The following is a 57,671-nucleotide window of genomic DNA, read 5'->3' as shown; positions in this document are numbered from 1 at the left end:
GGTGCCGCCTACCGGGACCGGTACTCGCGCAGGAGGCCTCGCGAGATGATCGTCTTCTGGATCTCGCTGGTGCCCTCGCCGATGAGCAGGAACGGGGCCTCGCGCATGAGGCGCTCGATTTCGTACTCCTTGGAGTAGCCGTAGCCGCCGTGGATGCGGAAGGACTCCTGGGTGACCTCGGCGCAGTACTCCGAGGCGATCAGCTTGGCCATTCCCGCCTCGACGTCGTTGCGCTGGCCGGAGTCCTTGAGCCGGGCCGCGTTGACCATCATCAGGTGCGCGGCCTCGACCTTGGTGGCCATCTCGGCGAGCTTGAAGGCGATGGCCTGGTGCTCGGCGATCGCCTTGCCGAAGGACTTGCGCTGCTGGGCGTACTCCACGGCCAGCTCGAAGGCCCGGATCGCGATGCCGCACGCGCGCGCGGCCACGTTGACCCTGCCGACCTCGACGCCGTCCATCATGTGCGAGAAGCCCTTGCCCGTGGCCTCGCCGAGGACCTTGTCCGCGCCGACGCGGAAGCCGTCGAAGACCGCCTCGGTGGTGTCGACGCCCTTGTAGCCCATCTTGTCGATCTTGCCGGGGATGGTCAGGCCCGGGGCGACCTCGCCGAAGCCCTCCGGCTTGTCGATGAGGAAGGCGGTCAGGTTCTGGTGCGCCTTCTCCGCGCCCTCGTCGGTCTTGACCAGCAGCGCGATCAGGTTGGACGAGCCGCCATTGGTCAGCCACATCTTGGCGCCGTCGATGACGTAGTCATCGCCGTCGCGCTTGGCCCTGGTCTTGATGGCCGCGACGTCGGAGCCCAGGTCCGGCTCGGACATGGAGAAGGAGCCGCGGATCTCGCCGGCGGCCATCTTCGGCAGGTAGTGCGCCTTCTGCGCCTCGCTGCCGTGCTGCTTGAGCATGTGGGCGACGATGAAGTGGGTGTTGATGACCCCGGACACGCTCATCCAGCCGCGCGCGATCTGCTCGACCACCAGCGCGTAGGTCAGCAGCGACTCGCCGAGGCCGCCGTACTCCTCCGGGATGGTCAGGCCGAAGAGGCCCATCTCCTTCATGCCCGCCACGATGTCGGCCGGGTACTCGTCGGCGTGCTCCAGCGCCTGCGCGTGCGGGATGATCTCCTTGTCCACGAAGTCCTTGACCGTGGACAGGATCTCCTGCTGGACGTCGGTGAGACCGGCGGTCTGAGCGAGGCGGGCCATGCGTTCTCCCTACGGGACGGGCCAGGGTTACCGGTGAGTATCGCGCGGTTAACGCTCGTTCGCGCTACCGAAGTGGGACGTGCCACTCCGTTCTGAACCGGTACCCCAACGCCGAAGCGGCGGCCCGGGTGTCCGGACCGCCGCTTCAGCAAGACTCTGGGTGACTCTGGGTGTCGCGATCAGCTCGCGCGCAGTTCCAGCCGGTGGCCGCAGTCGCGGCAGTCCTCGGCCAAGACGTAGACGTCGGCTCCGCAGCCACGGCAGTCGCGGAAGCTGCGGGACATCAGGTCGTCACTACGGCGGCGGCCGGCGAACAGGGACCGAAGACTTCGGCCCTCCGAGTCGTTGAGGCGGTGTCTACCCATGCCCGTATTCACTCCGATGGGCAGGACCAGATCAAGCCGCGACCGTGATCTGTGCGTTATCTCACGGCAACCTCTGACTCCCTGTCACGTCCCTGACCTGCTGCGTCATCTTCCGATGACAATCCGGACATAGTCACGGACCGGTGACGGGCGAGCCGATTGGCCCGTTCCTGCGCGCCGACCAGGTCGTCCGGCAGCGAATCCGGCACCTCGGTGTCGAAGCGCCGCAGCGTCCTGATCGCCCAGCCACCCGCGGTGACCAGCACCAGCAGCGCCCCGAACACCAGGTAGGCGAAGCCGATGCCGCGCCCCTCCCCGGTGCCGATCACCGCGCCGACCGAGTCCGCCAGCGCCCCGCCCGGGGCCAGCAGCGGCTCGAACACCGACGAGGCCAGCGGCGCGAGCAGCGCGAACCCGATGGGCAGCGTCGACCACGACAGCGTCTGGTTGATCGCGAACACCCGCCCGTGGAAGCGCTGGGGCACCTTGACCTGCACGATCGTGGAGTAGACGCCCTGCGCGAGCGCCATGGACATGGCCAGGAGGAACACCCCGACGCCGACGGCGACCACCGACGGGTGCACGCCGATGGCCATGCAGCCCACCGCGGTGCCCAGGTTGAAGCACAGCACGCCGATCATCCGGCGCTTGCGCGGCCCGCCCCACACCGCCATCGCCAAGCCGCCGACGAGCGCACCCACGGCCTCGGCCAGCGCGATCGCGGCCACGTCGCCGATGCCGCCGAAGGCGAGCACCAGCGGGGTCAGCAGCACCAGCGCCGGGGCCAGGAACACGTTGCCGAGGGCGAAGTACCCGAGCATGAGCCGGAACCCGCGGTGGCGCCACGAGTAGCGCAGCCCGTTGAGGATGGCCGTGCCCAGCGGCTCGCGCGGGCGCCAGCCCAGCAGGTCGGGGAACTTGACGAACAGCAGTGTGATGATCGCGAGGAGGTAGCCGCCGACGTCGATGAGCACGATGCCGCGCAGCCCGATCTGGGCGAGCAGGCCCGCGGCCAGCAGCGGCATCAGCAGCAGCGCGAACCCGCTGGAGAGCTGGGCGATGCCCATGGCGTGCCCGAGGTAGCGCTTGGGCACCAGCTGCGGCACCGACGACTGGAACGCCAGCCGTTGGAAGGACGCCGCGACCTGGCTCAGCGACACCAGCACGTAGATGTGCCAGAGCGCGATGCTCTCCGTCCACAGCAGCGCGGCCAGTGCCAGCTGGACGACCCCGGAGGCGCAGCTGGCCACCATCATCACCCTGCGCCGGTCCACCCGGTCGATCACGCCGCCCGCGATCGGCAGCATGACCACCCCGCACAGCAGCGCCAGCGCCCACAGCAGACCGAGGTCGGTGACCGACCCGGTGCGCGTGTACAGCCAGATCGGCAGGGCGAACGCCGTCAGCGCCGCGCCCGTGGTGGCGATCAGCTGGCCGAGCGCGACGGCGAGGAAGCGGCCCATGCTCGGGACGACCGTCGAGGGCGCGCGGGTGCCGACCTTCTGCCAGTCCCGCAGGTCCCACGGCGCTTCCTCGGGCCGATTGCTCAGCTCCTCGGTGTCCTCGGCGGCGATCGCCCGGTGGGTGCGGGAGACGATCTCGGCGAGTTCGTCGGCGCGGTACTTGAGGAAGAAGTGACCGGCCTCGTCCAGCACCACCAGGCCGAGGGTGTCGGAGAGGAACTGCCACTCGACGTAGCGCTCGGCATAGTAGTCGGTCACCGGGTCCTGGGACCCGACGACGGAGATGACCGGGGCGCGCAGCTTCTCGGCCCGCTTGTCGAGCAGCTCGGTGAAGTAGTCCTCGGCCGCGCGCGAGTCCGCCCGCATGTTGCTGATGATGCGGTCGGCCTGCTCGGGGTCGATCTCGTCGGTGTCGACGCCCATCGACTTGAGCCAGCTCGCGTAGTGGCGGTTGGACTTGAGCTTCTCGACCTTGGTCCGGGCGGCGGCGAAGGGTCCCTTCGGCCGGGCGAAGGGGAACATCGCGCCGATGTAGACGGCGTCGACCTCCCGGCCCGCCACCTCCAGCTTGCGGGCGACCTCGGCGGTGATCGCACTGCCGACGCCGCAGTGCCCGTAGAGGGCGAGCGGGCCGGTGACGCGCTCGCGGACCTCCTCGGCGATGCGCGTGGTCAGCTCGTCAAAGGGCAGCGCTGCCTCGTCCAAGCCGACGTCGTGGCCGGGGATGGCCACGCTGAACAGGGCGTGCCCGTCCGGCAGGGCGTCGGCCAGCGGCTGGTAGACGATGGCGCTGCCGCCGCCGTAGGGCACGCAGACGTAGGTCAGCTCGGCGGGCTTGCCCGGCTTGGTCAGCTCGTAGAGCAGGCCCCGCTGGCCGGTGTCCTCGGCGGCCATGAACTCGGCGAGCGCGCGGATCGTGCGGTGGGTGAACAGGTCCATCACGCCGACCGGGCGGGCGTCCGGGATCTTCCTGATCTTGGCGACGACCTGGGTGGCGAGCAGCGAGTGCCCGCCGATGTCGAAGAAGTCGTCGTCGATGCCGACCGCGGGCAGGGTCAGCACCTCGGTCCAGATGGCGGCCAGCGCGCGCTCGGTGTCGGTGCGCGGTGCGACCAGCTCGCCGCTGCGGGTGATCTGCGGGGCGGGCAGCGCCTTGCGGTCGAGCTTGCCGTTGGGGGTCAGCGGCAGCGCGTCGAGGTCCACCAGCGCGGTCGGCACCATGTACTCGGGCAGGCGCCGCTTCAGCTCCGCCTTCACCGCGGCGTGGTCGACCCCGCCGACCAGGTAGCCGGTGAGCCGCTGGTCGCCGGGGGTGTCCTGGCGGACGATGACGGCCGCGTCGGCCACCCCGGGCAGGTCCCGCAGCGCGGACTCGATCTCGCCCAGCTCGATGCGCAGGCCCCGCAGCTTGACCTGGTGGTCGAGGCGGCCGAGGAACTCCACCGTGCCGTCGCGGCGCCAGCGGGCGAGGTCGCCGGTGGCGTAGCGGCGGGCGCCGGGCTCGCGCGGGTCGGGCACGAACTTCTCCGCCGTCAGCGCGGGCCGGTTGTGGTAGCCGCGCGCCACGCCGACCCCGCCGATGTGCAGCTCGCCCGCGACACCGATCGGGGTCTCGACGCCGTGCCGGTCGAGGATGTCGACCCGCAGGTTGGCGATCGGCGCGCCGATCGGCACCGAGGAGAGGCTGCCGAGGTCGGCGCAGTGCCAGGCGGTGACGTCGATCGCGGCCTCGGTCGGGCCGTACAGGTTGTGCAGCTCGGTGCCGGGGAAGCGGACGGTGAACTCGCGCGCGGTGGCTGCGGGCAGTTCCTCGCCGCTGCAGATCACCCGGCGCAGCCCCGGGCAGTCGGCGTTCTCGCTCAGGAACACCCCGAGCATCGACGGCACGAAGTGTGCTGTGGTGACGCCCTCGTCGTTGATGAGGTCGCGCAGGTAGGCGGCGTCCTTGTGACCGCCGGGCTTGGCGAGCACCAGCCGGGCGCCGGTCTGCAGCGGCCAGAAGAACTCCCAGACGGAGACGTCGAAGCCGAACGGCGTCTTCTGCAACACCGTGTCGGTGTCGTCGATGCCGTAGGCGCGCTGCATCCAGTCCAGGCGGTTGACGATGCCGCGGTGGGTGTTGGGCACGCCCTTGGGCCTGCCCGTCGACCCCGAGGTGTAGATGACGTACGCCGCGTTGCCGTGGGCGGCCAGCGCGGGCGGGTTGTGCGTCGGGCCGTCGGCGAAGTCGTCCTCCAGCACCAGGACGGTGCCCGCGGCGGCCTTGCCTGCGCAGTCCCTGGTGACCAGCAGCACCGGAGCTTCGGCGTCGGCGACCATGAACGCCAGCCTGTCCGCCGGGTACTCCGGGTCCAGCGGCAGGTAGGCGGCGCCTGCCTTGAGCACGCCGAGGAGCGCGGCGGGCAGGTCGGCGCAGCGGTTGGCGCACACCGCGACCAGCGTCTCCGGGCCCACCCCCTCGGCGATGAGGCGGTGGGCGATCCGGTTGGCGCGGGCGTTGAGCTGCGCGTAGGTCAGCGTCGTGGTGGCGAAGGTGACGGCCGGGGCGTCCGGCGTCCGCTCGACCTGGGCCTCGACCAGCGCGTGCAGCGTGGCGTCCGGGAACGGCGCCGCGGTGGCGTTGGCCTGCTCCGGAAGCGCGCGGTCGGCGGCGGCGCGGATGTCCACACGCGACACCGGGATCGCCGGGTCGGCGGCGAGCGCCTCGACCAGGGCGGTCCAGCGCTCGGCGATCAGCTCGACGGTGGCGCGGTCGAACAGGTCGGTGTTGTAGACGAGCTTGCCCCACAGGCCGGTCTCGACCTCGACGGCGTGCAGCTCGAAGTCGAACCGGGTGGCGCGCAGCTCCATCGGCGTCCACTCGAAGGTCACCGCGTCGGCGGCGGTGTCCTCGGCGAAGCGGCCCATCTCGTAGTTCTGGAGCACGAACATGCTCTGGAACACCGGCGAGCGGCTGACGTCGCGCGGCACGCCGAGGTCCTGCACCACCTTGGCGAAGGGCACGTCGGCGTGCTCGAAGGCGTCGAGCACGCCGCGCTTGGTGCGGTCGAGGAGCTCGGCGAAGGTGGGGTCGTCGGCGAGGTCGGCCCGCATGGGCAGCATGTTGATGAACATGCCGACGACGTCTTCGAGCTCCGGGGCCGACCGGCCCGCCGAGGAGACGCCGACGGCGAAGTCGTCCTGGCCGCTGTGGCGCGACAGCAGCACCTGGTAGGCGGCGAGCAGGACCATGAACAGGGTGCCGCTGTGCCCGGCTGCCAGCGCGCGCAGCCGCTCGGCGGTGGCCATCGGCACGGTGAACTCGACGAAGTCGCCGCGGTAGGTCTGCGTCGCGGGCCGGGAGTGGTCGGTGGGCAGTTCGAGGGGCTCGATCCCGGCGAGGCGCTCGCGCCAGTAGGCGAGGTGCTCGTCGGCGGGGCGCCCGGCCTCCCAGTGCGCGAAGTCGCCGTACTGGACGGGCAGCTCGGGCATCGGCCTGCCGTGGTAGGCGGCGATGAGGTCGCGCAGCAGGACGTCGACCGACCAGCCGTCGCCGACGATGTGGTGCTGCGTCAGCAGCAGGATGTGGTCCTCTTCGGACAGCTGGATGAGCAGCGCGCGCAGCAGCGGACCGCCCGCGAGGTCGAAGGGCTCCAGCACGACCGCGTCGACCAGCGTCTGCGCCGCGACGGCGTCGGTGGCGCTCGCGTGGTGCAGCGGCACGTCGACTTGGTCCTCGACCACCGCCAGCGGCCTGCCGTCGGCGTCGGCGGGGAACCGGGTGCGCAGCGCCTCGTGCCGCTCGGTCAGGGCCGCTAGCGCGGCGCGCAGCGCCGCCTCGTCCAGCGGTCCGCGCACCCGCAGCGGCGCGGCGATGTGGTAGGCGGCCTCTCCGGGCGCGATCTGGTCCATGAACCAGACCCGCTCCTGCGCGAAGGACAGCGGCGGCGCTATCCCCTCCGGCCGGGGCGGGATCACCGCGCGTGGTGCGGCCGCCCGCTCGCGCAGGCGCTTGGCCAGCAGCGCGGCGGCGGCCGCGCCGCGACCGCTCTCCGTGGCCTGCTCGGCGGGGAGTTCCGGGGAGGCGCCCGCCCGCGCCGCCGGGCTGTGGGTGGGGGCGCCGCGGTTCGCGCGGCCGATCCGGGCAGGCGGCGCTCCGGGATCGACGGTCACCGCGCTGGCGAGCACGACGGCCCCGGCCGTCGCGACGCCGTCGCCGACGATCTGCTCCAGCGCCGCTGTCTGCCTCGGTGTGGCGGGATCGGCGCCGGTGCCACGGTCAGGCGCCTGCGGGACTGCGGTCATGCCGGGAACTCCTCGTGCGCGAGCCGCCGCGTCCCCAGGTCGTGGGGACGGGCGGCGGTGGAGGGGGCGGTCACGCGGTGCCGCCCTGGTCGGCGAGCAGGGCCGCCACCTCGCTGTCGGACAGGTCGGCCACCTCGGCGGCGATCGCCTTGTCGATCTCGGCGGCGAGGTCGGCGACCACCGGGTGCGCGAACAGCGCGCGCATCGGCACGTCGACCTCGATCTCGGCGCGGATGCGGGCCATGGCGCGCATGCCGCGCAGCGAGTTGCCGCCCAGCTCCAGGAAGTGGTCGAACGCGCCGACCTTGGCCACACCGAGGATGTCGGCGTACACCTCGGCCACCAGCTCCTCGGCCGGGGTGCGCGGGGCGACGTAGCCGCGCTCGGCTCGGGCCGGGGCGGGCAGGGCGGTTCGGTCGAGCTTGCCGTTGGCCGTCAGCGGGATCGCCTCGACGGCGATCACGTCGGCCGGGACGAGGTGCGCGGGCAGCACGGTCGGCAAGACCTCGGCCGCGGCGCCGGGGTCGCCGACGACGTAGGCCACCAGGCGCGCGTCGTCGGGGCTCTCGTCCTGGTGGGCGACGACGACCGCCGCGCGCACCCCCGGCAGGGCCAGCAGCGCGGCCTCGACCTCGGCGGGCTCGACGCGGATGCCGCGCAGCTTGATCTGCTGGTCGGCGCGGCCCAGGTACTCCAGCGCGCCGTCGGCGCGCCTGCGGACCAGGTCGCCGGTGCGGTACATGCGGGCTCCGGGCTCGCCGTACGGGCACGGCAGGAACCTGTCGGCGGTGAGGCCGGGCCGGTTCAGGTAGCCCAGCGCCAGCTGAGCGCCTGCCAGGTACAGCTCGCCGACGACGCCGTCGGGCACCGCGTTGAGCGACTGGTCGAGCACGTGGGCGTCGGTGTTCCAGGTCGGCCCGCCGATGGCGACCGGCCCGGGCGGCAGCTCGGCTCCCGGCGCGATGACGGCGGCGACCGTGCCGACGGTCGCCTCGGTCGGGCCGTACTCGTTGACCACGGTCGCGTCGGGGTTGGCCGCGCGCCAGGCGTGCAGCTGTTCGGCGGAGAGCCCTTCGCCGCCCAGAACGAGGTCGCTGCGCGGGGAGCGGGCCGCGTCCAGCAGCGACAGCTGGCCCGGAGTGGCCTTGACGAACGCGGGCGGCTCCGCGTCGGCGGGCTCGTCCAGGCCCGCCAGGCGGATGGCGCCGCCGGTGGTCAGGGCGCCGAGCAGCCCGGTGACGGTGAAGTCGAAGGTCACCGGGGAGTGCAACAGCACCGTGCCCGCGAGACCGGGGTAGGTGGCCCGCGCCCAGGCGAGGTAGGCCGCCAGCGCGCCGTGCTGCACGATCACGCCCTTGGGCAGGCCGGTCGACCCCGAGGTGTAGAGCACGTACGCCGAGTCGGCGGCGTCGACCGGAGACGCGGGCGCGCCTGCCTCGCCGTCGAGGGTGACGACCAGGGAAGGCGCGTCCGGGGGCAGCAGAGCCGCTGTCTCGGCGGTGGTGAGGGTCAGCGCCGGGCGCGCGTCAGCCAGCAGCGCGGCCAGCCGGGCGGGCGGGTGCTCGGTGTCCAGCGGCAGGTACGCCGCGCCGGACCCCAGCACCGCGAGGACCGCCGCGACCAGCTCGACCGACCTCGGCAGCGCCAGCGCCACGATGTCGCCCGCGCCCACGGACATCCGCGCCCGCAGGGCGTCGGCGTGAGCGTGCAGCTCGGCGTAGGTCAGCGACCGGCCGCCGTGGGTGAGCGCGACCGCGTCCGGAGTGCGCGCGGCCTGCGCGGCCAGCTGCGCGGGGACCAGGTCCACCGGCGCCTCGACGCTCTCGCCGCGCCCCGCCGCCAGCACAGCGGCGCGCTCGCGCTCGTCCATCAGCGGCAGCGCCGACACCGGCGCGCCCGGGTCGGCGACAGCGGCGGCGAGCAGCATGAGGTAGCGCCGCACGACGGCCTCGGCGCTTCCCCGGTCGAACAGCGCCGTGCGGTAGAGCAGGCGGCTGGTGCCGGTGGTGATGTCGAAGGCCAGGTCGTCCTTGGTGGTGCCCAGCTTGACCTGGTCGAAGCCGGAGTCGGGCACGAAGTTGAACGCGACCTGGAACAGCGGCTGCACCGCCGGGTCGGGTCGGCTCACCAGCTCGGCGACGATCGCCTGGAACGGGGTGTCGCCGTGGTCCATCGCCTCCACCAGCGCGCCGCGCACCCGGCCGACCAGCGTGGTGAACGCCGGGTCGCCCGCGACGTCGGCGCGCAGCACGACCGGGTTGACGAACATGCCGATGACCTCGGCCAGCTCCGGCCTGTCCCGGCCCGCGGTGGACACGCCGATGACGACGTCCTCGGAGGCCGACAGCCGCGACAGCAGTGCCGCGTAGGCGGCCAGCAGCACCATGTACGGCGTCGCCGACAGCTCCTTGGCCAGCGCGCCCACCCGGTCGATCAGCCCGTCGGGCATCTCGAACCAGACCTCGTCGCCGGCGAAGCCCAGCCGCTGCGGGCGGGGCCGGTCGGTCGGCAGCGCGATCACCGGCGGCGCACCCGCCAGCGTCGCCCGCCAGTGCCCCAGCTGCCGACGCAGCTCGTCGCCGGTGAGGGTGTCGCGCTGCCAGACGGCGAAGTCGGCGTACTGGATCTCCGGCTCGGGCAGCTCCAGCGCCGTGCCCGCCAGCGCGGCCTCGGCCCTGGCGTGGATCTCGCGGTCGAGGACCAGGTGCGAGCGGCTGTCGAACACCGCGTGGTGCACGACCATCAGCAGCGTCCACCGACGCTCACCGCGCCGCACCAGCTCCGCGCGCCACAGCGGTGGGCGGTCCAGCGGGATCGCCGTGCGCGCCAAGCGCTCGGCGTGCTCCTCGACGATTCCGGACTGCTCCTCGTGCGGCAGGTGCGTCAGATCGATGACCGGCGGGTCGACCTCGACGCGCTCGTGCACGACCTGGGTGAGCGCGTCCTGGTCCAAGGCGAAGTGGGTGCGCAGCGACTCGTGCCGCGCCACCACGTCGGCCAGCACACCGCGGACCTGCTCGACCGTCAGCCCCTCGGGCAGTTCGGTGGGGGTGGAGACGTTGTAGACCGGCGAGGCGGGGTCGAGCTGGTTGGCGAACCAGACCCGCTCCTGGGCGTAGGACGCCGGGAACGTCCACTGCTTGCTCATCTGCCCTCCCGCACCGACCGCGGACGCATGTCGGTCCACACGGCGTCGATGTGCGCCAGGCACTCGGCGCGCTCGCCCGCGAACCCGGTGGAGCGCCAGCCCGCGGGCAGCGGCCGGTCGACGGGCCAGACCGAGTACTGCTCCTCGTCGTTGACGACGACGTTCATGCTCGCGCTCATCACTCGCTCCCGTGCGGTTCCGCCATCGCCACGGCGATCTTGCGCGGCCCGGTGAAGGGCTCGCGGCCGTGCGCGGCGGTCATGTTGTCCACCACGAGGACGTCGTCGCGGTGGTAGTCGAATCGGGTGGTCGCCCTCCGGTAGGCGCCGCGGATGTGGTCGAGGACCTCGGCCGGGATCTCGCCGCCGTCGCCGTAGAAGGTGTTGGTGGGCAGCTCCTCCGGCGCGAACATGGCCCGCAGCCCCTCGCTCAGGTCGGCGGGGAGGGTGCTGACGTTGAAGAACGTCAGGTGGTTGAACCAGCGCGGCACGTCGTCGCCGGGCCGGACGTGCACGGCGCGGCGCACCGCCCGGGTGCGCAGGCCCTCCTTGCCCTGCCACTGGCACAGGATGCCGTTGCGGGAGCAGTACTCCTCGACCTCCTCGCGGGAGGTGGTGTTGAAGGTGTCCTGCCAGGCCGCGCCGAAGTCGGCGTGGAAGTTGCGCACCAGCATCCACCCGCGCTGCTCGAACTCGCGGCGCACCTGCGGGTCGATCAGCCGGTACACCTCGCGGATGTCGGCCAGCGGTGTCGCGCCGAGGCTGGTCGGCGGCTCGACGCAGTAGAAGAACAGCGTCAGCGGCCAGGCGGCCTGGTAGGAGTTCTCGTTGTGCAGGAAGATCTCCTCGTCCGGCGGGTAGTCGGTCGAGGTGTAGACGCGGCCCTTGATCGTGCTGCGCGGCGAGGAGCGCTCGGTGTAGAGCAGCGGTTCACCGGACAGAGCGCGCACGACGGCGTCGAAGCCGTCCACTCCCCCGATGTCGAAGCCGCGGAACAGCAGTGCGCCGCGCTCGGCGAGACCGGCCCGCAGCTCGGCGCGCCGCTCGGCGATGAGGTCGGTGATGCCGCGGCCGTCGGGCTCGACAAGCAGCGGGAGGGCCGTGCTCTCCAGGCTGGAAGCGCTGGTCTCCAGGTTGGTCATCGTGGGCGTCCTCTCAGGCGCGGGGAAGTCTGCGGATGGTCTGGGCGGGTTCCGGCGCGGGTTCGGCCTCGGCGCGCAGTTCCTCGATGCGCTCGGCCAGCCCGGCGACGGTGGGGATCTCGAACAGGCTGCGCATCGGCAGCCGCACCCCGGTGGCGGTGCGCAGGGCGGCGATGAGCTGCACCGCGACCAGGGAGTTGCCGCCCAGGGCGAAGAAGTCGTCGTGCACGCCGACCGCGGCCACACCGAGGCTGTCCTGCCAGGCGCGCACGATGACGGTCTCCAGCTCGGTCCGCGGCCCCGCGGACATGTCACCGGACACCGCGGTCGCGGTCTCCGGCTCGGCCTGAGCCGGGCCACCCGCGCGGGCGGCGAGTTCGGTGACCGAGATCGGCGTGATGACGACCTGCGGTCCGAGCCCGGCGGCCAGGCTGCGGTGAAACGCCTCGACGCCGTCGGCGGGGGCGATGTCGCCCGCCGACGGGTCGCGCCTGCGTGCCGGGCTCGGAGCGGCGGCCAGACCGCCGGTGACCGCGCCCTGGTCGACCCGGCGCAGCAGGAACTCCGACACCGCCACCAGCTCGCGCCCGTCGTCATCCACGATGGACAGATCCGCGACGACCACCTCGTCGCTGCTGGACGGGCGGTAGCGCAGGTGGCTGTGGAAGCGCTCGGGCAGCCGGTCGCGCACGACCACGCGGCCGTAGGACATCGGCAGGTAGGTGCCCGAGCCCCGGCCGGCGCCGAACGCGGTGGCCACGTCGAGCAGAGCCGGGTGCAGCACCCACTCGTCGCCGCGTGCCGCCTCGGGCGCGACGACGGTCGCGAGTTCCTCGTCGGCAGCCGACCGGTGCTCGTGCAGCGACGCCCAGCGCGGCCCGAAAGCCAGCATGCTCGTGCGCCCGGTGCCGAACCCGGTGCTCGCGTCCCGCTGCTCGGTGCGTGCGAGCACAGCGGAAAGGTCGAGCTTGTCACCGTCGGACTCGGTCCACTCGGCCGAGCCCGCGACGTGCTTGCTGACCACACCGCCGCGCCTGCCCTGCACCACGAACTCCGCGCTCGTCCCGGACACGGTCAGCTCGACCTCGTAGCGGGCGGCGTCTCCGTCCGGCACCGCGAACGGCTCCAGGAACGCGACGTCCCGCAGCGTCACCTGCCCGCTGCCGGGCACAGCGGCGGCGAACGCGGCCCGCACACATTCCAGGTGCGCGGTACCGGGTACGACGGCGGTGCCGCCGATGCGGTGCTCGTCAAGCAGCCAGTGGGTGCCCGGCGTGAGGATGCCGTGCGCGAGCGCACGCTCCCCGGTCACCTCCAGCTCCGTGAGCACAGGGTGGTCCACGGCGGACACGGTGCTCCGGGCGCCGGACTGGGCGAAGGCCGCGGTCTCCACGGCCATGCCCAGCTCGGCCCAGCCGCCCCAGTTCTGCGACAGCACCGGCGCCCGCCAGCCGCGGCCCGCCCGGGCGTGGGCGTCGAGGAAGGCGTTCGCCGCGCAGTAGTCGACCTGCCCGAACCCGCCGAGCACCGAGGTGACCGACGAGCACAGCACCACGAAGTCGAGGTCGTCGCCGCCGAACACCGAGGCCAGCGCGAGCGTGCCGGTGAGCTTGGGCGCGAGCACCCGCTCCGCGGCGGCGCGGTCCTTCACCTCGGCGACGCCGCCGCCCGCGACCCCGGCGGCGTGCACGATGCCGTCGACCCCGCCGAACGCCGCCAGCGCGGTCGCCCGTACCCGGGCCACGCTCTCGGCGTCGGTGACGTCGGCCGCCACGACCAGTACCTCCGCGCCCGCGGCCTCCATCCGCCGGATCGCGGCGATGGACCGCCCAATCCGCGAAGTGGGCCCGTCACCGTGCACCGCCAGGTGCGTGTCCCACTCCTGGCGGGGCGGCAGCCCGCCGCGCGCGGTGAGCACGAGCTTGGCCCTGGCGCGCACCGCCAGGTCCTCGGCGAGGGTGATGCCGATGCCGCCGAGACCGCCGGTGATGAGGTAGCGACCGCCCTCGCGGATGCCGGTGGCCGTGCCGGTCGGGCCGTCGGGGAGGCTCACCTCGTCGAAGCCGGTGACCCAGCGGCGGGTGGCGCGGAGCGTGACCTCGCGGTCGGTGACCGGCCTGCGCAGCTCGTCCAGCAGGGCGCTGTCGGTGTCGGCGTCGATGAGCCGCACGTCCAGGTCGGGCAGCTCGGCGGGCAGCACCCGTGCCAGGCCGTGGAGGGTGGCGTGCTCGGGGCGGGCCAGGTCGTCGCCGCGGACGTCGCCGATGCCGGAGCAGACCAGGTCCAGGCGAACACCCGAGGTTCCCGCAAGCGCTTGCACCAGACCCAGTGCGCTGTGGAAGCCGCGCTCCTGCGCCGCCCACACCGCGGCCGCGTCCTCCCCGGCGGGCTCGCTGTCGAGCGCGAAGGCGTGCACGACGTGGCCCGGCAGGTCCGCACCGAGCGCGGCGACCAGGGCTTCGTAATCGGCCCGCTCGCCGGGTCGGACGGAGAACCCGTCCGCGGTCTCGGCGAAGGATTCCCCCGCCCGCACCCGCACCGCGTCGAGACCCTCGGCGAGCGCGTCCGCGCGCGGACCGTCGCCGAACAGCAGCACCCGGCCCAGCTCCGCGCGCGGAGCCGTGGCGACCGCCTGCTTCCAGACCGGCACCGCGTACCACTCGGCCACGCCCCGCGGGCCCCGAGCGGTCACCGCGGCGGTGGCAGGGTCCGGATCGACCCAGTAGCGCTCGCGCTCGAACGGGTAGACCGGCAGCGGCACCCGACCCGCGCCTTCCGGGCTGGGCAGGGCCACCGGCACGCCGAGCGTCCACAGCGTCGCCGCCGCGGTGGCGAACACCGGCGGCTCGCCCTGGCCGGGCAGACTGGTCAGCGGGGCGAGGCCCCGCTGGGCTTCCTCGGCCCTGGCGACCTGCATGCGCGCCAGGCCCGCCAACTGCCTTCCAGGCCCGACCTCCAGCAGCTGCCACGGCCCGTCAGACGCCAACAGCGTGGCCACGCAGGCGCCGAAGCGCACCGGCCTGCGCAGGTGTGCGGCCCAGTACCCCGGGTCGGTGGCCTGCTCGGCGCTCAGCCAGTCACCGGTCACATTGGACAGCACCGGGACGGTGGGCGCGGCCAGCGGAACCGTGCGCAGGAACGCGGTGAACTCCTCAAGGATCGGGTCCATCATCGCCGAGTGGAAGGCGTGGGAGGTGCGCAGCGCCTTGGCTTTCACGCCCTTCTCCGCGAGCACCTCGGCGTAGGCGTCGACGGCGGCGCTGTCCCCGGCGACCACGCACGTGCCCGGCCCGTTGACGGTGGCGATGGACAGCCCGTCGGGCAGCTCGACCTCGGACTCGTCCTGCTGCACGGCCAGCATCGATCCGGTGGGCAGCGACTGCATCAGCCTGCCCCGCTCGGCCACCACGCGCAGCGCGTCCGGCAGCGCGAACACCCCGGCCACGGTGGCCGCCGCGTACTCGCCGATGGAGTGGCCCAGCAGCGCGGCGGGCCGCACTCCCACCGACTCCCACAGCCGCGCCAAGGCGTACTCGACGGTGAACAGCGCGGGCTGGGTGTGGCAGGTCTGGCCGATCAGGTCGGCGCCGTCGGTGTCGAGCAGCAGAGCACGCAGTTCCTCGCCGAGCACGGCGGCGCACTCGTCCACCGCGGCGGCGAACACTGGCTCGGCGTCGTACAGCTCCCGGGCCATGCCCGCGTACTGCGAACCCTGGCCGGAGAATAGGAACGCCACCCGCGGTTCAGCGGCGACCCCGGTGATCCGCCTGCGCTTGGCCGTCAGCGCGGCGGCGGCGTCGGCGGTGTCCTCGGCGACGACCGCGACCCGGTGCGGGAACGACGGCCTGCCCTCGCGCAGCGTGAGCGCGACGTCGGCGAGGGCCACGTCGGCGGAACCGAGGTGCCCGGCGAGTTGCGCGACGGCCTTGTCCAGCGCCTTCGCCGAGCGCGCCGAGACCTGCAGGACCTGCCGTCCCGGCTTCGGCCTCCGCACGGTCACCGGCGCCTGCTCCAGCACGACGTGGGCGTTGGTGCCGCCGATGCCGAACGAGCTGACCCCGGCCCGGCGCGGCGCCGCGCCGGGCTCCCAGCGGGTGAGCGAGTCGGCCACCCAGAACGGGGTGTCGGCGAAGTCGATGGCAGGGTTCGGCCGCTCGTAGTTGACCGTCGGCGGGATCAGCCCGTTCTCCATGGCCAGCACGACCTTGATCAGGCTGATGATGCCCGCCGCCTGCGACAGGTGCCCGATGTTGGACTTGACCGACCCGATGCCGCACCAGCCGCGGTCGGCGATCCCGTCGCCGTAGACCGCCGCCAGGGCGGCCACCTCGATCGGGTCGCCCACGGCGGTGCCGGTGCCGTGCGCCTCGACGTAGGTGACGGTGCGCGGGTCCACGCCCGCCATGCCGACGGCCTGCGCGATCGCCTCGGCTTGGCCGTCCTGGCTGGGCGCGGTGAACCCGACCTTGCCGCCGCCGTCGTTGTTGATCGCGTTGCCGAGCACGACGGCGCGGATGGTGTCGCCGTCGGCGATCGCGTCGGAGAGCCGCTTGACCAGCGCCACACCGACCCCGCTGCCCCACACGGTGCCGTTGGCGCCCGCGTCGAACGGCCGGCAGTGGCCGTCCGGCGAGGTGAAGCCGTCCATGCCCAGGTACCCGACACCGTGCGGCAGCTCGATGTTGACCCCGCCCGCGAGCGCCATGTCGCACTCGTGGTTGCGCAGCGCCTCGCACGCCAGGTGGAAGGCCACCAGCGACGTCGAGCAGGCGGTGTGCACCGTCAGGCTCGGGCCGCGCAGGTCGAGCTTGTAGGCGGGCAGCGTGCCCACGTAGTTGGGCGAGTTGAGGGTCGCCAGCGAGACCTGGTTGTACGGCGACGCGCCGATGGCGGCGTTGCGCAGCACGTTCTCCCACAGGTACTCGTTGCCGCCGGTGCCCGCGTAGACGCCGATCGGGCCGTCGTAGCGCGCCGGGTCGTAGCCGGCGTCCTGCAGCGCGGAGAAGCAGGACTCCAGGAACAGCCGGTGGTGCGGGCTGGCGACCTGCGCCTCCCGGGCGGACATGTCGAACAGGCCCGCGTCGAACTCGTCGAACCCGGTCACCACCGGGGCTGCGGCGACCCAGCTCGGATCGTCCACGTCGGAGGCCTTCGCGCCGCGGGCGACCTGCTCGTCGCGGGTGAAGCGGGTGACCGACTCGACGCCGTCGACCAGGTTTCGCCAGAACTGCGCGGTGTCCGCCGCGCCGGGGACCCGCGCGGCCAAGCCGACGATCGCGATCGGCTCTGCGCCGGGGGTGTCTTCGGGATGCGTCATCTGGGGTCTCCTTGGGCGCCACGGCGCGGGGCGGGTCGGGTCGGCCGGGGGCGGGCACGGCGGGCTGCGGCGCGCTCGGCTGCCCTGGTCAGCTCGGGACGGCTGCCGTCGCCGTCGAGGTAGCGGGCCAGGGCGCGGATGTTGGGGTGGCGGAACAGATCGAGCAGCGGGACGCGGCGTCCGGTGGCCTGGGTGAGCCGGGCGTGCACCGCGGCCATCGCCATCGAGTCGCCGCCGATGTCGAAGAAGTTGTCGCCCGGACGGGCGTCGTGGCCGAGCACCGTCGACCAGATCTCGGCGACCATGCGCTCGGTGTGCGTCTCCGGGCCGCCCGGACCCACCGCCGGCGCGGCGACGGTCGCGGCCATGGCTCCGGGTGCGGCGGTGCGCACCGCCGCGCGCGGCAGGTGCGCGGCCACCTCGGCAGCGGGCGCGTCCGGGGTGTCGGCGAGCGTGCCCGCCAGCTCAGTGAGGTCGGCGAGCAGCGCCTCGACCCGGGCTCTGTCGAACAGGTCCGGGTTGTAGACGGTCTCGACGGCGACTCGGTCCGGGTCGATGTAGAGGGTGAGGTCGAAGGGCGATCCCGGCTTGGCCACCCGCACGGCCTCGGCGTCGCAGCCGGTGAGCCGGGCTGCGGGCTCGGCGAATTCGAGCACGTTGACCAAGACCTGCACGAGCGGCGCCCGCGAGGGGTCTCGACCGGCGCCGAGCGCGGCGACGATCCGCTCCAGCGGCGCGGCCGGGTGCGCCACGGCGGACCGCAGTTCGTCGGCGGTGCGGGCGACGCGGTCGGCGAAGCTGCCGCCGCCGCGCAGCCGCAGCGGCACGGTGTCGATGAAGAAACCGACGGCGTCCTCGAACTCCGCCTGCCCCCGGTCGGCGATGACGAGGCCGACGACCTGGTCGCCGCGGCCGGTGAGCCGGTCGAGCAGTTCGCCGAAGGCCGCGGTGAGCACGGTCGCCGTCGTGGTGCCCATGCGCCGGGCAAGCCCGCGCACCGCGTCGGCTCCCGCGACGGCAGCGCCCGCCTCGGCTCCCCGGTAGCTGGGCGCGGCCGGCCGCTGCCGGTCCCTGGGCAGGTCGAGCACGGTCGGCGCGCCGCGCAGGTGCTCAACCCACCAGTCCAGGTCGGACTGACCGGTGAGGCGGTCGCGCTCGGCGCGCCATACCGCGTAGTCGGCGTACCCGGCGCGTAGCGGCGGCAGGTCGCGGCCGGCATAGGCGTCGGCGAGGTCGCGGTGGAACGCCTCCTGCGACCAGCCGTCGAAGACCGCGTGGTGGAAGACCAGCCCGAGGACGTGCTCGTCGGACCCGGTCCGGTACACCCGAGCCCGCCAGGCGGGTCCGGTGGCCAGGTCCAGCGGGGTGGCCCCGTCCCGGGCCAGTGCCGCGCCGGCATCGGCGACGTCGGCGGTGTCGATCACCACGAGGTCGACGGCCGCGGCGGCATCGCGGACGGCGTAGGGGACACCGGCGGTCTGCGGGATGCGCCAGCGCAGCACGTCGTGCCGGGTGGCCACCGCGGTCAGCGCCCGGCGCAGCGCGGACAGCTCCAGCGGGCCGCGCAGCCGGGTGGCGATCGCGATGTTGTAGGGGGCGCTGTCCGGGGCGAGCTGGTCCATGAACCACAGGCGCTGCTGCGCGGGCGAGAGCACCGGGGCGCTGCCGGTGGGCACGACCGGGCCCACCAGCGGCTCGGCCTTGGCCACCAGTTCGGCGATGCCCGCGACGGTCCGCCCGTCAACCACGGCTTCGACCGCGATCCGCACCCCCAGCCGCGCGCGCAGCGCGGCCACGATCCGCATCGCCGCCAGTGAGTGCCCGCCCTCGTCCAGGAAGTCGGAGTCCACGGCCGGGGCACGGCCGAGCGCGGCTGCCCACGCGGCGGCCACGGCCGCCTCGGTCGGGTCGGTGAAGCTCGTCGCGGACTCGGCGGCGGCGACCAGCTCGACGAGGGCGACCCGGTCGACCTTCCCGCTGGGCGCGAGCGGGAGCGCGGGAACCCGTAGCACCCTGGCCGGGACCAAGGCCGACGGCAGCCGCCGCGCGGCCAGCGCGACGAGGTCTTCAGGCGCGGTCTCCGGGGCGACGACGGCGATCAGCGTGTCGCCGTGGGCCACGACGGCGCACTCGGCCACGCCCTCGACATCGGCCAGCAGGGCCTCGGTCTCGCCGGGCTCGACGCGCTGGCCGCGGATCTTGACCTGCCGATCCAGCCTGCCCAGGTACTCCAGGCCCCCGTCGGGGCGCTGCCGCACGCGGTCGCCGGTGCGGTAGAGCCTGCCGCCCGGCTCGCCGAACGGGTCGGGGACGAACCGCTCGGCGGTCAGGCCCGGCCGGTCGAGGTAGCCCATCGCCACCCCGGGCCCGCCGATGAGGAGTTCGCCCTCGTTCGCGGGACGCAGGTCCTCGCCCACCACGTGCACGCTGTGCCCGCCGACGGCCGACCCGATGGGCAGCACGTCTTCGGAGCCGGTCGCCTCGTGCGCGGTGACGGCGACGGTGGTCTCGGTGGGGCCGTAGAGGTTGAGGAAGCGCCGGGGCCCGGCCCGCAGCCAGCGGCGGGCCAGCACGGCGGGTACGACGTCGCCTCCGCTCAGCACCACCGTCCACTCCGGAATCGAGTGCGGGTCCACGAGCGCCAGCACCGCCGGGGTGAGAAACCCCCAGTCGACGCCGTGGGCGACGGCGAACGCGGCGAGCCGGTCCGGGTCCGCGCGGTCGGCCTCGGTCGCGAGCATGACGCAGCCGCCCGCGACCAGCGGGACGATCAGGTCGATCACGGACGCGTCGAAGCCGATCGAGGACGCTGCCAGCGCCTTGGTGTCCGGGCCCGCCGCGGTCCGCCGCGCGCAGTCGACGGCGAAGGCGCGCAGGCTGGCGTGGGTGACCAGCACGCCCTTCGGGGTTCCGGTGGAGCCGGAGGTGTAGAGCACGTAGGCGACGTCGGAGGGCGTGGCCGCCGAGTCCCGCTCGCCCGTGCGCTCGGAAGGACCGTCCAGCACGGTGACCGCGCCGGAGTCCCGCACGATCGTCCGCCTGCGCGCCGCGGGCAGCGCCGGGTCCAGCGGCACGTACGCCGCACCGCTGATGAGCACCCCCAACAACGCGACGACGAGGTCCGGCGTGCGGGCCAGCCCCACGCCCACCCTGGCGCCCGCCGCGACGTCCAGCCCCTCGGCCACGCCGCACGCCCTGCGCCACAGCTCGGCATAGGTGAGGGTGGTGTCCCACTGCCGCACGGCGGGCGCGTCGCCGCGCTCGCGGACGCGCTCGGCGATCAGGTCGAGCACGGTGCTCATACCGCACCACCTCCGTAGCGGACGGGATCGGTGATCTGCAGGCGCAGCTCGCTGACGTAGGAATCGCCCTCGCCGTCGGCCAGCCAGGCCTGCTCCAGCGTCGGCAGCAGTTCGGTGAAGACGACCGACACCTCCGGCCCGCCTTCGGCGGCCGCGGTGCGCAGCATCGAGGCGAACACCTGGGCGTGCAGCGGCCCGGTGAAGTCGACGTAGCAGGGCTTGGTCTCGGTGCCGATCTTGGCGAAGACCCGCTCCGGCATCCCGAGGCGCGCGCGCACGGCCCGCACCGCGAGGTAGCGCTCGCGCTCGCCGGTCACCGTGGCGAGCCCGGTCTCGGCGACCGTCGTACGCCAGGTCTCGCGGGCCACGACGAGTTCGCCGATGGTGACCCTCGGGGTGTGCGCGGCGGGGGCGAGCAGCTTGAAGCTGTCCATGAGCTTGGCGCTCAGCAGGTCGTGGAACGCCTCCAGCAGCGGCCACGTCCCGCCGTCGGGCAGGACTACGACGAGTTCCCCGTCGATGTCCTCGACCAGGCAGGCCGTGCCGGGCACCGAGCGGTCGAGGTCGGCTCCGGTGGCGTCGCCGATGCCCAGCTCCCGGTCCAGCGGCCCGTCGAGGCCGTGGCGGGTGCGACCGGTCTGGCGGGGGAACTCCGCGGGCAGCAGGACCCGCAGCCGGGCGGGTCCGAGGTCGGCGTCGAGCCCGGCGCGCAGGGCGGCCTGGTCGGGATGCCATACCGAGAACAGCGCGCTGTCCACCGGCGTGCTGGCCGGGTGCAGCTCACCGAGCACGAACACGCACTCGCCGCGGTTGATGGCGTCGACGTCGGGGGCGGCGACCTGGATGTCCGGGCTGTGCACGCGCCCCGACGGCCACCCCGGCTCGGCGGCCGGGAACAGCTCCGCCGCCTTGGCGAGCGCGTCCGCCGAGGAGAGGGTTCCGCCGGCGCCGAACAGGACCGCGCAGCGCCGCGTGAACTCGGCGGCGACCGCGTCGGCGGGCTGGTTGTCGCCGGTGAACAGCAGACCCTGGCTCAGCGTCCACAGGTCCGACAGGCGCACGGGACCGGTCTGCTCGGCGTGCAGCTCGCGCAGTGCGGCCCCGATGACCGCGCCCAGCTCCGCGGTGAGCCAGCGGGCGGCGCGCAGCACCACGTCGAGCGGCTCGGCGATCCGGTCCAGCAGCGCGGTGCCGACCACCACATCGACGTCACGCGCGGTGTCCTCGTAGACGAGGGTGCGCCCGGCGTAGGTCCGGCCGCTGCGCCTGCGCGGCTGCACGCCGGTGATGGCGATGAACTCGGTGTCGAGCGCGGCGAGGCACTCCGCCAACGCCACAGGATCACCGGCGGCCCGCGCGACGCGGTCCCGCCCGGCGCGCAGACGGGCGAGCCCGGCTTCGGCGCCCGCCCGGACGGCGGCGTCGCCGATGGCCGCGATGCGCTCAGCCAGGACTTCCTCGGCGCGCGGGCTCAGCGGCAGCCCGGCGTCCCAGTGCAGCAGTCCGCGCTCGACGAAGCGGTCCAGCATCAGGTAGGTGTCTTCTGGCGTGCGCTGGATGCCCGCGTCCGCGACGTCTTTGGCGGGCCTGCCGTCGCACAGCGCCAGCACAGCGGCCTCTACTGCGGTCAGCGGGACCGGTGGCAGCAGCGGGACGACGGCGGACTGCCCCTCGACGCTGACGTGCGGGCGCGGGCGCACCGGCCACCACCGGCGCACCGCCACGTCCTCGGCCAGCCGGTCGGCGAAGGCCGCTACCGCCCACGCCTCGAAGAACACCCGACGGCCGCGCGGCGACGCGCCTCCCGGGGCCACGGTCAGCGGCGCGACGCCCTCCTCGACCCGCATCCAGCACACCGGACCGAAGAAGCCGATGGTCTCGCTCTTGCCGCAGTAGCGCTGCCAGTAGCGCAGCAGCGCCTTCTCCCGATCGCGTCGGCGCACGTTGCGCTGTGGCTTGCCGTTGACCAAGCCGTGCAGGGCGAGCAAGACCGACGGGTTCTGCCAGGTGACCGCCTCGCGCAGCAGCGGGTCCGCCGCCGTGGCGGTCGCGGCCGAGCCCGCGCGCTCCAGCGCGTCCGCGAACGCCTTGTCGAAGACCTCGCCCGTCACGGTGCAGTCGAGGGTGCCGTCGGCGAGCACGGCCAGCTCGTCGTCGGCGAAGCGGTCCAGCCCTGTGACGGGAAGCCCCGCCGAGCGCAGAAGCCCGTCGCGCCACACCAGCCATCCGGTGGCGCCGAGTTCGACCAAGTGCGCGCTCATCGGCCGTCCACCATGTGCAGCCGCAGCTCGGAGGTGTAGCGCCTGCCCTGCGCGTCGGGCACCCACGACTGCTCGGGGGCGGGCAGCGCCTCGCTGATGGTCAGGGACACCTCACCGCCGCCGTGGGTCGCCGCGGAGCGCACCATCGCGCACAGCGAGAGGGCGAAGACCGGCGCGGTGAAGTCGACGTAGCACGGCTTGGTCTCGGTCCCGATCTTGACGAACACCTTCTCGGGCAGGCCCAGCCGCGCCCGCAGCCGCCGCACCGCGAGGTAGCGCTCCGATTCCCCGCTCGCCTCGGTGAGCCCGGAGTCCGCGGCGGTGAGCCGCCACGTCTCGCGCGCCACGACCAGCCGGTCCACCGTGATCCGCGGCGTGTGCGGGGCGGCGGTCACCAGCTTGAACGCGTCGACGGCGTGGGTGGCCAGCAGCGCCGAGAACACTTCCAGCAGCGGCAGTCTCCGGCCGTCGGGCAGCACGGCGGTGTCGCGCTCGACGCGCACCGCGGTCGCGGGCAGCAGCCGCTCGCGGTCGGCTCCCGGCGCCGCCGCGAAGGCCAGTTGCAGGTCGGTGGCCCCGACGAGGCCGTCTCCGAGGCGGCCGGTGCGCCGCGGCCAGTCGGCCGGGAACAGCGGCCGGACCCGCTCACCGCCGAGGTCCTCGGCCAGTCGATCCCGGAGCCTGGCGGCATCGGGGTGCCAGGAGGCGTACACCGGGCAGTCCAGGCTCGCCCAGGCGGTGTGCAGCTCACCGAGAACCACCACGTGGTCACCCTGGTTGAGCTCCTCGACCGAGGAGGCGCAGAACTGCAGGTCCGGGCTGTGGATCGCGCCCGCCGACCATCCGGTCTCGCGGTCGGGGAACGCCTCGGCGGCCCCAGCGGCGAGCTCGGCGGTGGTGAGGTCGATCCGCGCGGTGTCGGAGATGCCGAAGAGCCGGGCCCAGCGCGCGGCGAAGTCCGCGGTGACCGCGTCGACCGGACGCGGACCGTCGCCGTAGAACAGGCTCTGGGCCAGGAACCACAGGTCGGCCAGCGAGACCGGCCCGTCGCCCGCGAGGTCGTCGTACAGCTCGGCGAGCGCGGACCGGTAGGCGTCGGCCAGCGCGCCGGTGAGCCAGCGCGCGGCGCGCAGCAGCAGGGCCAGCGGTTCGGCCACCGCGTCGAGCAGCTCGGTGCCGACCACGACATCAAGGTCGCGGACGGTGTCCTCGTAGACCAGGGTGCGCGCGGCGTAGGTCTGACCGCCCTCGCGATTGGCCGCCCGGCCGGTGATGTCGGTGAACACCGCGTCCAAGGCGGTCATCGCCTCGGTCAAGGCGCGCGGGTCGCCCGCGGCGGCGGCCACGGCGTCGCGGGCGGAGGTGATCCGGTCCACGGTCGAGGACGCGGACTCGCGGACCGCCGGGTCCCCGATCGCGGCGATGCGCTCGCGGAGCACGGTTTCGGCGTTCGGCCCGATGGGCAGGTCGGCGTCCCAGGTGAGCACATCGCGCTCGACCAGTCGCTCCAGCAAGAGTTCGGCGTCGCGCACCTGCTCGGCGAGCGCGGTGAGCACCGCGCGGGCGGGCCTGCCGTCGCACAGCTCGATCGCGATCGCCTCGGCCGGGCTCAGCGGGAGCGGCGGCCTGGCGGGCCTGAGCACGTGGCGGTCGCGGACCGTCAAGTGCGGCGCGGGCCGCGGCGGCATCCAGGCGCGCACGGCGGGGTCCGCGCACAGCGCCTCGCCGACGGCGGCCATCGCCCACGCCTCGAACCGGACCGCGCGTCCGCGCACCAGAGCGGGGCCGGGCGCGGCGGTCAGCGGCTGTGCACCCCGAGCGATCCGCACCGGAAGCTCGGGCCCGAAGAACCCAATGGTCTCGTTCTTGGCGCAGTAGCGCTGCCAGTAGCGGCCGACGACGAGACGCTGCCTGCGCCGGGTGGAGGCCCGCCGCGACATCCCCTGAGCGACAAGCCGGGCCAGCTCGGCGTTCTGCCACGTCAGGGCCTCGGCGAACAGGGGGTCCGCGATGACCTTGTTCAGCCGCTCGTCGGTGCGCTCCAGCGCCGCGGCCAAGTGGTCGGAGTAGGCGCTTGCGTCGCCGCCGGCGAGAACGGCGTCCGCGGCTTCGGCGACGTCGGGATCGGCGAACCACTGCAGCCCCTCGACGGGGAACCCCGCGGTGCGCAGCTCGGCGTCCGGCCAGACCGACCACTCGGTGTCGCCGAGCCGCGGCCTGTCGTCGGGCCGGACTGGAAGGATCTCCGCGCCGATCGCCGCCAGCAGGGCGGCTTCGTCGTCGTGGAGGAAGAAGTGGCCGCCGTCGAACCGGCGGATGGTGAAGTCGTCGGTGTGCTCGGCCCAAGCCGCCGCCTGCTCGACGTCCACCGCCTTGTCCCGCGCGCCGTGGCAGGCGGTGATCGGCACTGGCAGCGGCGGTTCCCCGGTGTGGACGTAGTCGTCGATCCAGGCGAAGTCGGCGCGCAGGGCGGGCAGCAGCAGCTCGACCATCTCCGGTGAGGCGGCTACGTCGGCGGGCAGGCCGCCGCCGTCGACCAGTCTGCGCACCAGTTCCTCGTCGTCAACGCCAGAGAGCCCGTCGAAGATCGTCGCCGCGGTCAGGTGCGGCGCGCGGCAGCCACCGACGACGAGGCGGACCGGCAGCGCCTTCCCCGTGCGGCGCAGTTCGCGGACGACCTCGTAGCCCAGGCGGGCACCCATGGAGTGCCCGTACAGCGCGAAGGGGCGGTCGGCCCGCTCGGCGAGCGCGGCGGCGATGTCGGCGACAGCGAACCTCGGGTCGTCCTGGATGCGCCGCTCACGGCCAGGCAGCGCCAGTGCGTGGACTTCGATCCGCGGTCCGGCCGCTCCCGCCCACGCGGCGAACGCGGAAGGCCCCGCCCCCGCGTACGGCAGGCAGAAGAGCTGGACGTCCGCACCGGGGCGCGGGACGCGGTTGACGAACCAGTCCACTAGAGAACTTCCTTGCCTGGCGGGTCGATCCAGTAGCGGGATCGCTGGAATGGGTAGGCTGGGAGCGGAACGCGGCGCACCGGCTGGCCGTCGAACTCCGCCGCCCACTCGACATCCTGACCCGACATCCATTGGGAGATCAGGGATTTCCTACTTTGGTAGGACGACGTCCCCACCAAAGTAGGATCGACTTCGTACTTTCGGCCGAGGCGGGCGGCCAGACTTTCCGGTCTGCTGGAGTCATGAGCTTCCTCGATCGCCGCGTCCAGCGCGGCCAGCACCGTCTCATCCGTGCACACGACAGCCACGCGGCTGTCGAACGCCCTTCGCCCCGTCGCCAGCGTGTAGGCGACGTCAGCCACGCGCGGCGCATGCTCGGCGATGTGCTCGCGCAGGTTCACCAGAGCCTGCGCGAGGGCACGCGGGTCACGTGCCGAGACCGGCAGCACCCACACGCGGCGGTCGACTTCGCCAGGAGAATCCTCTTCGGACTGCTGAACCAGCACGTGCGCGTTGGTCCCGCCCACGCCGAAGGAGCTCACCCCGGCGACCCGCCTGCCCGCGGGCCAGATGCTCACCTTCGTCGGCACGGTGAAGGGCCCGAGGTCGACATCGGGGTGCGGCGCGGTGAAGTGCAGGCTCGGCGGGATGAGCCCGTGCCGCACGGCGAGCACCGCTTTGATGAGTCCGGCGATGCCCGCAGCCGCGTCGAGGTGGCCGATGTTGGTCTTGACCGATCCGAGCGCGCAGCGCTCGACATCACCGAAGACATCGGTGAGCGCCGCGACCTCGATGGCATCGCCCAGCGGCGTCCCGCTCCCATGCGCTTCGACGAAGCCGACGTCGCCCGCGTCGATCCCGGCCGCAGCCAGGGCGTCGGCGATGGCCTCGGCCTGACCGGTCGGGCCGGGGACGGCGAACCCGGCCCGCTCCGCGCCGTCGTTGGTGACGCCCCACCCAGGAAGCACGGCGTAGACGTGGTCGCCGTCGGCGAGGGCGTCGGAGAGCCTGCGCAACACGACGACACCGACCCCGGAGCCGTAGCCGGTGCCCGCCGCGGCTTCGTCGAAGGCTCGGCACCGGCCATCGGGGGAGGACATCCCGCCCGCGCGGTGACGGGGCCACACCACCGCCACTCCACCGGCCAGCGCGGTGTCGCAGCGGTAGTCCGCCAGGTTCTGCGCCGCTTCGCACACCGCGACGAGCGCGCTGGAACAGGCGCTCTGCACCGCCATCGCCGGGCCGGTCAGGCCGAGTCGGTAGGCGATCTGACCGGGCAGGTGGTCGGCTTGGTGGCGGCCGAGCAGCCTGCCTTCCCAGTCGTCGGGGTCGATGCCGCCTGCGACCGCCGGATTGTCGAACAGGTGGTAGAGGAAGTAGCGGTTGACCGACGCGGAGGCGAACACCCCGACCCGGCCCGGTTCGCGCGCCGGATCGTGGCCCGCGTCCTCCAGTGCCGACCACGCGGCCTCCAGGAACAGGCGGTGCTGCGGGTCGGTCGTCTCGGCTTCCGCCGGGGTGAAGCCGAAGAAGGCCGCGTCGAAGTCCTCGACGCCGGGCAGCGCGCCGTGGCCGCGGACGTGGGCGGGGTCGGCGCGCAGACCGGGACCGATGCCCAGGGCGGCCAGCTCGGCGTCGGTGTGGTCGTGAACGGAGTCGACTCCGGCGCACAGGTTCCACCAGAACGTGGCGGCGTCCGGCGCGCCGGGGAACCGGCAGGAGAGTCCGACGACAGCGATCTGATCAGGGCCATCCTGCGCCTCGTTGGAGGTGTCGCCCGTCGGGTCGGTCACGCCGCGGTCCGCTGGGCGGGTCACCGCGTCGAGGTACCGGGCCTGGGCCGCGACCGTGGAGTGTTGGAACAGCCGGGCGATGGGGATGTCGCCGCCGGTGTCGGCGGCGAGCCGCGACCGCAGGGCACCGAGGGTCAGCGAATGACCGCCGGCGTCGAAGAATGCGACGTCCAAGTCCACCGAGGCGACGCCGAGCACGGCGCACCACGCGTCGTGCACGACTCGCTCGGTGTCGCTCATCGGGCGACCAGGCGCGGCGGTGGCGGGCTCGGGCAGGGCGCGCTCGTCGACTTTGCCGGTCACGGTGAGCGGGAACGCGGCGACCGCGACCACGGATTGGGGTACGCAGTGCGGCGGGAGGACCTCGGCGATGGCGGAACGCACGGCTGCGGGGTCGGCGTCGGTGGACTCGACGTAGCCGAGGAGCCGTTCGTCGCGGACGATCACCCGGGACCGGGCGCCGCTCGCGGCGGTCAGCGCGGCTTCGACCTCGGCGGGTTCGACGCGGTGGCCGCGAACCTTGAGCTGGCGGTCCAGCCTGCCGAGACACACCAGGGAGCCGTCGGGGTCGCGCCTGCCGAGGTCGCCGGTCCGGTAGGTGGGGGTGCCGTCCGGATCGACGCCGAAGCGGTCACCGGGGCCGCTGAGGTAGCCGCCCAGCAGGTTCTGCCCGGTCACGACGAGTTCGCCGTCGGGCGCGAGGCGCACGTCGAACCCGGGCAGCGGGAAGCCGATGGGAACGGGTCCGTCGGTGTCGGGCAGGTCGGCCGCGGGAACGCGGAACTGGGCGGCGAAGGTGACCTCGGTGGCTCCGTAGCCGTTGACGAACAGGCAGTCCTCGCCGAAGACGGCGATGCCTCGGCGCAGGTCGGACCAGGCAGCCTGCTCGCCGCCGAGCAGAACGGTGCGGACGGCGGGCAGTCGCACTCCCGTGTCGAGCAGGTAGCGGTACAGGGTCGGCGTGGAGTGGTAGACGGTGACTTCGTGCTCGGCCAGCAGGCGGGCGGTGTCGGCGACGCCTACGGCGCGGACATCGATCGGGACGACGGTGGCACCGGTGAGCAGGGCGGGGAAGAGATCCGGGATGGCGGCGTCGAAGGAGAGCGAGGCCAAGAGGCTGAGCGAGTCGCCGGGGCGGATGCCGAGGGTGGCGATCTGGTTGTCCACGACGTGTCGGAGGTTGTCGTGGGTCTGCGCGACGGCCTTCGGCACTCCGGTGGAGCCGGAGGTGAACAGCACGTAGGCGGCTTCGCCTGGTTCGGCGGGCGTCAGGGGACTGTCAGGGAGGTCATCGATCCTGATGCCGGGCAGTGCGGTGGACGCGTCGGTGAGCACGGCCGAGAGCCCGGCCGTGGCGGCCATCTCGGCCCGTCTTCGGGCGGGGAACGCGGGGTCGAGCGGGACGTAGGCCGCGCCCGCGGCCAAGGCTCCCAACACGCCCGCGATGGCCCGCGGACCGTGCGGCAGGGCGATGCCGATCCGGTCGCCAGGGGCGATGCCCGTCAGGGCGCGGGCGATTCCGCCCACGCGCGCGGCGAGCTGCGCGTAGGTCATCGGATCGGCGCCGCCGATCGCGACCGCGTCCGGCCACCGCAGCGCGGCGTCGGCGAACCCCTGCACCACCGTCGGTCTCATTCGCGGGTCCGGCCCGGGCCATGGCATGCCATGCCGGTCGCCGGCCTCCCCTTCCCCCTGCAGCCATTAGATGGCGGGAAGGCTAAGCACCAATTTCGTCCGTCGGCGAGCAACAGCGCAAAGTTGCGGAGGACGTATCAGCAGAACTGGACCGAACAGCCGTAGTTTTTCACGTTTAGTTACCAGATAGCGAGAAGGCTTGGCCCATAAGCGGGAGAGTGAGGTCACAGATAGACGATCATGTAACTGATCGTCACTAAACGGCGGTTACCCAGCGTCGATCGACCCGGCTCGGATCGCGTGATCGACATCAAGGATCCGACGGGCGTTGGCCACGTGCAGGTTCTCGATCATCCGGCCGTCGACGGTCACCACTCCCCGGCCCGCGGCCGTGGCTTCCTCAAAGGCGGAGATCACCCTGCGGGCGTGCTCGACCTCTGTATCGGAAGGAGCGAAGATGTTGTTGCACGGGCCGATCTGACCAGGGTGGATCAGGGTCTTGCCGTCGAAGCCGAACTCTCGTCCCTGGCGGCACTCCACGGCGAAACCGTCGAGGTCTTTCACGTCGTTGTAGACGCCGTCGAGGATGACCTTGCCCGCCGCGCGGGCGCCGAGCAGGGCCAGCGACAGGCCGCCGAGAAGCGGGGCGCGGCCGGGCACGTGCTCGGCGTGCAGTTCCTTGGCCAGGTCGTTGGTGCCCATCACCAGGACGGTCAGGCGCTCGCTGGCCGAGGCGATGTCGTGAGCGTGCAGCATGGCGATCGGGGTCTCGACCATGGCCCAGATCGCGGTGTGGTCGGGAGCGCCCGCGGCTTCCAGGGCGCGCTCGACGGCGTGGACCTCGGCCGCGGAGTTCACCTTGGGGACGACGACGGCGGCGGGGCCCGCTTCAGCGGCGGCGCGCAGGTCGTCGGCGTGCCACTCGGTGTCCAGGCCGTTGACGCGGATGGTCAGCTCGCGGGTGCCGTAGCCGCCCGCGCCGACCGCCTCTGTGACGCGCTTGCGGCCGTCCGCCTTGGCGTCGGGGGCGACGCTGTCCTCTAGGTCGAGGATCAGGGCGTCGGCGGGGAGGGTCTTGGCCTTCTCCAGGGCGCGCTCGTTGGCGCCGGGCATGTACAGGACGGAGCGGCGGGGGGTGTGGCTCACGCGAGTGCCTCCTTGGTGGCGGCCTCGTAGGCCGCGGCGAGCTCGGGGTCGCGGGCGGCGAGGGCGTCGGCGAGGTCGGCGACGACGCGGCACTGCTTGACGGTGGCGTCGTCCTGCATCTTTCCGTCGATCATCACCGCGCCGGTGCCGTCGCCCATGGCGGCGATCACCCGACGGGCCCAGGCGACGTCGTCGGGGGCGGGCGAGAACACCTTCTTGGCGATGGCGATCTGCTTCGGGTGCAGGCTCCATGCGCCGACGCAGCCGAGCAGGAAGGCGTTGCGGAACTGGTCCTCGCAGGCCACGACATCGGCGATGTCGCCGAAGGGGCCGTAGTAGGGCAGGATGCCCGCACCCGCGCAGGCGTCGACCATGCGGGCGACGGTGTAGTGCCAGAGGTCCTGTTGGTAGGTCGTGCGGCCCGCGGTCAGGTCGTCGCCCTCGGGATCGGTGCGCACCAGGTAGCCGGGGTGGCCGCCGCCGACGCGGGTGGTCTTCATCCGGCGGCTGGCGGCGAGGTCGGCCGGGCCGAGGGAGATGCCCTGCATGCGAGGGCTGGCGGTGGCGATCTCCTCGACGTTGGCGACGCCGGAAGCGGTCTCCAGGATGGCGTGCACGAGCAGCGGCCTGCTCAGCCCCGCGCGGGCTTCCAGCTGGGCGAGGAGGCGGTCGACGTAGTGGATGTCGGCGGCGCCCTCGACCTTGGGGACCATGATCACGTCGAGCTTGTCGCCGACTTCGGTGACCAGGGTGATCAGGTCGTCGAGCACCCACGGGGAGTCGAGGCTGTTGACGCGGGTCCAGAGCTGGGCGTCGCCGAGGTCGGTTTCCTTGGCGACCTTGACCAGGCCCGCGCGGGCCGCTTCCTTGCGGTCGGCGCGGACGGCGTCCTCAAGGTTGCCGAGCAGGACGTCGGCCTGGGTCGCCATGTCGGGAACCTTGGCGGCCATCTTCTCGTTGCTCGGGTCGAAGAAGTGAATCATCCGGGATGGCCGGAACGGGATCTCGCGCAGCGGCTCCGGGGCGCCGACCGCGAGCGGGCGGAAGAAGTCCTTGGGCGAGCGCATCGGGCCTCCGAGCTGGGATACCGACCGGTAACTGACTTGATGTTCTAGTCGACCACGGCGGTCGCCGGACCGCCATCGTGACCAACACCATGGGGGAAGCGTGGGCGAGCAGCGGGCGCTCGACATCCCGGCCAGGTTCACCGAGGACTTCGTCCGGCGAGGTGAGGACGAGCAGCTGGCGTGGCTGGCGACCCTGCCCGAGCAGGGCGCGGACGCGATGCGGTGGTGGTCACTGACGGCGGACGGGACTTCCTGGTACGGGTTCTGCTCGGTGGTGCAGCCTGTGCTGCGCGCCGACGGGAGCCGGGCCGTGCTCAAGATCGGCTGGCCGCACCCGGAGGCCGAGCACGAGGCGCTGGCGCTGCGGATGTGGGACGGCGACGGCGCGGTGCGGCTGCTCGCGGTGGCGGGCTGGAGCCTGCTGCTGGAACGGCTCGACGCGGAGACCGACCTGCGCAGCCTCCCGCTGGAGGCGGCACTGGAGGTCGTGGCCGGGTTGATGCGCAGGCTCGACCGCCCCGCACCAGCCGGGATGCGCCACCTGCGCGAGGTCGCCGAGCGGTGGACCGCGGAGCTGCCCGCCGAGAACGCCGTCCTCCGGGAGACCGGCGACGCCGTGGACGCCGAGCTGATCGACCGCGCGGTCGCCTACTGCCGCGAACTCGGTCCACGATCCGGGTCGCGGCTGGTCAACGAGGACCTGCACTTCGAGAACGTGCTGGCGGGCGGGCGCGAGCCGTGGCTGGTGATCGACCCGAAGCCACTGGCCGGCGACCCGGAGTTCGGGGTGATTCCACTGCTGTGGAACCGCGCGGACGAGGGTGACCTGTCGCAGCGAGTGGACTTCATCGTTGAGGCGACTGGGATGGACAGGGCCACGGCGCGCAAGTGGACGTTCGTCCGCGCCGTCGAGTGCTGGCTCACCTCGGACGAGGACGACCCGGCGGGCCAGAACGCCGAGGCGATCATCGAGGCGATGAGCTGATCCGGCCCGGATGACGTTGGCCGGTGAGGCGGCCGGGAGGCCGCTAGCCTGGCCGACGTGGCTACCACCAGGGTGTTCGCGGCGCAGTTGGTCGGGCTGCCGGTGTTCGGGCCCGACGGGGAGTCGATCGGCAAGATCGGCGACCTGGTCGCCGGGCTGCGCGCCGACGGCGCGCCGCCGAGGGTGCTCGGGCTGGTGGTCGAACTGGCGACGCGGCGGCGGATCTTCGTGCCGATGCTGCGGGTCGCGGGCATCGACCCGAACGCGGTGACGCTGGCCACCGGACTGGTCAACATGCGCCACTTCACCCAGCGCGAGCAGGAGACCCTGGTCATCGGGCAGCTGCTCGACGCGCGGGTGACCGTGTTGCAGACCGGGCACAGCGCCGTCGTGGTCGACGCGGCGATGGAGCCCACGCGCACCCGCGACTGGGTGCTGGGCCGCATCGCGGTGCGCGAGCGCACCGGGCGGCTGAGCAGGCGGGGGCCACTGCAGGTGCTGGAGTGGTCGGACGTGCGCGCGCCCGGGGTCACCGAGCTGGCGGGGCAGCCGCAGGACGCGCACCGGCTGGTGGCGGTGTTCGAGACGATGCGGGCGGCCGACGTCGCCAAGGCGATGGAGGACCTGCCGCCGAAGCGGCGCTACGAGGTGGCCGACGCCTTGGACGACGAGCGGCTGGCCGACGTGATCGAGGAGCTGTCCGAGAACGCGCAGACCGACCTGCTCAGCCACCTCGACGAGGAACGGGCCGCCGACGTGCTGGAGGCGATGAACCCCGACGACGCGGCCGACCTGCTCGCCGAACTGTCCGAACCGGACAAGGACCGGCTGCTGGAGCTGATGGAGCCGGAGGAGTCCGCGCCGGTGAAGCGGCTCCTGGAGTACAGCTTCGACAGCGCGGGCGGGCTCATGACCCCCGAGCCGATCATCGTCTCGCACGACTCGACCATCGCCGAGGCGCTGGCCAGGGTGCGCAACCCCGACATCACCCCGGCGCTGGCCAGCATGGTGTTCGTGTGCAGGCCGCCCAGCGCCACGCCGACCGGCCGCTACCTCGGCTTGGTCCACATCCAACGGCTGCTGCGGGAGCCGCCGTCCACTCTGGCCGCGGGCGCGGTCGACCGGGAGCTGACCTCGCTGCGGCCGGGTGACTCGCTGGTGGACATCGCCCGGTACTTCGCCACCTACAACCTGGTGTGCGCGCCCGTGGTGGACGACGACGAGCACCTGCTCGGCGCGGTCACCGTCGACGACGTCCTGGACCACCTGCTGCCCGACGGATGGCGGCACTCCGCGTATGAAGGGGTCACCGGTGCCTGAGCCGACGAGCCGCCGCAGGCTCGACCAGCCGCGCGCCCCGCGCGGGCTGCGCTTCAGCTTCGACCCGGACGCGTTCGGCCGGTTCTCGGAGAACCTGGCGCGTTTCCTCGGGACGGGGAAGTTCCTGTTCTGGCAGACGATGATCGTGGTGACCTGGATCACTTTGAACCTGGTCGCGGTGTCGCTGCGCTGGGACCCCTATCCGTTCATCCTGCTCAACCTGGCCTTCTCCACGCAGGCCGCGTACGCCGCGCCGCTGATCCTGCTCGCGCAGAACCGCCAGGACGACCGCGACCGGGGGTCGTTGGAGGAGGACAGGGCCAGGGCCGCGCAGACCAAGGCCGACACCGAGTACATGGCCCGTGAGCTGGCCGCGCTGCGGCTGGCCGTCGGTGAGGTCGCCACCCGCGACTACCTGCGCAGCGAGCTGGAGAAGCTCAAGGCCGGCCTGCAGGGCGAGCCTGCCAGGCGCAAGCGCCCCGCCGAGGTCGTCCGCGACGATCCCCGGTGGAGCGAGGCCCATCACTCCGGCTGATCGGCCAGGTTCCCGCAGATGCGGCCGATCTCGGCCAGGTCCTGCGGGTCCAGGTGCGCCACGAAGTGCCGGACCACGCCCGCCAGGTGCGTGCGCGAGGCCGTCCGCAGCGTGTCGAGGCCCCGGTCGGTAAGGGCGGCGATCACCCCGCGCCCGTCACCGGCGACCCGTTCGCGCGCGACGAGCCCGGCCCGCTCCAGCCGGTCGACCAGCCTGGTCACCCCCGAGCGCGAGAGCAGCACGGCATCGGCGAGCTCGGCCATCCGCAGTCGCCTGCGCGGGGCCTCCGCCAGCTGGACGAGCACGTCGTAGGAGCCGAGGGACAGCCTCTGCTCGGCGACCAGCTCGGTCTCCAGGCTGCGATTGATGCGGGCGTGCGCGCGCAGGAAGTTTCGCCAGGCAACGAGCTGTTCGCGGGTTGGCCGGGCAGCCTGCTCCGGCAGCGTCAACACGTCCTCCTACTTCACCGGGAGAGACCGCCAATCCTACGGAGCGTACACACTTCCTGTGGTGCAGCCCATGAGAGCGGCGTGCTACCAGTCCGTAGCATGGGCTGGTGACTTCCACGCAGCAGGTTCCCAGCACCGAGGCCGTGCGCACCGCGCTGGCGGGCGTGCAGGACCCGGAGATCCACAAGCCGATCACCGACCTCGGCATGGTCAAGGACGTGACCGTGCACCCGGACGGCCGCGTGGACGTGGCCATCTACCTGACGGTCGCGGGCTGTCCACTGCGGGACAAGATCACCAAGGACGTCACCGACGCCGTGTCCGCGCTCGACGGTGTGGTCTCGGTCGCCGTCGAGCTGGACGTCATGTCCGACGAACAGCGCACGACGCTGCGCAAGACGCTGCGCGGCGACGCCGAGGAGCCGAAGATCCCGTTCGCCGAGCCGGGCTCGCTGACCCGCGTGTACTGCGTGGCCTCCGGAAAGGGCGGGGTCGGCAAGTCCAGCGTGACGGTCAACCTCGCGGTGGCGATGGCCGCCCGCGGCGTGAAGGTCGGTATCGTCGACGCCGACATCTACGGGCACTCCATCCCGCGCATGGTCGGCGCGACGGACAAGCCCACCAAGGTCGAGAAGATGATCCTGCCGCCGCAGGCCAACGGCGTGAAGGTGATCTCGATCGGCATGTTCACCCCCGGCAACACCCCGGTCGTCTGGCGCGGCCCGATGCTGCACCGCGCGCTGCAGCAGTTCCTCGCCGACGTCTTCTGGGGCGACCTGGACGTCCTGCTGCTCGACCTGCCCCCCGGCACCGGCGACATCGCGATCTCGGTCGCCCAGCTGATCCCCAACGCCGAGATCCTCGTGGTGACGACCCCGCAGCAGGCCGCCGCCGAGGTCGCCGAGCGCGCGGGCGCGATCGCCCTGCAGACCCGGCAGCGGGTGGCGGGCGTCATCGAGAACATGTCGTGGCTGGAGATGCCCGACGGCACCCGCATGGACCTCTTCGGCACCGGCGGCGGCCAGACCGTCGCCGACTCGCTGACCACCGCCGTCGGCTCCGACGTCCCCCTGCTCGGCCAGGTCCCCCTCGACCCCCGCCTCCGTGAGGGCGGCGACGCGGGCAACCCACTGGTCAAGTCCCAGCCGGACGCCCCCGCGGCGAAGGTGCTGCACGAGATCGCGGGCAAGCTCAGCGTCCGCGCGCGGGGTCTCGCCGGGCGCATGCTCTCCGTCAGCCCGGCCGGGCGCTGACCTTCTTTCCCTGCGCAAGCATCCGGCCCCCCGCCGCCAGGTTATCGATGAGGCGGTGTGGGGTGCCAGGGTGATGTCGGGAGTGTGGACAACGTCGGGACGTCGGTGGCGGGATCGCCGGTGATCAGGTTGCTGTTCCGCGCTGGCCGGTGAGGGCGCTCGTCAGCGCCGGTCTCGGTGCTGGTCGTCGGGTGGCGGAGTGGCTGATCAGGTGGCGTCGGGGTCGAAGGTGGGCTTCGGGGCCGGGCCGGACTGGGGGGTGGCACCGGGGTTCGGTGCGGGAGCGGGGTTCGACGCGGAGGGTTGATTCGGCGTAGAGCCCTGGGGTGGTGTGGTGGGGTTGGGGTCGGGGATGGCCGGTTGGGGGGACGGGGCGTAGCCGTTGGGCTTGGTGCCGTCGTGGTCGTCGCCGAAAAGGTGGTTGGCCATCATCTGCTTGGGGTCGAAGTTGCGGAGTTGGCGCAGGTCTTCGATGGGCTTGCGGAACTCGTCGTACTCGGGGCCGAGTTCGTTCTTGAGCTGGTCGCGGGCGCCGGTAGCGAACTCGCGGACCTTGCGCAGGGAGCGGCCCACCCAGGCGGCGGCGTCGGGGAGGCGCTCGGGACCGAGGATGAACAGGCCCGCGATGCCGAGAACCAGGATCTCGGCCCAGCCGATGCTCTCGAACACCCTCTACCTCCGAAGTGACGCCTCGGTGCCAGCCTAGCCAATCAGTCCGAACCGAGGGTTACCTGAATCGTGAGCTCTTGGCCTTGGCGGGCCAGGACGACGGGAACGGTGGCACCCGGGGTGTGGGTGCGGACGGCGACGGTCAGCTCGGCGGCGGTGCGGACCTGGCGGTCGCCGACCTTGCGGATGACGTCGCCCTCGATGATGCCCGCGCGCTGGGCGGCGCCGCCGTCGGCGACGTTGACGACCTGGGCGCCCTCGGCGGTGTCGGCCGAGACCGAGCGGACGTTGGCGCCGAGGTCGGCGTGGGCGACGCGGCCGTCGCGGATCAGGGCCTCGGTGATGCGGCGGGCGTCGTTGGAGGGGATGGCGAAGCCGAGTCCGACGCTGCCGGTGTTGCCCGCGCTGCTGCGGATCGCGGAGTTGATGCCGACCAGCGCGCCGGTCGAGTCGACCAGCGGTCCGCCGGAGTTGCCCTGGTTGACGGCGGCGTCGGTCTGGATCGCGTCGTAGGTGATCGGCTCCTGGCCGTTGTCGCCGCCCGCGACGACCGGCCGGTTCATGGCGCTGACGATGCCCTCGGTGACGGTGTCGGTGAGGCCGAGCGGCGAGCCGATGGCGATCACGGCGTCGCCGACCTGCAGCTCGTCGGAGTTGCCGAAGGCCAGGACGGTGGGGTTGTCGACGTCGACCTTGATGACGGCCAGGTCGGTCTTGGGGTCGGTGCCGACGACGCGCGCCTTGGCCCGCGTGCCGTCGGTGAACAGCGCACTGATCTGCGCCGTCTCGTCGGCGCGCCCCTCCAGGGTGACGACGTGCCAGTTCGTGGCGATGTAGCCGCTACCGTCGATCACCACCCCGGAGCCGAACCCGCCGCCGCCCTGGGCGAGCTTGACCTCGATCGACACCACCGCGGGCCGCACGCGCGCGGCGATGTCGGCCACCGACCCCGGCGGGCGCTCCTTGCCGGGGTTGGTCTCGGCGAGGGTGACGTCGCTGGTGAGGCTGTCGCCGCCGCGGGCGAGCAGCCAGCCACCCACCCCACCCGCCGCGCCGACCAGCAGCGCGACCACCCCGAGCACGGCCAGCGCCATCGGCTTGACCCGCCGGCCGAACAGCACATCGGGCAGGCTGAGCAGCTGCCCACGACCCACGGACTTCTTGTCATCGGCCTCGTCGGCCACATCGAGGGCGGGCGGACCGATGACCGCCCCCGCCCCCGGGTCCCGCCACGGGTTGCGGTCGGCCGACCAGACCGGACCCGCCTCACCGTCATCCGGATGGCCCGCCCCTGGCGGCCGCTGCAACGTCTCGCGCGCCCCATCAGGACGACCGAACGCCGACCCCAGCGCCTCGGGAGTCGGCGGGGCCTGCCGAAGCTGGTTGAGCCGCGGCGCCGTACCCCCGGCGAACGCGCCTTCGACCCCCTCCGGCCTGCCGAAGACGGCGGACTCGGACGGGTCGACCGAGGGCCGGTGCAGGGGCCGGGGGCCGATCCGCTGGTCAGCCGGGATCTCGGGGGTGGGGGACTGCTCGCTCATCCACTACAGGATGACTGACCAGCGGTGAAGTGCTGGTTGCCTCCAGCGCGGCACCGACGAGAAACACCGGGAGGAGGTGGTGGCGAGGCTGAGAGGCAGCATGGACGCGGCGAGAAGACGCGCGAAAGCTGTGATGGCGGCTCCGACCGGCGGAGGACTCGGCGAATAGAGAGCCGCCCATAGCCGCGGCCGGCGACGAGGTGCGAACACGACGCCTCGACCGGCAGCTGGCGTCGCAGGGCGTGGCGGCTGGTAGCGCAGGGGTGCTGGGGTGCCGGGTGGTGACCCCGGCGATGGCGGCCGGCGGCGCAGGCGCAGCAGCCGGCGGCGCGGGGTGCCGGGAGATGACCCAGGCGTGACGACCCGCAGCGCGGCGGTGACGCAGGGCCTTGCCGGGTGGCGACGCAAGCGTGGCGGCTGGTGGCGCAGGGCGTTGCCGAGTGGACGCGGGTCGGCGGAGTAGTGGCGGGAGCAGGGCATGGGTACCCGCTCCAGGAACCGCGAAAGTGCGTGAGGAGTGGGTGCGCCGCAGGGGGAGTCGGGCGAGTGAGGTGCACTCTGGGAGGGGCTTGGGGCGGGCAGTGGCGTTGGGCCGGGCCGGGTGCGGGCCGCACGCAGGTGAGGAAGCCGCATGTGAAAGGGGGAGCCGGTCGTCGGCGAGGAGGCCACATGGGGCAAGGAGCCACGTGTGGGGCAAGAAGCCACATGTGGGCAAGAAACCGCAGGTGGGTGGCGGAGAGAATCTGCGGGGGGGGGGGGCAGAGGAGCCGCGCGTGGGTGGTGGAGGAGCGGGAGGGAGTGGGGCGGGTTAGCGGGCGGTGAAGAGGCGGGAGCCTACGGAGCTGACCCATTCGACGTCGCCGGGGAGGGGGCCTGTGTTCAGCCAGGCTGGGGCGCCGCCGCTGGTGTTGACCAGGGCCAAGGCGCCTAGGAAGAGGCCGGAGACGACTACTCCCGCGCCTGCGCGGCGGCCGACGACGGACCTGCCCTCGCCCAAGCGGGGAGAGGAGCCGAGGGGCTCCCCTGCGGCGAAAGCCTCCGGAAGGGACGACCCGGGGAGGGCAGACGCAGAGTGAGCGGACGCAGAGTGGGCCGACGCAGAGTGGGCCGACGCAGAGTGGGCCGACGCAGAGTGGGCCGACGCAGAGTGAGCGGACGCAGAGTGGGCCGACGCGAGGTGGGCGGACGCCAAGTGGGCGGGAGTGGCGGTGGCGCGGGTGGGACGGGTCGGGGTGGGGCGTTGGAGGGCTACTAGTTGGCCGTCTTGGGTTACGGCCAGGCCGTCGGGGGCGGTGGGGAGGTCTACCTCTTGGGGGATGGCGCGGAGCGCGGCGAGGAGGCCTGCGGGGGCACCGGGGGTGTCGGCTGAGCGGACAGCGGCTCGGGCTTGGCGTTGGGCGGCTATGTCGGCTGAGCAGCATGGGCAGCGGGCGGCGTGGGTGGCGGCGCGCTGGTGGGCGAGTGGGGTCAGTTCGCCGTCGACGAAGGCGACGACGGCGTCGGGCAGCAGGTGCTGCTCCGGGAGGGCCCAGGTCATGAGGCGGGCTCCTGGGCGGCTGCCAGGGCGCGGCGGCGTTCCAGGGAGGACTTCAGGGCCTGACGGCCTCGGTGGATTCGGCTGCGCACGGTTCCCAGCTTAACGCCGAGGGTGGCGCCGATCTCCTCGTACGAGAGGCCCTCGACGTCGCAGAGGACGACGGCGGCGCGGAAGTCGGGCGGGAGTTCGTCGAGGCTGGCCTGGAGGTCGGGGTCCAGGTGGGTGTCGGAGTAGATCTCCTCGGGGGAGGGCTCCTCGCCCTTGATGCGCTCGCTGTTCTCCGGGAGGGCCTGCATCTTGACGCGGCCCTTGCGGCGGACCATGTCCAGGAAGATGTTGACCGTGATGCGGTGCAGCCAGCCCTCGAAGGTCTGCGGCTTGTAGCTGCTCAGCGAGCGGAAGACCTTGATGAAGACGTCTTGGGTGATGTCGTCGGCGTCGTACTTGTTGCCGGAGAGCCGGTAGGCGAGCCGGTAGACGCGGTCGGCGTGTTCGCGGACGACCTCGTCCCAGGATGGGACGACCCACTCGGCGTCCTCCACCGAGACCGTCTGCGGGATCTCGGCCGTCGTCATCGTGGTCAGCGCAGGCACCTCCTGTGGGCTGTCGCCCAGGTCAACGTTCTCGGTGAGCCCCGTGTTCCCCATGGTCTGAAACTTCCCCCGCTCCTGGCATTCCCCGCCGTTGCCGACCACGATGGGGGATGACGATGAGGCGACGGTGAGAGTGAGCTGAGACGTCCCTGAGAAAGCTCAAGCATGACGCGTGACCTACCGGGCAGGTTCACCCGATTTCGGGACAACCAGCGCTAACCTGCGTCCCTGTGGCCCCGGATTCGCCCGTCGTCGAGGACGACGCGCTGAGCGCCGCGCGTACGCGCGCGGCGGCACTGGGCTGCCCGGCCATCACCCCTGGTGTGGGGGCGGCGCTGCGCTTCCTCGCCACGGTACTGCGGGCCAGGGCGGTGGTCGAGATCGGCACCGGCACCGGGGTCAGCGGCCTCTACCTGCTGCGCGGCATGGTCGCCGACGGCGTGCTGACCTCGATCGATGTGGCCCCTGAACTCCAGGCCGAGGCCAAGCGGGCGCTGCGGTCGGCCGGCGTCGCGCCCGGCCGGACCCGGCTGATCATGGGCCGCGCGCTCGACGTGCTGCCCCGGCTGACCGACGGCGGCTACGACCTGCTGTTCGTCGACTCCGCGCAGGCCGACAAGGCCGACTACGCCACCTATCACGACGAGGCCGTGCGCCTGCTGAGGCCGGGCGGGGTGCTGGCCTTCGCCGACGGGACGGGCTTATCGGAGCTGGTCCGCGCGGTCAACGCCGACGACCGCCTGGTTGCGCTGGCCCTGCCGGACGGCCTGCTCGCCGCCGCCAAGGTCTGAACCGCCCTACTCGGCCCGCGAGCCCTTCCCGAGCACCACGACCTCACCCGCGCTGACGGTGTACTGCGCCCGGTCAAGCTCGGGGTCGACGCCGATGCGCACGCCCTCGGCCACCATCACGTTCTTGTCCAGGATCGCCTTGCGCACGACCGCGCCCTTGCCGATGCGGGTGCCCGGCAGCAGGACGCTGCCCTCGACCACCGCGCCGTCCTCGATCAGCACGTCGGAGAACACCACCGACCGGGTCACCGACGCCCCGGAGATGATCGAGCCCGGGCCGACGATGGAGTCGGTGGCCGTGCCGGAGTGCACGAACTTGGCGGGCGGCAGCGGCGGCGTCGCCGTGCGGATGGGCCACTCGCGGTTGTAGAGGTTGAACACCGGGTGCGCGGAGACCAGGTCCATGTGGGCGTCGTAGTAGGCGTCGATGGTGCCGACGTCGCGCCAGTAGCCGCGGTCGCGTTCGGTGGCGCCGGGGACGTCGTTGTCGTCGAAGTCGTAGACGTGGGCGACACCGGCGTTGACCAGCATCGGGATGATGTCGCCGCCCATGTCGTGCAGGGAGTCGGAGTCGGCGGCGTCGGCGCGCAGGGCCTCAAGCAGCGTGCGGGTGGAGAAGATGTAGTTGCCCATGGAGGCGAACGTCACATCCGGATCGTCCGGGACAGAGGGCGGGTCGGCGGGCTTCTCCAGGAAACCGGTGATCCGACCTTGCGCGTCGGAGTCGATGCAGCCGAAGGCGCGCGCTTCCGCGCGCGGCACGCGGATGCCCGCGACGGTGACGCCGGCACCGGAGGCGATGTGCTGTTCGAGCATCTGCGACGGGTCCATGCGGTACACGTGGTCGGCGCCGAAGACGACGATGTGGTCGGGCTGCTCGTCGTAGACGAGGTTCAGCGACTGGTAGATCGCGTCGGCGCTGCCGGTGTACCAGCGCTTGCCCAGGCGCTGCTGGGCGGGAACCGGGGTCACGTACTGACCGAGCACGTTGGACAGCCGCCAGGTGGTGGAGATGTGGCGGTCCAGCGAGTGGGACTTGTACTGGGTCAGGACGCACAGTTGATGCAGACCGGCGTTGACCAGGTTGGACAGGACGAAGTCGACCAACCGGTAGTTGCCCCCGAAGGGCACGGCAGGCTTCGCGCGGTCGGCGGTCAGCGGCCACAGCCGCTTGCCCTCGCCGCCCGCGAGCACGATTCCGAGGACACGCGGCTGGCCCTTCACGATGGGGACACTAATCGCACTAAGCCGATCACGGCCAGATGCGACACGGCGGGCGTCCGTCGTTGACGCCGCGTTCACCCGCACGCCGCGGCGCGTTCGCCCCGGTCGCGGCGGCTACGGTGGTGGGGTGCGCATCGGATTGCTGACGAGGGAATACCCGCCGGAGGTCTACGGCGGCGCTGGGGTGCACGTGGGTTTCCTCGTGCCGAGGCTGCGCGAGCTGGTCGAGGTGGACGTGCACTGCTTCGGCGAGCCGAGGCAGGACGCGCTCGCGCACAACCCGAGCGGGCTGGAGGGGGCCAACGCGGCGCTGCGGACGCTGTCGGCGGACCTCTCGATCGCCGCGGCGACGGAGGCGGCCGACCTGGTGCACTCGCACACCTGGTACGCGAACTTCGCCGGGCACCTGTCGGCGCTGCTGCACGGGGTTCCGCACGTGGTCACGGCGCACTCGCTGGAGCCGCGCAGGCCGTGGAAGGCCGAGCAGCTCGGCGGCGGCTACCGCGTGTCGTCCTGGGTCGAACGGACCGCCTACGAGGCCGCCGACGGGATCATCGCGGTCAGCGACGGCATGCGCGCCGACGTGCTCGACTGCTACCCGGCGCTGGACCCCGCGCGCGTGCACGTGGTGCGCAACGGCATCGACACCGAGCGCTACCGGCCGGTGCCCGAGACCGACGCGCTGCGCCGCCAGGGGGTGGACCCGCAGCGCCCGATCGTGCTGTTCGTCGGCCGGATCACCCGGCAGAAGGGCCTGGGCCACCTGGTGGCCGCCGCCCACGGGTTCGCCGAGGACGCGCAGGTGGTGCTGTGCGCGGGCGCGCCGGACACCCCGGAGATCGCCGAGGAGACGCGCGCGGCCGTCGAGGAGCTGGGCCGCGCGCGCGAGGGCGTGCACTGGGTCCAGGAGATGCTTCCCGAGGCCGAGCTGCGGCAGTTCCTCACCGCGGCGTCGGTGTTCGTCTGCCCGTCGGTCTACGAGCCGCTGGGGATCGTGAACCTGGAGGCGATGGCCTGCTCGACGGCGGTGGTGGCCTCCGACGTCGGCGGCATCCCCGAGGTCGTCGTGGACGGGGAGACCGGGCTGCTGGTGCACTACTCGGCCGAGGACGCGCGCGCCTACGAGGAGGGCCTGGCGGCAGCGGTCAACGCGGTGCTGGCCGACCCGGCGCGGGCGGCGGCCATGGGCGCGGCGGGGCGGGCGCGCGCCGAGCGGGAGTTCTCCTGGGAGTCGGTCGCCGAGCAGACGGTCGCGGTCTACCGGGCGGCTGCTGAGAACCCGGTCAGGTAGTGCGACCTACGGTTGGCACCGTGGGACCCCGGTTCAGCAGGTACACGGTGGCGTCGCTGCTCGCCACCGGCATCACGCAGCTGGTCATGTGGTGGCTCTACGCGCGCGCGGGCGTGCCCGCGGCGGTGGCCAGCACCGTGGGCTTCGTCGTCGGCGCGGTGCCGCACTTCGTGCTGATCCGCTGGTGGGCGTGGGGGCAGCGGGGCATGCCGAGGCTCACCCGGCAGGTGAGCGGCTACCTGGTGGTGACCGTGCTGGGCGGGCTGGTGTCGGTGGGGTTCACCGCGCTGGCCGACTGGCTCATCGGGCCGCTGGTGGAGGGTCGCGACGCCGAGGCGCTGGTGCTCAACGTGGCCTACGTGCTGGGCGGCCTGCCGGTCTTCCTCGCCAAGTTCGCGCTGCTGGACCGGCTTTTCGCCGCTCAGCCCGCGTACGACTCCGCCAGCTCGACCAGGGTGCGCGCGGCGAAGCCGGTCGCGCCGGGGACGACGTCGCCGTAGGTCTTGTCGGCGCGGGCGGGGCCCGCGATGTCCAGGTGCGCCCAGGGCAGGCCGCCGGTGAACTCCCGCAGGAACAGCGCCGCGGTGATCCCGCCGGGTCCGGGCGGGCACTGGCGCAGGTCGGCGATGGTGGAGACCACGTCGTCGGCGCTGTCCTCCAGCAGCGGCATGCGCCACCACGCCTCGCCGGAGCGCTCCCCCGCCGCGGCGACGCGGGCGGCGAGGTCGTCGTCGGAGGCGAACAGGCCGCCGGTGCGCAGGCCGAGGGTGACCTTCATCGCGCCGGTGAGGGTGGCGACGTCGACCAGCAGGTCGGCGTCGAGGTCGCGGCGGGCGTAGGCGAGGGCGTCGGCGAGCACCATGCGGCCCTCGGCGTCGGTGTTGGTGACCTCGGTCGTCTGGCCGCCGTAGTGGGTGACGATGTCGCCGGGGCGGTAGCTGGAGCCGGAGATGTGGTTCTCGGCACAGGGCACCAGCGCGGTCACCCGCACCCGCAGGCCCAGCCTGGCGATGGCGATGGTGGCCGCGGCGACCGCGCCGCCGCCCGCCATGTCGGTGCGCATGAGGTGCATGCCGTCGGCGGGCTTGACCGAGATGCCACCGGTGTCGAAGGTGATGCCCTTGCCGACCAGCACCAAGTGGGGGCCGGTGGCGCCCTTCGGGGCGTAACGCAGCTCCAGCAGCCGCGGCGGGCGGGCCGAGCCGCCGCCCACGGCGAGCACCCCGCCGAAGCCGCGCTGGGCCAGCCACTTCTCGTCGCGGACGACCGCGTCCACACCGGACGTCCTGCCCGCCGCCTTCGCCACCGTCCTGGCCAGCCAGGCCGGGTCCTTGACGTTGGCGGGGGCGTTGGCGAGGTCGCGGGCGAAGGCGGTCGCCTCGGCCAGCACGGTGGCCCGCCCGGCCATCGCGGCGACCCGCTCGCGACGGTCCGGATCGGACACGACCAGCCGCAGGCCCTTGAGCCGGGGCGGGCGCTCCTGCCCGGTCACGGTGAAGCGGTAGCCGCCAAGGAGCACGCCGCGGACGAAAGCCGCCACGCTCTCCTCAGCGGAGTCCTCCGCCGAGCTGCCGAGGTCCTCGGGAAGCTCGACCTGCACGCCGCGGCCCGCCGCGCTGTCGTCGGCGGTCAGGCTGCCCTGAGCGGCGCGGGCCAGCGCCGCGCCCGCCGCGCGCCAGTCCGCGGCCGCGCCCGCTCCCACCCCGAGCGCCCACCGGGCGGCCGCGCCGGGCGGGCAGGCCTGGACCTCGCCCGCCTTGCCGGTCAGCCCGGTGGCGCCCACCCACTCGGGGGTGAGCGCCGGGTCGCCGAAGCTGGGCTGGTCGCCGTCGTCGGCCGGGCGGCCGATGACGACCGACGGCACGCCCGCGCGGGACGCGGCGACCACCTCGACCGAAGGCAGCGGCGTGGGCACCGTGGGCACCGGCGTGGACAAGCGGACCTCCGGGGAGAGAGGTGGGGAAGGGAGTGGTGGGATCAGCCGACGGCGTTCTTGAGCGCCTCGCCGAGGTTGGCCGCCTCGTCGGGGGTCATCTCGACGACGAGGCGCCCGCCGCCCTCCAGCGGGACGCGCATCACGATGCCCCGGCCCTCCTTCGTCACCTCAAGGGGTCCGTCACCGGTTCGGGGCTTCATGGCCGCCATAGCGTGCTCCCTCCGTCATAGCCTGCCTGCCCGGCCGAGAGGTATCCGGCCGGGCTGGCGCTATTCTCCCCTATTCGATCCGCGCGGGTGAAATCGGAACCGATCATCGCGTGTCGGTGACCGGCCACGATGTGGCGCGGAGCCGGGTCGGGCTGACAGAATTCGTCCACGTGCGTGCCCGTTCAGCCCTGTTCGACGTCTACGGCGCCTACCTCAGGCGGCACGGCGGCGCGGCGACCATCGCCGCGCTGGTCCGGCTGCTCGCGCCGCTGGAGTTCGGCGCGCCCGCGATCAGGACGGCCGTGTCCAGAATGGTGCGCCAGGGCTGGCTGGAGCCCCGCAGGCTGCCCGACGGGCCCGGGTACGCCCTCACCGAGCGCGCCGAACGCAGGCTGGCGGAGGCGGGCGGGCGCATCTACCGGCTGGGCGCCTCCACATGGGACGGCCGCTGGCACGTCGTCGCCCTGCCCGAGCTGCCCGCCCGCACGGCGCGTGACCGCCTGACCTCCTCGCTGCGGCTGCTGGGCTACGGGCCGCTGGGCCCGGCGACCTGGGTGGCCCCCCGGCCCTCGGCGGGGCTGGACGACGTCCTGGCGGCCGAGTCGGTCACCGCGCGGGTCTTCCACGGGCGCCTCGACGGCGACGACGCCGACCTGGCCGCCACGGCGTGGGACCTGACCTCGCTGGGGGCGGAGTACGCGGCGTTCGTGGCCGCCTGGTCGGCCGAGCTGTCCGCTGTGGACGCGGCCGACCCCGCCGCGGCGTTCGCGGCGTGCCAGCGGCTGCTGCACGCGTGGCGCAAGTTCCTCTTCCGCGACCCTGGCCTGCCCGCCGAGCTGCTGCCCGTGCCGTGGCCGGGCGCCGCGGCCGCGGAGTTCTTCGACACAAACACCGCCCGGCTCTCACCGGCCGCGGGAGAGTTCGTCGACGGCTGCCTGTCCACCGGCCGCAAAACGGCCTGACACCCCGGAGGGTTCCCTGTGACCGCCCTGCTCACCGACGACCGCGACGGCGTACGGACCCTCACCCTGAACCGGCCGGAGGCCTACAACTCGCTGACGGTGGAGCTGAAGGAGTCGCTGCTGGCGGCCCTGACCTCGGCGGCGGCCGATCCGGGCGTGCGCGCGGTGGTGCTGACCGGCGCGGGCAAGGCGTTCTGCGCCGGGCAGGACCTCAAGGAGCACATGGGCCTGCTGGCCGCGGGCGACCCGGCGCCGCTGTCGACGGTCGAGGCGCACTACAACCCGATCGTGACGGCCATCACCACGCTGCCGAAGCCGATCATCGCGGCGGTCAACGGCATGGCGGCGGGCGCGGGCGCGTCCTTCGCCTACGCCTGCGACCTGCGGATCGCGGCGGACTCGGCGAAGTTCCTGATGGCCTTCGCCAACGTCGGGCTGACGGCGGACTCGGGGGCGTCGTGGACGCTGCCGCGGCTGATCGGCTACGGCCGGGCGATGGAGATGATGCTGCTGGCCAAGCCGGTCGCCGCCGAGGAGGCGCTGCGGATCGGCATGGTCACCCAGGTGGTCCCGGCCGCGGACGTGCTGGCCACGGCCCAGGCCCTGGCGGCGCGGATGGCGGCGGGGCCGACGACGGCCTACGCCAAGATCAAGGAGGCGATGCTGGCCTCGGCGGGCGGCGGGCTGGCCGACGGGCTGGCCGTCGAGGGGCGCACGCAGGCCGAGGCGGGCGGCACGGCCGACCACAAGGAGGCCGTGGACGCCTTCGTCGCCAAGCGCGACCCGAACTTCACCGGCCGCTGAGCGCGCCCGCCCCGGTCACCGGGCCGGGGCCCGCCAACATGGCGGGACGTGGTCGTTGACGATGCCGGTGGCCTGCATGAGCGCGTAGCAGGTGGTGGGGCCGACGAAGGCGAAGCCGCGCCTCTTGAGCGCCTTGGCCATGGCCGTGGACTCCGGGGTGATCGCGGGGACGTCGTCCCAGTTCTTCAGCGGCGGGCGCGGCGGGTCGGGGGCGAAGGACCACAGCAGCTCGTCCAGCGGGGTGTCCATGGCCAGGACGGCCTTGGCGTTGGTGATCGTCGCGGTGATCTTGGCGCGGTTGCGGACGATGCCGGTGTCGGCCATCAGGCGCTCGACGTCGGCGTCGGTGAAGGCGGCGACCGCGGCCGGGGCGAAGTCGCCGAACGCGGCGCGGAAGGCCGGGCGCTTGCGCAGGATGGTGATCCAGGACAGCCCGGACTGGAAGCCCTCCAGGCTGACGCGCTCGAACATCGCCGCGACCCCGTGCAGCGGCGTGCCCCACTCCTCGTCGTGGTAGGTCTCGTAGTCCGGCGTGTTCGCCCAGGTGCAGCGGGCCTTCACGTGCGGGACTCGGCGAAGTCGGCGAAGCGGCGCAGCGAGTGCCGGATGCCGAGGCGGAAGGCGGGTCCGGTGACGCGCCAGGCCAGGACGCCGAGGGCGCCCATCGGCGGGGTCAGCCGCTCCCACCAGACCAGCGTGCTGCGGGAGACGCCGCGGGCCTCGATCGTGAAGCCGCCGGGGCCGCGCACGACCCGGCCGGAGTGCATGACCTCGCAGCTCACCGGGGGTTCCCAGCGGGTGATCTCCATGTGGTCGGTGAATCCGAGCGGGCCCAGCGCGGTGCGCGCCGAGAGCCGCGAGCCCAGGGACCGGCCGTCACCCTCCTCGACCCGGACCCGGGTGCCCAGCATCCACTCGCCCTGCTTGTGCCAGTCCGTGACGGCGGCCCACACCACGGCCGCGGGGGCGACGACGTCGACCCGTTCGACTACTTCGATCACCGGTCGGCAGTCTCCGGTGAGCGGGCGGCCTCCAGCTCGGCCACGCGGGCGCGCAGGGCGTCGACTTCCTCGGCGGTGCGCCGCAGGACCCAGTCCACCTCGCTCATCTTGTAGCCGCGCAGCACCAGCTGGAAGCGGACTTCCCGAAGGTCGTCGCCGGTCAGGTCCGCCGCGGGGAGCCGGGTGGGCGACGCGCCGGGGGGCAGGGCGGGCAGTTCCTCGCCGCGGCCGAACACGACCGAGGCCAGCAGGAACACCACCGCGGCCACCAGGACCATGATGACGAGGTACCAGAGAGCTGAGGTCACGTCGCGATGGTGGCACGAGCATGCCCGCTCGCGCACCGTCAACCGGAGGTCGACCTCAGTGACCGGTGGGCCAACCGGAGCAGCCTGCCGTGCGCGACAAACATCGCCGCCCCCGCCGCCAGGCACGGCAGCGGCATGAGCAGCCGGTCGACGCCGATGTGCGCGGTGGCGAGGAGCAGGGCGAACGGGTTCAGGAGCTGGTGCAGGAAGCGGTGCCGCGGTGTGGTGCCGTGGACGAGGTCCTGGTGCTGCGGGGTGGCGAGGTGATCGATCGGGGGACGCACGACGAGCTGCTCGCGCGGGAGGGGTACTACCGGGATCGGTGGGTCACTGAGCGGGCGATCGAGGCAGTGATCGCAGCGGGGGGCGGTCGGACACCTCGACGGTGACCTCGTCCGGCAGCCACTCCCCCGCCACCTGCACGAACTGGGTCAGCGTCGAGGAGGCGACGGGGATGTCGCAGCGGGCGAAGACGGTGCCGAGGATCTGCCTGGCCATCACGCCCAGCTGTTGCAGCGAGCGGTTGCGGTGCTTGCGCACGCCCAGGTTGACCTGGGCGATGGCGTCCGGGCCGTGCCGCTGGTGCGCGTCGAGGAGCAGGCCGATCTCCACGCCGTACCCGGCGGCGAAGGGCACCGACTCCAGGAAGGCGCGGGTGGCCGCGTACTCCCCGCCCAGGGGCTGGATGACCTCCGCGAGGCCGGGGCGCAGGGCGGCCAGGACCGGGCGGGCCAGCAGCTCGGTGACCCGGCCGCCGCCGGTGCCGTGCTCGTCGGACTCCACCCGCAGCGGCCTGCGGTAGAAGCCCTTGACCAGGTGGACGCCGGAAGCGGTCAGCAGCGGGCCGAGCAGGGCGGGCACGTAGGCCGGGTCCGGGTCCACCAGGTCGGAGTCGAGGTAGACGAGCAGGTCGCCGGTGGTGGCGGCCAGCGCGCGCCACAGCACCTCGCCCTTGCCGGGGCGCGCGGGCAGCTCGGGCAGGACCTCGTCGCGGCGCACGACGCGCGCGCCCGCCGCGGCGGCCACCTCGGCGGTGCGGTCGGTGGAGCCGGAGTCGATGACGACCAGCTCGTCGACCAGGGTGCCCAGCAGCGGCAGCACCGAGGCCACGACCGCCCCGACCGTGGCCTCCTCGTCCAGGGCGGGCAGCACGACGCTGACCGTGCGCGCGCCCTTGGCGCGCACCAGCTGCGAAACCGTCCACTCAGGACTCTGCCAGGTCCGGTCGGCGAGCAGGCTCATGCCAGGGCCCGCCGGACCCGCGCGGGCGGGCGGGTGCCCGCTATGCCCGCGACCATGTCGACCACGTGCCGGGTGCGGCCCACCTCGTGCGCGCGGAAGACCCGCGCGCCCGTCCACGCCGCCACCGCCGTCGCGGCGAGCGTGCCGTCGACACGCTCGGCCAGCGGCACGTCCAGGGTCTCGCCGATGAAGTCCTTGTTGGACAGTGCCATCAGCACCGGCCAGCCGGTGTCCACCAGCGCGTCGAGGTGGCGCAGCAGGGCGAGGCCGTGCCAGGTGTTTTTGCCGAAGTCGTGGGTGGGATCGATCAGCACGCCCTCCCGCGGCACCCCCAGCGCCACCATCCGCTCCGCGCGCGCCACGAGCTCGGCGACGACCTCGCCGACCACGTCGGCGTAGCGCGCCCGGTGCGGGTCGGTGCGCGGCGCGGCCCCGCCGGTGTGCGAGCAGACGATCCCCGCGCCGTGCTCGGCGGCCACCTCGGCCAGCTTCGGGTCCGCGCCCGCCCACGTGTCGTTGATCAGGTCCGCGCCCGCGGCGCAGACCGCCGCGCCCACCTCGTGGCGCCACGTGTCGACGCTGATGACCACCCCCGGGTGCCGCTCGCGCACCGCCTCGACCAGCGGCACCACCCGCCGCGCCTCCTCGGCGGCGTCGACGGTCTCCCCGTGCGAGCCCGCCCGCACCCCGCCGATGTCGACGATGTCGGCCCCATCGGCCACCGCCCTGTCGACCGCGGCGAGCGCGGCGTCGGCGGCGAAGGTGGCGCCGTTGTCGTAGAAGGAGTCCCTGGTCCGGTTGACGATCGCCATGACGAGCGCGCGGTCCTGGGGGACGTCGCGGCCGCCGAACCGGAGGACAGTCACAGACGGCCACTCTACCGACGTGAGCGTGGTCTCCCGGTACTCGGTCGACCCCGGTCCGGGCAACTACAGTGGTCGGCGGACCTAGGAGGACTCGTCGTGTTCTACCGCGCCCTGCGTGCCTTGCTCTCGTCCTTGACGCGGGTCATCCTGCGGCCGGTGGTGACCGGGGCGGAGATGGTCCCCGCCAAGGGGCCGGTGATCCTGGCCATCAACCACCTTTCGGTGATCGACAGCTTCATCGTGCCGATGATGGTCAAGCGGCCGGTGAGCTTCCTGGCCAAGGCGGAGTACTTCGCCGGCGGGTCCCCGCGGAAGCGGTTCGTGAAGACGCTGTTCACGGCGCTGGGGGCTATTCCGGTGGATCGGGACAACAGCCGGGCGGCGTTGGCGTCACTGGATGTGGCCGGGTCGGTGTTGGATAGGGGGGAATCGTTCGCGATTCATCCCGAGGGGACTCGGTCGTTGGACGGGAAGCTGCATCGGGGGCGGACCGGGGTCGCGCAGTTGGCCCTGGAGCATCGGGCGTGTGTTGTTCCGGTGGGGTTGGTGGGGACTGATCGGGTGCTTCCGGCCGGGAGTCGGTTCCCTCGGCGGGCTCGGGTTGAGGTTCGGTTCGGGGCGCCGTTGTATTTTGATCGGTATGACGGGTTGGCCAATTCGTTGCCGATTCGGCGGGCGGTGACGGATGAGGTGATGTACGCGATTCTGGAGCTGTCTGGGCAGGAGTACGTGGATTCGTATCACAAGCGGTCCAGCGATCCTGCTGCGTAGGTTGTTCCCCTCGTTGCGTTGAGAGTCCGATTGGGCGAATTCGCTTCGACGGCCCTACGAAGAGAATCCGCCCAATCGGACAGTTCACCGGTTTTCTTGGAGCCTGCGCTGGTTGTCTTGCCAGCCCGGGGATCAAGAGGGTGGCGGGGCGCAGGCGTCCAGGGCCTCGTCCACGGTTCGGGCCACGACCAGGGCGTCGATGGCGGCTTGGGAGGTGAAGCCCCTTCCCGCCAGTTCTCGGCACCACTCCAGCAGACCCGCGTAGTGGTCGTCCGGGTCTAGGACCACTACTGGCTTCTGGTGCATGTTGAGGTAGCGGGAGGTCCAGATCTCGAAGAGTTCCTCGCAGGTTCCCAGGCCGCCGGGGAGGGCCAGGAAAGCGTCGGCTCTCTCGTCCATTTCGCGCTTGCGTTCGCGCATGGTGTTCACGACGACCAGGTCGTCGGCTTCTGGGTCTGCTTTTTCCAGGTTGACCAGGCCTTGCGGGATGACGCCCACCGTTCTCGCGCCGCCTCGGCGGGCTGAGCGGGCCAGGGCGCCCATCATGGCCGCTGAGGAGCCGCCCCAGACCAGGGACCAGCCGCGGGTGGCCAGGCCTGCGCCGACGTCGTCGGCCAGGTCGAGGTAGCTGCGGGGGACGTTGTCGTTGGAGCCGCAGTAGACGCAGAGGGCTAGTGGGTGTCGACCCATGCCTGGTATGCCTCCTCGACAACGCGCACCGCGTCGTCGACGTCGTCGGTCAGGTGCAGGAGGGCGAGGTCCTTGTCGCCGATCTTGCCGGACTTGTGGACCGAGTCGCGCAGCCACTCGTAGAGGCCGCCCCAGTACTCGGTGCCGAAGAGGACCACCGGGAACTTGGTGACCTTCTTCGTCTGCACGAGGGTCAGGGCCTCGAACAGCTCGTCCAGGGTGCCGAAGCCGCCGGGCAGGCAGATGAAGGCCTGTGAGTACTTGATGAACATGGTCTTGCGGGCGAAGAAGTAGCGGAAGTTGACGCCCAGGTCGACCCAGGGGTTGAGGCCCTGCTCGAAGGGCAGCTCGATGCCCAGGCCGATCGACAGGCCGCCCGCCTCGGACGCGCCGCGGTTGACCGCCTCCATGGTGCCGGGGCCGCCGCCGGTGATGGTGGCGAAGCCCGCGGCGGCCAGGGCCGCGCCGATCTCGCGGCCCTGGGTGTACTCGACCTCTTCGCGCGTGGTGCGGGCCGACCCGAACACCGTCACCGCGCGGGGCACCTCGGCCAGGGCGCCGAAGCCCTCGACGAACTCGGCCTGGATGCGCAGCACGCGCCACGGGTCGGTGTGGACCCAGTCGCTGGGGCCGCGCGAGTCCAGGAGGCGCTGGTCGGTGGTGGTCTCCTCGTCGCTGCGCTCGCGGCGCAGGGTGACGGGGCCGCGCTGCTTCTCGCGCGGTTGAGGATCATCGGTGGTCACCGCGCGAGTCTAGGGAACGAGGTGCGCGGGCCGCCGCGTCACAGGCGGTATGAGCGGCAAAGAACCCACCGTCGATGTCGAGAAGACACTGAAGGCGCTGCGCACCCGGATCGCCGAGACCGAGGCCCAAGGGCACGCCGAGCGCCTGGCGATGTCCGGCAGGCTGGCCGCGGCGGCGTTCGCCACGGCCGTGTTCGCGCTGACGGCGGCGCCGTGGGTGACCGTCGGCAGCGAGCGGCCCAAGACCTACAGCCTGTGGGGCTTCGTCGAGCGGGTCGAGGGCGTGTCGGTCTTCACCCTCGTCGTGGTGCTCGTGCTCGCCGGGACGGCGCTGTGGGCGGGCTGCGCCGCCGAGGTCGGCCCGCGGGTGCCGGTGCTGGTCGGCGTGCTGACCGTGCTGGCCCTGATCCTGCTCACCTGGCTGTCCAAGCAGGCGAACGACGAGTTCGGCGACCGCTACGACGACAGCATCGACTGGTGGCCCGCGCCGTGGCTGCTGGCCATCTGCGCCGTCGGAGCGCTCGCCGCCGTCGCGGCTAGGAAGCAGCGGTGAACCTGGCCAGCACCTCGGCGCAGCGGCGGATGTGCTCCTCGGGGACGTTCTCCTGCTGGGTGTGGGCCAGGGTCGGGTCGCCGGGGCCGAAGTTGACCGCCGGGATGCCCAGCGCGGCGAAGCGCGAGACGTCCGTCCAGCCCAGCTTCGCCACCGGGGTGCCCCCGGCCGCCTCGACCAGCGCGCGCGCGGCCGGGGTCGACAGGCCGGGCAGGGCGGCGGCGGCGAAGTCCACGACCACGAGTTCCCCCGCCCCGGCGAACAGCTCCCGCAGGTGGGCCTCGGCCTGCTCGGGCGAGCGGTCGGGGGCGAAGCGGTGGTTGACCACCAGCACGGCCGAGTCCGGCACGACGTTGCCCGCGACGCCGCCGGTGACCTTCACCGCCTGCAGGCCCTCGCGGTAGACGCAGCCGTCGATGTCGACCACCCGCGACTCGTACTCCGCCAGCACCCGCAGCGCGCGTTCCAGGCCGTGGATGGCGTTCTCCCCCATCCAGCCGCGCGCGGTGTGCGCGCGCACGCCCGCGGTGCGGATCTCCACCCGCATCGTCCCCTGGCAGCCCGCCTCGACCACCGCGTTCGACGGCTCGCAGACGATCGCCAGGTCGCCCGCCATCCACTCGGGCAGCTCGGCCTGCACGCGGGTCAGGCCGTTGGCGTCGAACTCGATCTCCTCGCAGTCGTAGAAGATGAAGGTCAGGTCCTGCGCCGGGTCGGTGGCGGTCGCGGCGAGGTGCAGCATCACCGCGTCGCCGCCCTTCATGTCCACCGAGCCGAGCCCGTGCAGCACGCCGGGGGTGCGCCGCGAGGGCATGTTGTCGTTGGCCGGGACGGTGTCGAGGTGGCCCGCGAAGACGATCCGCGACGGCCTGCCGAGGTTCGTCCTGGCGAGCACGGCGTTGCCGGATCGGACGACTTCCAGGTGCGGGGCCTGCGCGCGCAGCGCGGCCTCCACGGCGTCGGCCAGCGCGGCTTCCTGCCGGGACTCGCTCGGGACGTCCACCAGGGCGGCGGTCAGCTCGACGGGGTCAGCGGTGAGATCCAGGACGGCGGTCACGTCCGGCCACGCTATACGGTTGGCCGCGTGAGCAGTGCAGACACCACCGGCGCCAGCGGCGTCGGACTCGCGACCCTGACCGCCGACGGCACCGTCCTCGACGTGTGGTTCCCGAACCCGGAACGGGGAGCGCAGGACACCAGCGGGACCGTCCGGACCAGCGACTTCGCCGAGCAGGTCGGCGCGGACAAGGACCGCGACGTCGAGGTGGTCGCGGTGCGCACGACGATCGCGGACCTCTCCGCCGCGCCCGCCGACGCCTACGACGTCTACCTGCGCCTGCACCTGCTCTCGGCGCGGCTGGTCCAGCCGCACGGGCAGAACCTCGACGGCGTCTTCGGCCTGCTCAGCAACGTGGTGTGGACCAACTTCGGCCCGTGCGCGGTGGAGGGCTTCGAGGCCGTGCGGCTGCGGCTGCGCGCCCGCGGGCCGGTCACCGTGTTCGGGGTGGACAAGTTCCCCCGCATGGTCGACTACGTCCTGCCTTCCGGCGTGCGCATCGCCGACGCCGACAGGGTGCGCCTGGGCGCGCACCTGGCGCCCGGCACCACGGTCATGCACGAGGGTTTCGTGAACTTCAACGCGGGCACCCTGGGCGCCTCGATGGTGGAGGGCCGCATCTCCGCGGGCGTGGTGGTCGGTGACGGCTCCGACGTCGGCGGCGGCGCGTCGATCATGGGGACGCTCTCCGGCGGCGGCAAGGAGACGATCTCCGTCGGCAGGCGCTCGCTGATCGGGGCGAACGCGGGCGTGGGCATCTCGCTGGGCGACGACTGCGTGGTGGAGGCCGGGCTGTACGTCACGGCGGGCACGAAGGTGCTGCTGCCGGACGGCACTTCGGTCAAGGCGCGCGAGCTCTCCGGGCAGGACGGGCTGCTGTTCCTGCGCAACTCGGCCACCGGCGCCGTCGAGGTGCGCCCGCGCACCGGCGAGGGCGTCGCCCTGAATGCGGCATTGCACGCGAACTGACATCCTGGCTGGATGGGCGACCTCACCACGCGCGTGCGAGCCCGGCTCGCCGACCAGGCCGAGGCGCTCGTCCACCACGTGGACGGCGCCCGCGGCGACGGCGACCCCGAGCACGTGCACCAGGTGCGCGTCGCCGTCCGCCGCTCGCGCGCGATCCTGAAGACGGTCAGCACCCACCAGCACCTGCAGGCCGAGCTGAAGTGGCTGGGCGGGGTGTGCGGCGACGTCCGCGACGCCGACGTGCTGCTTGCTCACCTGCGCTCGTCGTCGGCCGACTTCGCCGACGACGAGCGCGAGAGCGTCGAGGTGCTGCTCCAGGGCTTGGAGAAGCAGCGGCACGGCGCGCGCAGGCACATGCTGCGCGCCCTGCGCAGCGCCCGGTACCGGGGCCTGCTGGCTTCGCTGGAGGAGGCCGCGCGCGAGGCCGAGCCCGCGGACTCGGGCCGGGCGTCCGGCTCCGCAGGCCCCATCGGAGACGTGGTGGACGGGCCGTTGCGCAAGTTCGCCAAGGCGGTGGCCAAGCTCGGCGACGATCCGCCCGACGACGACCTGCACGCGCTGCGCATCAAGGGCAAGCGGTTGCGCTACGCCGCCGAGATGATCCCGGGCAAGAAGGCGAAGAAGCTGGTCAAGGCGACCAAGAAGTTCCAGGACGTCCTCGGCGACCACCAGGACGCCGTGGTCGCCGAGGAGCGCGTGCGCGCCTTGGTGGACTCCGTTGGCGACACCGATGACACCGCGTCGGTCGACGTCTCCTTGGTCGACGCCTCCTTGATCGATGTCGCCGTGGTCGCCGGGCGGCTGATCGAGCGGGAGCGGGTCCGCAAGGCCGACCGCCGGGCCCGCTGGCGGCCCGCCGCGGCCGCGGTGGCGGAGGCGGCGTCCGCCCTGTAGGACGGATCACATATTACCGGCGGGTAATGTCGCGGCCACCCTCGGTGTGCTAACCCTTCTGGGGGAGACAACTCCCGTTCGGAGGGGACGCGATGAGCGCACCAGTGATCGAGCAGGTTGTCGACACGCAGACCTACCGCCTGGACGATCCCGCCGTGGTGGCGCGGGCGCGGGCCGAACTGGCCGAGACCGGGTGCTGCGTGCTGGCCGACTTCGTCCGCCCCGCGCTGCGCGGGACCCTGCGCGCCGAGGGCGCCGCGATCGCCCCCGACGCCCACTACGACGTCGAGACCGTCAACGCCTACAACATCCCCCTCGACGCCGACCTGCCCGCCGGGCACCCCGGCGAGATCACCTTCCCGCGCGGCAACGCGTTCGTGCCGTGGGACCGGGTCCCGCCGACGGCGATCATCCACCGGCTCTACACCAGCGCCGAGTTCCAGCGCTTCGTCGCCGACTGCTTCGGCCTGCCCGCCGTGCACCCCCTCGCCGACCCGCTCGCCGGGCTCTGCCTCAACGTCGTTCGGCCCGGCATGTCGCACCCGTGGCACTTCGACACCAACGAGTTCACCGTCAGCATGCTCACCCAGGAGGCCGAGGAGGGCGGGGTCTTCGAGTACTGCCCCGGCATCCGCTCGGCCGAGGCGGAGAACCTCGCCGACGTGCGTGCCGTGCTCGACGGCGACACCGGCCCGGTGCGGCGCCTGGCGCTGCGGCCGGGCGACCTGCAGCTGTTCAAGGGCCGCTACTCGCTGCACCGGGTGACTGAGGTGCGCGGCGCCGGGCAGCGCCACTCGGCGATCTTCGCCTACAGCGAGCGGCCGGGCGTCGTCGGCAGCCCGGCCAGGACGCGGCAGCTGTTCGGGCGGGTGCTGCCGGTGCACGAACAGCGGTCCGTGCGCGGCGACGAGCTGCTGGACTGACGCCCGTGCAACCGGACCAGATGCAGCTGGACGAGAGCGGCAAGATCTCCCTCGACCACATCTACACCGCACCCGACCCGCGCACGTACTTCAGCACCCTGCGCGGCCTGGACTACCACATCCCGCAGCTGGCCAAGGCGCACTTCACGCGCCTGATGGAGCGCTGCGGCGCCGACCGCGTGCTCGACATCGGCTGCTCTTACGGCATCAACGCCGCGCTGCTGCGCTGCGACGCCACCATGGACGAGCTGTACGCGCGCTACCAGGCCGACGACCGTCCCCGCGCCGAGCTGGTGCGCGCGGACCGGGAGCTGGTGCGCGAGCGCGGCCGCGACGTCTTCTTCGCCGGGCTCGACGCCTCGCTGCCCGCGCTGCGCTACGCCACCGAGGTCGGCTTCCTCGACGCCGCCGTGCACGCCGACCTGGAGGCGAACGAGCCGACGGCCGAGCAGCGGGCGCTGTTCGACTCCGTCGGCC

43 protein-coding genes (1 of these 43 cut by a window edge) are annotated in these 57,671 nt (G+C 72.9%); 15 read left to right on the top strand and 28 right to left on the bottom strand.

The window, feature by feature from the left end; all coding sequences use genetic code 11:
- Positions 1–8: 8 nt before the first annotated feature.
- From ACFPM7_RS09630 to ACFPM7_RS09575, 12 genes are all read right to left on the bottom strand, one after another.
- Positions 9–1,202, bottom strand: a complete 1,194-nt coding sequence (locus ACFPM7_RS09630) for an acyl-CoA dehydrogenase family protein (protein ID WP_378246097.1) — start codon at positions 1,200–1,202, stop codon at positions 9–11.
- A 421-nt stretch (positions 1,203–1,623) separates the two neighbouring features.
- On the bottom strand, positions 1,624–7,314 hold the full coding sequence (locus tag ACFPM7_RS09625; RefSeq protein WP_378246095.1) for an amino acid adenylation domain-containing protein: 5,691 nt from the start codon (positions 7,312–7,314) through the stop codon (positions 1,624–1,626).
- Between the two features lie 70 nt (positions 7,315–7,384).
- On the bottom strand, positions 7,385–10,462 hold the full coding sequence (locus ACFPM7_RS09620) for a non-ribosomal peptide synthetase (protein ID WP_378246093.1): 3,078 nt from the start codon (positions 10,460–10,462) through the stop codon (positions 7,385–7,387).
- On the bottom strand, positions 10,459–10,641 hold the full coding sequence (locus tag ACFPM7_RS09615; RefSeq protein ID WP_378246091.1) for an MbtH family protein: 183 nt from the start codon (positions 10,639–10,641) through the stop codon (positions 10,459–10,461). The genes ACFPM7_RS09620 and ACFPM7_RS09615 overlap by 4 nt, the downstream gene beginning before the upstream one ends.
- On the bottom strand, positions 10,641–11,603 hold the full coding sequence (locus ACFPM7_RS09610; RefSeq protein ID WP_378246089.1) for a TauD/TfdA family dioxygenase: 963 nt from the start codon (positions 11,601–11,603) through the stop codon (positions 10,641–10,643). Before ACFPM7_RS09610 ends, ACFPM7_RS09615 begins: the two co-directional genes overlap by 1 nt.
- A gap of 13 nt (positions 11,604–11,616) precedes the next feature.
- On the bottom strand, positions 11,617–16,920 hold the full coding sequence (locus ACFPM7_RS09605) for a type I polyketide synthase (protein WP_378246087.1): 5,304 nt from the start codon (positions 16,918–16,920) through the stop codon (positions 11,617–11,619).
- Positions 16,917–20,222 carry an acyl carrier protein gene (locus ACFPM7_RS09600; RefSeq protein ID WP_378246085.1) on the bottom strand — a complete coding sequence of 1,102 codons (3,306 nt, stop codon included), beginning with the start codon at positions 20,220–20,222 and terminating at the stop codon, positions 16,917–16,919. Before ACFPM7_RS09600 ends, ACFPM7_RS09605 begins: the two co-directional genes overlap by 4 nt.
- Positions 20,219–22,483, bottom strand: coding sequence for a lantibiotic dehydratase (locus ACFPM7_RS09595; RefSeq protein ID WP_378246083.1), 2,265 nt, complete (start codon positions 22,481–22,483; stop codon positions 20,219–20,221). Before ACFPM7_RS09595 ends, ACFPM7_RS09600 begins: the two co-directional genes overlap by 4 nt.
- Positions 22,480–25,437, bottom strand: coding sequence for a thioesterase domain-containing protein (locus ACFPM7_RS09590; protein ID WP_378246081.1), 2,958 nt, complete (start codon positions 25,435–25,437; stop codon positions 22,480–22,482). Before ACFPM7_RS09590 ends, ACFPM7_RS09595 begins: the two co-directional genes overlap by 4 nt.
- Complete coding sequence (locus tag ACFPM7_RS09585; RefSeq protein ID WP_378246079.1) at positions 25,437–28,865, bottom strand: beta-ketoacyl synthase N-terminal-like domain-containing protein; 3,429 nt, start codon at positions 28,863–28,865, stop codon at positions 25,437–25,439. Before ACFPM7_RS09585 ends, ACFPM7_RS09590 begins: the two co-directional genes overlap by 1 nt.
- A gap of 267 nt (positions 28,866–29,132) precedes the next feature.
- A complete protein-coding gene (locus ACFPM7_RS09580; protein WP_378246077.1) occupies positions 29,133–30,011 on the bottom strand; it encodes an HpcH/HpaI aldolase/citrate lyase family protein in 879 nt (292 codons plus the stop codon).
- Positions 30,008–31,078 carry an HpcH/HpaI aldolase/citrate lyase family protein gene (locus ACFPM7_RS09575; RefSeq protein WP_378246075.1) on the bottom strand — a complete coding sequence of 357 codons (1,071 nt, stop codon included), beginning with the start codon at positions 31,076–31,078 and terminating at the stop codon, positions 30,008–30,010. Before ACFPM7_RS09575 ends, ACFPM7_RS09580 begins: the two co-directional genes overlap by 4 nt.
- Positions 31,079–31,178: 100 nt before the next feature.
- Between ACFPM7_RS09575 and ACFPM7_RS09570 the strand changes: the two genes are divergently transcribed.
- Genes ACFPM7_RS09570 through ACFPM7_RS09560 form a run of 3 tightly spaced genes read left to right on the top strand, consistent with a single transcriptional unit; the run spans position 31,179 to position 33,918 of the window.
- On the top strand, positions 31,179–32,063 hold the full coding sequence (locus tag ACFPM7_RS09570; RefSeq protein ID WP_378246073.1) for an aminoglycoside phosphotransferase family protein: 885 nt from the start codon (positions 31,179–31,181) through the stop codon (positions 32,061–32,063).
- A 57-nt stretch (positions 32,064–32,120) separates the two neighbouring features.
- Entirely contained in the window at positions 32,121–33,383 is a 1,263-nt protein-coding gene (locus ACFPM7_RS09565) for a magnesium transporter MgtE N-terminal domain-containing protein (protein WP_378246071.1), read from the top strand.
- On the top strand, positions 33,376–33,918 hold the full coding sequence (locus ACFPM7_RS09560) for a DUF1003 domain-containing protein (protein WP_378246069.1): 543 nt from the start codon (positions 33,376–33,378) through the stop codon (positions 33,916–33,918). The genes ACFPM7_RS09565 and ACFPM7_RS09560 overlap by 8 nt, the downstream gene beginning before the upstream one ends.
- On the opposite strand, the gene ACFPM7_RS09555 is transcribed toward ACFPM7_RS09560, so the two are convergent.
- Positions 33,906–34,367 carry a MarR family winged helix-turn-helix transcriptional regulator gene (locus tag ACFPM7_RS09555; RefSeq protein ID WP_378246349.1) on the bottom strand — a complete coding sequence of 154 codons (462 nt, stop codon included), beginning with the start codon at positions 34,365–34,367 and terminating at the stop codon, positions 33,906–33,908. The genes ACFPM7_RS09560 and ACFPM7_RS09555 overlap by 13 nt on opposite strands.
- Before the next feature lie 107 nt (positions 34,368–34,474).
- Between ACFPM7_RS09555 and ACFPM7_RS09550 the strand changes: the two genes are divergently transcribed.
- Positions 34,475–35,620 carry an Mrp/NBP35 family ATP-binding protein gene (locus ACFPM7_RS09550; RefSeq protein WP_378246067.1) on the top strand — a complete coding sequence of 382 codons (1,146 nt, stop codon included), beginning with the start codon at positions 34,475–34,477 and terminating at the stop codon, positions 35,618–35,620.
- A 207-nt stretch (positions 35,621–35,827) separates the two neighbouring features.
- Here ACFPM7_RS09550 and tatB read toward each other — a convergent pair whose 3' ends face one another.
- From tatB to sigE, 3 genes are all read right to left on the bottom strand, one after another.
- A complete protein-coding gene (tatB, locus tag ACFPM7_RS09545; RefSeq protein WP_378246064.1) occupies positions 35,828–36,289 on the bottom strand; it encodes a Sec-independent protein translocase protein TatB in 462 nt (153 codons plus the stop codon).
- A 41-nt stretch (positions 36,290–36,330) separates the two neighbouring features.
- The gene (locus tag ACFPM7_RS09540; protein WP_378246062.1) at positions 36,331–37,830 is read right to left on the bottom strand and encodes a S1C family serine protease; all 1,500 of its coding nucleotides are present in this window, start codon (positions 37,828–37,830) and stop codon (positions 36,331–36,333) included.
- A 1,533-nt stretch (positions 37,831–39,363) separates the two neighbouring features.
- The gene (gene sigE, locus ACFPM7_RS09535; RefSeq protein ID WP_378246347.1) at positions 39,364–39,942 is read right to left on the bottom strand and encodes an RNA polymerase sigma factor SigE; all 579 of its coding nucleotides are present in this window, start codon (positions 39,940–39,942) and stop codon (positions 39,364–39,366) included.
- 248 nt (positions 39,943–40,190) lie between these two features.
- On the opposite strand from sigE, the gene ACFPM7_RS09530 reads away from it, so the two are divergent.
- Entirely contained in the window at positions 40,191–40,751 is a 561-nt protein-coding gene (locus tag ACFPM7_RS09530) for an O-methyltransferase (protein ID WP_378246060.1), read from the top strand.
- A gap of 6 nt (positions 40,752–40,757) precedes the next feature.
- Here ACFPM7_RS09530 and glgC read toward each other — a convergent pair whose 3' ends face one another.
- Positions 40,758–41,975 (bottom strand): glucose-1-phosphate adenylyltransferase, encoded by a 1,218-nt coding sequence (gene glgC / locus ACFPM7_RS09525; protein ID WP_378246058.1) that lies wholly within the window; start codon positions 41,973–41,975, stop codon positions 40,758–40,760.
- Positions 41,976–42,102: 127 nt separating this feature from the next.
- Here glgC and glgA point away from each other — a divergent pair, with 127 nt between their 5' ends.
- Together glgA and ACFPM7_RS09515 are read left to right on the top strand one after the other, a co-directional pair.
- A complete protein-coding gene (gene glgA, locus ACFPM7_RS09520) occupies positions 42,103–43,266 on the top strand; it encodes a glycogen synthase (RefSeq protein WP_378246056.1) in 1,164 nt (387 codons plus the stop codon).
- Positions 43,267–43,286: 20 nt separating this feature from the next.
- Complete coding sequence (locus ACFPM7_RS09515; RefSeq protein WP_378246054.1) at positions 43,287–43,766, top strand: GtrA family protein; 480 nt, start codon at positions 43,287–43,289, stop codon at positions 43,764–43,766.
- Here the strand turns inward: ACFPM7_RS09515 and ACFPM7_RS09510 are convergent.
- Positions 43,688–45,202 (bottom strand): leucyl aminopeptidase family protein, encoded by a 1,515-nt coding sequence (locus ACFPM7_RS09510; protein WP_378246052.1) that lies wholly within the window; start codon positions 45,200–45,202, stop codon positions 43,688–43,690. The genes ACFPM7_RS09515 and ACFPM7_RS09510 overlap by 79 nt on opposite strands.
- A gap of 41 nt (positions 45,203–45,243) precedes the next feature.
- A complete protein-coding gene (locus tag ACFPM7_RS09505; protein ID WP_189208333.1) occupies positions 45,244–45,411 on the bottom strand; it encodes a DUF3117 domain-containing protein in 168 nt (55 codons plus the stop codon).
- Between the two features lie 170 nt (positions 45,412–45,581).
- Between ACFPM7_RS09505 and ACFPM7_RS09500 the strand changes: the two genes are divergently transcribed.
- Both ACFPM7_RS09500 and ACFPM7_RS09495 read left to right on the top strand, forming a co-directional pair.
- Complete coding sequence (locus ACFPM7_RS09500; protein WP_378246049.1) at positions 45,582–46,373, top strand: PaaX family transcriptional regulator; 792 nt, start codon at positions 45,582–45,584, stop codon at positions 46,371–46,373.
- 18 nt (positions 46,374–46,391) lie between these two features.
- Complete coding sequence (locus ACFPM7_RS09495) at positions 46,392–47,177, top strand: enoyl-CoA hydratase-related protein (protein ID WP_378246047.1); 786 nt, start codon at positions 46,392–46,394, stop codon at positions 47,175–47,177.
- Between the two features lie 15 nt (positions 47,178–47,192).
- Here the strand turns inward: ACFPM7_RS09495 and ACFPM7_RS09490 are convergent, their stop codons facing one another.
- Genes ACFPM7_RS09490 through folP form a run of 6 tightly spaced genes read right to left on the bottom strand, consistent with a single transcriptional unit; the run spans position 47,193 to position 50,540 of the window.
- Positions 47,193–47,738 (bottom strand): DNA-3-methyladenine glycosylase I, encoded by a 546-nt coding sequence (locus ACFPM7_RS09490; RefSeq protein WP_378246045.1) that lies wholly within the window; start codon positions 47,736–47,738, stop codon positions 47,193–47,195.
- Entirely contained in the window at positions 47,735–48,178 is a 444-nt protein-coding gene (locus tag ACFPM7_RS09485) for an SRPBCC family protein (RefSeq protein WP_378246043.1), read from the bottom strand. The genes ACFPM7_RS09490 and ACFPM7_RS09485 overlap by 4 nt, the downstream gene beginning before the upstream one ends.
- Positions 48,175–48,486, bottom strand: a complete 312-nt coding sequence (locus ACFPM7_RS09480) for a DivIVA domain-containing protein (protein ID WP_378246041.1) — start codon at positions 48,484–48,486, stop codon at positions 48,175–48,177. The genes ACFPM7_RS09485 and ACFPM7_RS09480 overlap by 4 nt, the downstream gene beginning before the upstream one ends.
- Positions 48,487–48,524: 38 nt before the next feature.
- Entirely contained in the window at positions 48,525–48,770 is a 246-nt protein-coding gene (locus ACFPM7_RS09475; protein ID WP_378246039.1) for a hypothetical protein, read from the bottom strand.
- Positions 48,771–48,813: 43 nt separating this feature from the next.
- Entirely contained in the window at positions 48,814–49,728 is a 915-nt protein-coding gene (locus ACFPM7_RS09470; RefSeq protein WP_378246037.1) for a glucosyl-3-phosphoglycerate synthase, read from the bottom strand.
- Positions 49,725–50,540, bottom strand: a complete 816-nt coding sequence (gene folP, locus ACFPM7_RS09465) for a dihydropteroate synthase (RefSeq protein ID WP_378246345.1) — start codon at positions 50,538–50,540, stop codon at positions 49,725–49,727. The genes ACFPM7_RS09470 and folP overlap by 4 nt, the downstream gene beginning before the upstream one ends.
- 150 nt (positions 50,541–50,690) lie before the next feature.
- On the opposite strand from folP, the gene ACFPM7_RS09460 reads away from it, so the two are divergent.
- The gene (locus ACFPM7_RS09460) at positions 50,691–51,365 is read left to right on the top strand and encodes a lysophospholipid acyltransferase family protein (RefSeq protein ID WP_378246035.1); all 675 of its coding nucleotides are present in this window, start codon (positions 50,691–50,693) and stop codon (positions 51,363–51,365) included.
- A gap of 132 nt (positions 51,366–51,497) precedes the next feature.
- Here ACFPM7_RS09460 and ACFPM7_RS09455 read toward each other — a convergent pair whose 3' ends face one another.
- Positions 51,498–52,055, bottom strand: a complete 558-nt coding sequence (locus ACFPM7_RS09455) for an LOG family protein (RefSeq protein WP_378246033.1) — start codon at positions 52,053–52,055, stop codon at positions 51,498–51,500.
- Complete coding sequence (locus tag ACFPM7_RS09450; RefSeq protein WP_378246031.1) at positions 52,037–52,798, bottom strand: LOG family protein; 762 nt, start codon at positions 52,796–52,798, stop codon at positions 52,037–52,039. Before ACFPM7_RS09450 ends, ACFPM7_RS09455 begins: the two co-directional genes overlap by 19 nt.
- 49 nt (positions 52,799–52,847) lie before the next feature.
- Between ACFPM7_RS09450 and ACFPM7_RS09445 the strand changes: the two genes are divergently transcribed.
- Complete coding sequence (locus ACFPM7_RS09445) at positions 52,848–53,351, top strand: hypothetical protein (protein ID WP_378246029.1); 504 nt, start codon at positions 52,848–52,850, stop codon at positions 53,349–53,351.
- Here ACFPM7_RS09445 and dapE read toward each other — a convergent pair.
- Entirely contained in the window at positions 53,335–54,408 is a 1,074-nt protein-coding gene (gene dapE, locus ACFPM7_RS09440) for a succinyl-diaminopimelate desuccinylase (RefSeq protein WP_378246027.1), read from the bottom strand. The two genes, ACFPM7_RS09445 and dapE, sit on opposite strands and share 17 nt — an antisense overlap.
- Before the next feature lie 27 nt (positions 54,409–54,435).
- Between dapE and dapD the strand changes: the two genes are divergently transcribed.
- From dapD to ACFPM7_RS09420, 4 genes are all read left to right on the top strand, one after another.
- A complete protein-coding gene (dapD, locus tag ACFPM7_RS09435) occupies positions 54,436–55,377 on the top strand; it encodes a 2,3,4,5-tetrahydropyridine-2,6-dicarboxylate N-succinyltransferase (protein WP_378246025.1) in 942 nt (313 codons plus the stop codon).
- A gap of 12 nt (positions 55,378–55,389) precedes the next feature.
- Positions 55,390–56,271, top strand: coding sequence for a CHAD domain-containing protein (locus ACFPM7_RS09430; protein ID WP_378246023.1), 882 nt, complete (start codon positions 55,390–55,392; stop codon positions 56,269–56,271).
- 92 nt (positions 56,272–56,363) lie between these two features.
- Positions 56,364–57,194, top strand: a complete 831-nt coding sequence (locus ACFPM7_RS09425; protein ID WP_378246021.1) for a HalD/BesD family halogenase — start codon at positions 56,364–56,366, stop codon at positions 57,192–57,194.
- A gap of 5 nt (positions 57,195–57,199) precedes the next feature.
- Positions 57,200–57,671, top strand: the 5' portion of a protein-coding gene (locus tag ACFPM7_RS09420) for a class I SAM-dependent methyltransferase (RefSeq protein WP_378246019.1). It continues 323 nt past the right edge of the window; only the first 472 of its 795 coding nucleotides appear in the window; its start codon is at positions 57,200–57,202; its stop codon lies off the right edge, out of view.

Source organism: Actinokineospora guangxiensis, assembly GCF_042657845.1.
GTDB lineage: Bacteria > Actinomycetota > Actinomycetes > Mycobacteriales > Pseudonocardiaceae > Actinokineospora > Actinokineospora guangxiensis.
Note: the sequence above shows the minus strand (reverse complement) of the source record. Positions and strands in the feature narration are given on the sequence as shown.

What these genes read in the sequence shown, in the direction of transcription:
- ACFPM7_RS09630 (WP_378246097.1), bottom strand. Translation starts at nt 1,202, where the DNA reads ATGGCCCGCCTCGCTCAGACCGCCGGTCTCACCGACGTCCAGCAGGAG.
- ACFPM7_RS09625 (WP_378246095.1), bottom strand. Translation starts at nt 7,314, where the DNA reads ATGACCGCAGTCCCGCAGGCGCCTGACCGTGGCACCGGCGCCGATCCC.
- ACFPM7_RS09620 (WP_378246093.1), bottom strand. Translation starts at nt 10,462, where the DNA reads ATGAGCAAGCAGTGGACGTTCCCGGCGTCCTACGCCCAGGAGCGGGTC.
- ACFPM7_RS09615 (WP_378246091.1), bottom strand. Translation starts at nt 10,641, where the DNA reads ATGAGCGCGAGCATGAACGTCGTCGTCAACGACGAGGAGCAGTACTCG.
- ACFPM7_RS09610 (WP_378246089.1), bottom strand. Translation starts at nt 11,603, where the DNA reads ATGACCAACCTGGAGACCAGCGCTTCCAGCCTGGAGAGCACGGCCCTC.
- ACFPM7_RS09605 (WP_378246087.1), bottom strand. Translation starts at nt 16,920, where the DNA reads ATGACGCATCCCGAAGACACCCCCGGCGCAGAGCCGATCGCGATCGTC.
- ACFPM7_RS09600 (WP_378246085.1), bottom strand. Translation starts at nt 20,222, where the DNA reads ATGAGCACCGTGCTCGACCTGATCGCCGAGCGCGTCCGCGAGCGCGGC.
- ACFPM7_RS09595 (WP_378246083.1), bottom strand. Translation starts at nt 22,483, where the DNA reads ATGAGCGCGCACTTGGTCGAACTCGGCGCCACCGGATGGCTGGTGTGG.
- ACFPM7_RS09585 (WP_378246079.1), bottom strand. Translation starts at nt 28,865, where the DNA reads ATGAGACCGACGGTGGTGCAGGGGTTCGCCGACGCCGCGCTGCGGTGG.
- ACFPM7_RS09575 (WP_378246075.1), bottom strand. Translation starts at nt 31,078, where the DNA reads ATGCGCTCGCCCAAGGACTTCTTCCGCCCGCTCGCGGTCGGCGCCCCG.
- ACFPM7_RS09540 (WP_378246062.1), bottom strand. Translation starts at nt 37,830, where the DNA reads ATGAGCGAGCAGTCCCCCACCCCCGAGATCCCGGCTGACCAGCGGATC.
- sigE (WP_378246347.1), bottom strand. Translation starts at nt 39,942, where the DNA reads ATGACGACGGCCGAGATCCCGCAGACGGTCTCGGTGGAGGACGCCGAG.
- ACFPM7_RS09505 (WP_189208333.1), bottom strand. Translation starts at nt 45,411, where the DNA reads ATGGCGGCCATGAAGCCCCGAACCGGTGACGGACCCCTTGAGGTGACG.
- ACFPM7_RS09470 (WP_378246037.1), bottom strand. Translation starts at nt 49,728, where the DNA reads ATGAGCCTGCTCGCCGACCGGACCTGGCAGAGTCCTGAGTGGACGGTT.
- folP (WP_378246345.1), bottom strand. Translation starts at nt 50,540, where the DNA reads ATGGCGATCGTCAACCGGACCAGGGACTCCTTCTACGACAACGGCGCC.
- ACFPM7_RS09455 (WP_378246033.1), bottom strand. Translation starts at nt 52,055, where the DNA reads ATGGGTCGACACCCACTAGCCCTCTGCGTCTACTGCGGCTCCAACGAC.
- ACFPM7_RS09445 (WP_378246029.1), top strand. Translation starts at nt 52,848, where the DNA reads ATGAGCGGCAAAGAACCCACCGTCGATGTCGAGAAGACACTGAAGGCG.
- ACFPM7_RS09430 (WP_378246023.1), top strand. Translation starts at nt 55,390, where the DNA reads ATGGGCGACCTCACCACGCGCGTGCGAGCCCGGCTCGCCGACCAGGCC.
- ACFPM7_RS09425 (WP_378246021.1), top strand. Translation starts at nt 56,364, where the DNA reads ATGAGCGCACCAGTGATCGAGCAGGTTGTCGACACGCAGACCTACCGC.